We start from the raw sequence: 56902 nt of genomic DNA, 5'->3' as shown, positions 1-56902 counted from the left end.
TGGCGTCGGACAGGATCAGGCGAACCTGTTCGGTGGACATCACGCCCAACACGTCCAGCAGGTAGCTGACGTTGAAACCGATCTCCAGGTTGCTGCCGTTGTAATCCACGGCGACTTCTTCCTCGGCTTCTTCCTGCTCGGGGTTATTGGCCTGGATCTTCAGCAGACCGGACGCCAAGGTCAGGCGAATGCCGCGGTACTTCTCGTTGGACAGAATCGCGGTACGACTGAACGCCTCACGCAGGGCCTGACGGTCACCCAGCACCAGCTTGTCGCCGCCGCGGGGTAGCACTCGCTCGTAGTCCGGGAACTTGCCGTCGACAAGCTTGGAGGTGAAGGTGAATTCGCCGGTGGTTGCACGGATATGGTGCTGGCCAAGGACGATACGGACTTCACCATCCTGTTCGGTAAGCAGACGGGCCAGTTCCAGGATACCTTTGCGCGGCACGATCACCTGGTGGCGATCGAGGCCTTCGATGCCGGTATTCATCGCGCACATAGCCAGGCGGTGCCCATCAGTCGCCACCGCACGCAAGGTGCCGGCGTTCACTTCCAGCAGCATGCCGTTGAGGTAATAACGCACGTCCTGCTGGGCCATGGCGAAGCTGGTGCGCTCGATCAGACGGCGCAGCTTGCTCTGTACCAGGCTGAAGTTCAGCGAGCCGGGACCTTCTTCCACGGTCGGGAAATCGTTCGCCGGCAGGGTGGAAAGCGTGAAACGGCTACGGCCGGCCTTGATCAGCAACTTCTGCTCGTCGACACGGATATCGATCAGCGTGTCGCTGGGCAGGCTCTTGCAGATGTCCATCAGCTTGCGCGCAGGCACCGTGATCTCACCTGGCTCGGCCGGCTCTTCCAGTGCAACGCGCCCCACCAGCTCGACCTCGAGGTCAGTACCGGTCAACGACAGTTGCTGGCCTTCGACCACCAGCAGGACGTTGGAGAGGACCGGCAATGTCTGGCGGCGCTCGACGACGCCGGCGACCAGTTGCAGGGGTTTCAACAGGGCTTCGCGTTGAATTGTTAAATGCATGGTCTAGTCCCTTGCCTCTTGGGCTGCGGTCAGGTGGTCAGTGTACGCAGCAGATTCTTGTAATCCTCGCGGATATCCGCGTCGGATTCCCTTAATTGCGCAATCTTACGACAGGCGTGAAGCACGGTGGTGTGGTCTCGTCCACCGAAGGCATCGCCGATTTCCGGCAGGCTATGGTTGGTCAGTTCCTTGGACAACGCCATGGCGACCTGCCGCGGCCTGGCGACCGAGCGCGAACGGCGCTTGGACAGCATGTCGGACATCTTGATCTTGTAGTACTCGACTACGGTGCGCTGGATATTGTCGATGCTGACCAGCTTGTCCTGCAGGGCCAGGAGGTCCTTCAGCGACTCACGGATGAGCTCGATGGTGATATCGCGCCCCATGAAGTGGGCATGGGCGATCACACGCTTCAGTGCACCTTCCAGTTCACGTACGTTGGAGCGGATCCGCTGGGCAATGAAGAACGCGGCGTCGTGTGGCAGTTCGACCTTGGCCTGCTCCGCCTTCTTCATCAGGATCGCTACGCGGGTTTCCAGCTCCGGCGGCTCGACAGCCACCGTCAGGCCCCAGCCAAAGCGAGATTTCAGGCGCTCTTCGAGACCTTCGATCTCCTTCGGATAGCGGTCGCTGGTGAGGATCACCTGTTGACCACCTTCGAGCAGGGCATTGAAGGTGTGGAAAAACTCCTCCTGCGAACGCTCCTTGCGGGCGAAGAACTGAATATCGTCGATCAGCAGCGCATCCACCGAACGGTAGAAGCGCTTGAACTCGTTGATGGCGTTCAGCTGCAAGGCCTTGACCATGTCCGCCACGAAACGCTCGGAGTGCAGGTACACCACCTTGGCATTCGGATTCTTCTTCAGCAGATGGTTACCCACAGCGTGCATCAGGTGGGTCTTGCCGAGGCCGACGCCACCATAGAGGAACAGCGGGTTGTAACCGTGCTTGGGGTTGTCCGCTACCTGCCAGGCTGCAGCGCGCGCCAGCTGGTTGGACTTGCCCTCGACGAAGTTCTCGAAGGTGAAGGTTCGGTTCAGGTAGCTGGTGTGCTTCAGCGCCCCTTCCACCTGCACGGAGCGCTCGGTGCGAATGGCCGGCGCAGGCACCACGGACGCCAGCGGGTCGAGATTATCGCGGGCTTCGTCCACGGTCTCGATGCGCATCTGCGAGGGTGCGGGTGCCGGTGGGGGCGGCGGCGCCATTACCGGCGGCGGTGGCGGAGGTGCCTTCCGCGGAGCCGGGCTACGCTTGCTGCCTATTAATAAGGAAAGGGCAGGCGCCAGGCCGTTGCCCCGTTCGCCGAGCAACTCAAGAAGCCGGCCCATGTACTTCTCGTTGACCCAATCGAGTACGAAGCGGTTGGGCGCGTAGACCCTCAGTTCGTCTCCATCGGCTTCAACCTGCAATGGGCGGATCCAGGTGTTGAATTGCTGGGCAGGCAGCTCATCGCGCAAGAGCTCCACGCACTGCTGCCAAAGTTCCACTGACACGGATATCCCCCAAGTCGGAAAGGTGCCGGACGCAAAATACAGGAGGCCATTGTAGCGGTCGGCGATCGAGTTATCCACACGAAAAGCGGCGAATCGTTGAACAAAATCAAGATGTTATTCACCGCTCAGGACAACACCGTGCTTGGCATGAATCTTGTGGATAACAGGCCCTGAAGCCCCCCTTTCGCCCTGGGGAAAACCGTCTGGATATTCCGCCTGTGGGTAACTAGGCGATTCACCCCCAGCTTTCTCCCAGCCACCCCACAACCAGGTCACCTGTTGTGGACAGGCTTGTTAGCCCGGCGAACACCAGGCACCATGCACCCCAAGGCGAGTTTTCCACAGGCAGACCCCTGACCCAGTTTTAAAAAAAGCAACCAAGCTTTTTTAAAATTCCTTTCCTTCTATATTCTTTTGTCGGCGGTACTGGTTGGAAATTGACCTGCCCGCGCCGTTTCACTAGAATTGCCGGTCTCTTTAAACGGGGGCCACTTCCGGCCCGTAGTGACCACCAGGTAAAGCATCATGAAACGCACTTTCCAACCCAGCACCATCAAGCGCGCTCGCACCCACGGTTTCCGTGCCCGCATGGCTACCAAGAACGGCCGTCAAGTCCTGTCGCGTCGTCGCGCCAAGGGCCGCAAGCGCCTGACCGTCTGATCTATCCGGAACGGGTGGTGAGTCAGGGCTTCGGTCGGGAAAAGCGTCTGCTGGTTCCCCGACAATTCAAGGCAGTCTTCGACTCACCGACCGGGAAGGTTCCCGGCAAGCACGTCCTGCTCCTCGCGCGCGATAACGGTCTCGATCACCCCCGTCTCGGCCTGGTGATCGGCAAAAAGAGCGTCAAGCTCTCCGTCGAGCGCAATCGCCTCAAACGCCAGATACGCGAATCCTTCCGCCATAACCTCGAGTTGCTGGCCGGTTGGGACATCGTGATCGTGGCACGCAAAGGCATTGGCGACCTGGAGAACCCCGAGTTGAGACATCAGTTCGGCAAACTCTGGAAGCGCCTAGCGCGTAGCCGGGCTCGCCCTGAACCATCGACCGGATCAGGGGTGTCCGACAGTCCCCATGCGTAAACTGGCCCTCGCTCCGATCCAGTTCTACCGCTACGCCATCAGCCCACTGATGGCCAGTCACTGTCGTTTCTATCCCAGTTGTTCCTGCTACGCGCAGGAAGCCATCGAACAGCATGGCGTCCTGCGTGGTGGCTGGCTGACCCTGCGTCGGCTCGGCCGCTGTCATCCGTGGAATCCGGGCGGCTATGACCCGGTGCCACCCGCCAACACTTCCCAACCCTCTTCGATGGCCGAGTAATCATGGATATTCAACGCTCGATCCTGATCGTCGCCCTGGCAATCGTGTCCTATCTGATGGTTCTCCAGTGGAACCAGGACTACGGTCAAGCCGCCCTGCCGAGCGCAGGTACCAGCGCGAGCACCGCGCAAGCGACCCTGCCGGACAACACCGCAACCGCCAAGTCCAGCGACGACATTCCGAGCACCAGTGCAGAACGCACCGAGCCGGCAGTCGCACAGGCCGCGCCCAGCGCCGACCTGATCCGCGTTGAAACCGATGTGCTCAATCTGGCGATCGACCCGAACGGCGGCGACATCGTCCAGCTGACGCTGCCGAAGTACCCGCGCCGTCAAGACCACCCGGACGTTCCGTTCCAGCTGTTCGACAACGGTGGCGAGCGTCTCTACCAGGCCCAAAGCGGCCTGGTCGGCGCCAACGGCCCCGATGCTCGCGCCAATGGCCGCCCGCTCTACAGCGCCGCCCAGCGCAGCTTCAAGCTGGCCGACGGCCAGGAGCAGTTGGTGGTCGACCTGACCTTCAGCGAAGCTGGCGTCAACTACATCAAGCGTTTCACCCTGACCCGCGGCAAGTACGAGCTGCAGGTTTCGTACAAGGTCGACAACCAGAGCGCGCAGCCCTGGACCGGCAGCATGTACGCCCAGCTCAAGCGTGACGCCAGTGCCGACCCGTCTTCCACCACCGCCACCGGCGTGTCCACCTACCTGGGCGCCGCGGTCTGGACCCCGGACGAGCCGTACAAGAAGTTGTCCATCAAGGACATGGACAAGCAGCCCTTCAAGGAGACCGTGCAGGGCGGCTGGGTCGCCTGGCTGCAGCACTACTTCGTGACCGCCTGGGTTGCCCCCAAGGACCAGAACAACGCCATCCAGACCCGCAAGGACTCTCGCGGCAACTACATCGTCGGATTCGTAGGCCCGGCTCTGAACGTTCCGGCCGGCGCACAGGCTGAAACCTCGGCCACGCTCTACGCCGGTCCGAAGATCCAGGACCACCTGAAGGAACTCTCCCCGGGCCTGGAACTGACCGTCGACTACGGTTTCCTGTGGTTCATCGCCCAGCCGATTTTCTGGCTGCTGCAACATATCCACAGCCTGCTGGGCAACTGGGGCTGGTCGATCATCGTCCTGACCATCCTGATCAAGGGCGCGTTCTTCCCCTTGTCGGCCGCCAGCTACAAGTCCATGGCCCGCATGCGTGCCGTGTCGCCGAAACTGCAGGCGCTGAAAGAGCAGTACGGTGACGATCGCCAGAAGATGTCCCAGGCGATGATGGAGCTGTACAAGAAGGAGAAGATCAACCCGCTGGGCGGCTGCCTGCCGATCCTGGTGCAGATGCCGGTCTTCCTGGCGCTCTACTGGGTACTGCTGGAAAGCGTGGATATGCGCCAGGCCCCGTGGATGTTCTGGATCACCGACCTGTCGATCAAGGATCCGTTCTTCATCCTGCCGATCGTCATGGGCGCCACCATGTTCATCCAGCAGCAGCTGAACCCGACCCCGCCGGACCCCATGCAGGCCAAGGTGCTGAAGCTGATGCCGATCATCTTCACCTTCTTCTTCCTGTGGTTCCCGGCCGGCCTGGTCCTGTACTGGGTCGTCAACAACGTCCTGTCGATCGCCCAGCAGTGGTACATTACCCGGCAGATCGAGGCAGCCAGCAAGAAGGCAGCAGCCTGACAGCGACGCCAGACAGCTTGAACAAGACGCCCCCTCTGGGGGCGTCTTGCTATCTGCCATCCGCACATCCCAAGGTATCCACAGATGAATCCTGTACGTGACACCATCGCCGCCGTCGCCACCGCTCAGGGCCGTGGCGGAGTGGGCATCGTCCGCGTATCCGGGCCCCTCGCCGCGCGGATAGCCGAAGCCATTGGCGGCCGCGTTCCCAAGCCGCGCTTCGCCCATTTCGGCCCCTTCCTGGACGATTCCGGTCAGACCCTGGACGAAGGCATAGCCCTCTACTTCCCCGGTCCCAACTCCTTCACCGGCGAGGACGTCTTCGAGCTCCAGGGTCACGGCGGCCCGGTGGTCCTCGACCTGCTGCTGCGCCGCTGCATGGAGCTCGGCGCCCGCCAGGCCCGTCCCGGCGAATTCAGCGAGCGCGCCTTCCTCAACGACAAGCTCGACCTGGCCCAGGCCGAGGCCATTGCCGACCTCATCGAAGCCAGCTCGGAACAGGCAGCGCGCAATGCCCTGCGTTCACTGCAGGGCGAGTTCTCGAAGCGGGTCCATGCCCTCACCGAGAAACTGATCGAACTGCGCATCTACGTGGAGGCCGCCATCGATTTCCCGGAAGAGGAAATCGACTTTCTCGCCGATGGCCACGTGCTTGGCCTGCTGGATGGCGTACGGGAAAACTTATCCACAGTGATGCGCGAAGCCGGCCAGGGCGCGCTGCTGCGCGATGGCATGACGGTGGTGATCGCCGGCCGCCCCAATGCAGGCAAATCCAGCCTGCTGAATACCCTCGCAGGGCGCGAGGCGGCCATCGTCACGGATATAGCCGGCACCACCCGCGACGTACTGCGCGAACATATCCACATCGACGGCATGCCGCTGCACGTCGTGGATACCGCCGGCCTGCGCGATACCGATGACCATGTGGAAAAGATTGGCGTCGAACGTGCCCTCAAGGCCATTGGCGAGGCCGACCGGGTCCTGCTGGTGGTGGATGCCACCGCCCCCGAGGCCTCCGATCCCTTCGCGCTCTGGCCCGAATTCCTCGACCAGCGGCCCGACCCGGCGAAGGTCACGCTAATCCGCAACAAGGCCGATCTCAGTGGCGAATCCGTGGGCCTGGAAGTGAGCGATGACGGCCATGTCACCCTCAGCCTGTCCGCTCGATCCGGCGATGGCCTGGAACTGCTGCGCGAGCACCTGAAGGCCTGCATGGGTTATGAACAGACTGCGGAAAGCAGCTTCAGCGCCCGCCGCCGGCACCTGGAAGCCCTGCGCCAGGCCAGCGCCTTCCTCGATCACGGCCGTTCCCAACTCACCCTGGCCGGCGCCGGCGAACTGCTGGCCGAAGACCTGCGCCAGGCCCAGCAGGCCCTGGGCGAGATCACTGGCGCCTTCAGCTCCGACGACCTGCTCGGACGCATCTTCTCCAGCTTCTGCATCGGCAAGTAAGCAAGCCCCCTCACTTTATCCACAGAAAACGCGACTGCCTGCTTGCCGGGCGGTCCGTTCCTGCCTGTTCGCCCAGAAAATCCCCCCGCCTGAACCCTGTTGATAAGTTGCCTGTAACCCCGTCCATAAGCCTGGTGAAAAGCCCAGGGATAAATCTGCTGTGCATAACCGGCCTCGGCGTGCACAGCTTTCTGACGGCTTACACAGTGGCTACAGGCAGGAACATCACAGTCTTATCATTTCCTGAAAGGTGCGGAATAGAAGGCCAAAATGATGTTATCCACAGAAGAGTGCTTCCCCAATGTATAAACATAAAAACAGGCTTTTTTAAAAATTCTTCTCTTTTAATTTTCTTTTACCCACAGGGACTTTTCCCCAGCTGGATAACTCCACGGAAAAGCACCGGATTGGAGGTTGGCTATTTTTTGGCCAGATGACTTCATGAACGCAGAGAAAATCCCCTATACTGTGCGGCTTTCTCTATTTCCCAGACCTGAACAGGCACGAGGTGCGTGGTGGACTTCCCTTCCCGTTTTGACGTGATCGTGATCGGCGGCGGCCATGCCGGCACTGAGGCTGCCCTGGCAGCCGCACGCATGGGCGTGAAGACCCTGCTGCTGACCCATAATGTCGAAACCCTTGGCCAGATGAGCTGCAACCCGGCCATCGGCGGTATCGGCAAGAGCCACCTGGTCAAGGAAATCGATGCCCTGGGTGGAGCCATGGCCACCGCCACCGACCTCGGCGGCATCCAGTTCCGTGTCCTCAATAGCCGCAAAGGGCCGGCCGTGCGCGCCACCCGTGCCCAGGCCGACCGTGTTCTCTACAAGGCAGCGATTCGCGAAATCCTCGAGAACCAGCCGAACCTGTGGATATTCCAGCAAGCCTGTGATGACCTGATTGTGGAAAACGACCAGGTCAAGGGTGTGGTGACCCAGATGGGTCTGCGCTTCCATGCCGAGTCGGTGGTGCTCACTACCGGCACCTTCCTCGGCGGACTTATCCACATCGGATTGCAGAACTACTCCGGCGGCCGCGCCGGCGACCCGCCGTCCATTGCCCTGGCCAAGCGCCTGCGCGAACTGCCCCTGCGCGTCGGTCGTCTGAAAACCGGTACCCCGCCACGTATCGACGGTCGCTCCGTGGATTTCTCGGTGATGACCGAGCAGCCCGGCGACACCCCGATCCCGGTGATGTCGTTCCTCGGTTCCAAGGAACAGCACCCGCGCCAGGTGAGCTGCTGGATCACCCATACCAACGCGCGTACGCACGAGATCATCGCCAGCAACCTCGATCGCTCACCCATGTACTCGGGCGTGATCGAAGGCATCGGCCCGCGCTACTGCCCCTCGATCGAAGACAAGATCCACCGCTTCGCCGATAAGGAAAGCCACCAGGTGTTCCTCGAGCCGGAAGGCCTGACCACCCATGAGCTGTACCCCAACGGCATCTCCACCTCGCTGCCGTTCGATGTGCAGCTGGATATCGTCCGTTCCATCCGGGGCATGGAGAATGCCCACATCGTGCGTCCCGGCTATGCCATCGAATACGACTACTTCGATCCGCGCGACCTCAAGTACAGCCTGGAGACCAAGGTCATCGCCGGCCTGTTCTTCGCCGGCCAGATCAATGGCACCACCGGTTACGAAGAGGCCGGTGCCCAGGGCCTGCTGGCCGGCGCCAACGCCGCGCTGCGCGCCCAGGGCAAGGAAGCCTGGTGCCCGCGCCGCGACGAAGCCTACATCGGTGTCCTGGTGGATGACCTGATCACCCTGGGTACCCAGGAGCCCTACCGCATGTTCACCTCGCGCGCCGAGTACCGGCTGATCCTGCGTGAGGACAACGCCGACCTGCGCCTCACCGAGAAGGGCCGCGAACTCGGCCTGGTGGACGACAAGCGCTGGGCGGCTTTCGAGGCCAAGCGCGAGGGCATCGCCCGCGAGGAACAACGCCTGAAGGGCACCTGGGTTCGCCCGGGCACGCCGGAAGGCGACGCCATCGCCCAACGCTTCGGGACCCCGCTGGCCCATGAGTACAACCTGCTCAACCTGTTGAGCCGCCCGGAGATCGATTACGCCGGCCTGGTCGAAGTGACCGGTGGCGGCGCTGATGACCCGCAAGTGGCCGAACAGGTGGAAATCAAGACCAAGTACGCCGGCTACATCGATCGCCAACAGGACGAGATCGCCCGACTGCGTGCCAGCGAGGACATCCGCCTTCCCGCGGACCTGGACTACGCCGGCATTTCCGGGCTGTCCAAGGAGATCCAGCACAAGCTCGGCAACGCCCGTCCGGAAACCCTCGGCCAGGCCTCGCGCATCCCTGGCGTGACACCGGCCGCAATTTCCCTGCTGCTGATCCACCTGAAGAAACGTGGCGCTGGCCAATCCCTGGAGAAACGCGCCTGATGTCCCTGGTTACCCAACGCCACGCCGACGAACTGTCCCGTGGCGCGCAACAACTCGCTGTCGAGCTCACACCCGAACAGCAGCAACGACTGCTCGCCTACCTGGCCCTGCTGATCAAGTGGAACAAGGCCTACAACCTGACCGCCGTACGCGACCCCGACGAAATGGTCTCGCGCCATCTGCTCGACAGCCTCAGCGTCGTCGCTCATGTGGCGGCGCTTGGGGATAACTGGCTGGACGTCGGCAGCGGTGGCGGTATGCCCGGCATCCCGCTGGCCATCCTGTTCCCCGAGCGGCGTTTCACCCTGCTCGATTCCAATGGCAAGAAGACTCGCTTCCTCACCCAGGTGAAGCTGGAGCTGAAACTCGCCAATCTCGAAGTTGTCCACAGCCGGGTCGAAGCCTTCGCGCCGGAGCGCCCGTTCAGCGGCATCGTCTCCCGCGCCTTCAGTTCGCTGGAGGACTTCAGCAACTGGACTCGCCACCTCGGCGATGGCGAGACACGCTGGCTGGCGATGAAGGGCCTGCACCCGGATGACGAGTTGCAGGCACTGCCGGACGACTTCCGCGTCGAGTCCGCGCATCAGCTGGAGGTTCCCGGTTGCCAAGGTCAGCGCCATCTGCTGATACTGCGCCGCACGCTATGAGGGGGAAGGCAGCCATGGCCAAGGTATTCGCAATCGCCAATCAGAAAGGCGGGGTCGGCAAGACCACCACCTGTGTCAACCTGGCGGCCTCTCTGGTCGCCACCAAGCGGCGCGTGCTGCTGATCGATCTCGACCCTCAGGGCAATGCCACCATGGGGAGCGGCGTCGACAAGCTCGCGCTGGAACATTCCATCTATGACGTCCTGACCGGCGAATGCGACCTGGCGACCGCCATGCAGTTCTCCGAGCACGGCGGCTACCAGCTGCTGCCGGCCAACCGCGACCTCACCGCGGCGGAAGTGGCCCTGCTCAACGTGCCGAACAAGGAGCATCGCCTGCGCGAGGCCTTGGCGCCCGTTCGCGAGAACTACGACTACATCCTCATCGACTGCCCGCCGTCGCTGTCCATGCTGACGATCAACGCCCTGTCCGCGTCCGACGGCGTGATCATCCCCATGCAGTGCGAGTACTACGCGCTCGAAGGTCTGTCGGACCTGGTCAACAGCATCCAGCGTATCGGCCAGTTGCTGAACCCCAACCTGAAGATCGAAGGCCTGCTGCGGACCATGTACGACCCGCGCATCAGCCTGACCAATGAAGTGTCTGCGCAGCTGAAGGCGCACTTCGGTGACAAGCTCTACGATTCCGTGATCCCGCGTAACGTGCGCCTGGCCGAAGCGCCTAGCTACGGCATGCCTGCCCTGGTCTACGACAAGCAATCCCGTGGCGCCGTCGCCTACCTGGCGCTGGCCGGCGAACTGGTCCGTCGCCAGCGCGCCAAAGCCAAAACCGCTACCGCATAAGGAATCCTCATGGCCGCGAAGAAACGAGGTCTGGGCCGTGGCTTGGACGCCCTGCTGGGCGGCAGTACCGTTGCCACCCTTGAAGAAGAAGCCGTCAAGGTCGACACCCGCGAGCTTCAACACCTTCCCCTGGAGCTGATCCAGCGCGGCAAGTACCAGCCCCGCCGGGACATGGACCCCACCGCCCTCGAGGAGCTGGCTCAGTCGATCAAGGCCCAGGGCGTGATGCAGCCGATCGTGGTGCGCCCGATCGGCACCGGCCGCTACGAGATCATTGCCGGCGAGCGTCGCTGGCGTGCCAGCCAGCAGGCCGGTCTGGACAAGATCCCGGCCATGGTTCGCGAGGTTCCCGACGAAGCCGCCATCGCCATGGCGCTGATCGAGAACATCCAGCGCGAGGACCTCAACCCCATCGAGGAAGCCATCGCCCTGCAGCGCCTGCAGCAGGAATTCCAGCTCACTCAGCAGCAGGTGGCCGAAGCCGTTGGCAAGTCGCGGGTCACCATCACCAACCTGCTGCGCCTCATCGCTCTGCCGGAAGAGATCAAGACCCTGCTGTCCCATGGCGATCTGGAGATGGGCCACGCCCGTGCCCTGCTCGGCCTGCCCCTGGAGCGGCAGGTGGAAGGGGCGCGACATGTTGTCGCACGCGGCCTCACCGTGCGCCAAACCGAGGCACTGGTCCGGCACTGGCTGAATGCCAAGGAAAAACCTGTCCAGTCAGCCAAATCCGACCCGGATATCAGCCGCCTCGAACAGCGTCTGGCCGAGCGCCTAGGCGCTCCGGTGCAGATCAAGCATGGCCAGAAAGGCAAAGGTCAGCTGGTGATCCGCTACAACTCCCTCGACGAACTACAGGGCGTCCTGGCCCACATTCGCTGAAACAACGGGCGCTGTAGCAGCGGTCGGATTTCACTACCGGGCAGTTGAACAGGGGGGGCTCCCCCCCTATACTCCGCACGCAATTTTGTCGGCACAAACTATGCCAAGTCGTTGATTCCAGCGGCCGACCCAGAGGAACAGCTGCGATGGATACCCGCACGCCAAACCGCCTGCCTTTCCATCGAATGCCGGTCTTCCCGGTTCTGCTGGCTCAACTGGTCGTCCTGCTGCTCGCCGCGATCGTTCTGTGGCAGTGGCGTGGCGCGGTGGCTGGATACTCCGGCTTGTGCGGTGGCCTGATCGCCTGGTTGCCGAACCTGTATTTCGCCCGCAAGGCGTTCCGTTACAGCGGAGCCCGTGCAGCCCAGGCGATAGTCCGCTCTTTCTATGCGGGCGAGATGGGCAAGCTGATTCTGACGGCGGTGCTGTTCGCACTGACGTTCGCAGGTGTGAAACCCCTGGATGCGCCGGCGGTATTCGGCGTCTTCCTGCTGACCCAGTCGGTCAACTGGTTCGCGCCCCTGCTGATGAGAACAAGATTTTCGAAACCTTAGGGCGTTTGAGGCAAACATGGCAGAGCAAACCGCTTCGGGCTATATCCAGCACCACCTGCAGAACCTGACCTTCGGTCGTCTGCCCACCGGCGAGTGGGGTTTTGCCCACAGCGCCGAGCAAGCCAAGGAAATGGGCTTCTGGGCCTTCCATCTGGACACCCTGGGCTGGTCCATCGGCCTGGGCCTGCTGTTCGTCCTGCTGTTCCGCGCGGCGGCCAAGAAGGCCACTTCCGGCATTCCCGGCGGCCTGCAGAACCTCGTCGAAGTCATGGTCGACTTCGTCGACAGCAACGTCAAAGACACCTTCCACGGTCGCAACCCGCTGATCGCCCCCCTGGCGCTGACGATCTTCGTCTGGATCTTCCTGATGAACGCCATCGACCTGGTGCCGGTGGACTGGATCCCGCTGCTGGCCGCCACGATCACCGGTAACGAGCACCTGGCCTTCCGCGCCGTTCCGACCACCGACCCGAATGCCACCCTCGGCATGGCCTTCTCGGTGTTCGGCCTGATCATCTTCTACAGCATCAAGGTCAAGGGCATCGGCGGCTTCCTCGGCGAACTGACCCTGCACCCCTTCAGCAGCAAGAACATGCTGGTTCAGATCATCCTGATCCCGGTGAACTTCCTGCTCGAATTCGTCACCCTGGTGGCCAAGCCGATCTCCCTGGCCCTGCGTCTGTTCGGCAACATGTACGCCGGCGAGCTGGTGTTCATCCTGATCGCCGTGATGTTCGGCGCCGGCATCCTGCTGCTGAGTGGCCTGGGTATCGCACTGCAGTGGGCGTGGGCTGTGTTCCACATCCTGATCATCACCCTGCAGGCCTTCATCTTCATGATGCTGACCATCGTCTACCTGTCGATGGCGCATGAGGACAACCATTAATAACGCGCAGCGCACCCGATGACCTTCTCCCTAGGGCGAAGGTGCCCGAAGGGCGGAAGAGGGTGCGCATCGAGTGATTGATGGTCTCGCGTCAAGCGCGGGAACGCCCGCAAGGGCAGTGGGAACAAAACGATTTCGCTTTACCGCTTCACTTAAACCTAAACCAACACGACATAAAGTCGGGAGGAAAAATGGAAACTGTAGTAGGTCTTACCGCGATCGCCGTAGCTCTGCTGATTGGTCTGGGTGCCCTGGGTACCGCCATCGGCTTCGGTCTGCTGGGTGGCAAGTTCCTGGAAGGCGCTGCTCGTCAGCCGGAAATGGTTCCGATGCTGCAAGTCAAGATGTTCATCGTGGCCGGTCTGCTCGACGCCGTAACCATGATCGGCGTTGGTATCGCCCTGTTCTTCACCTTCGCTAACCCGTTCATTGCTCAGGTAGCCCAGTAATCCTCGATTCCCGAGGATTGGACTGACAACGAACGAGCGAGGTGTTGGCGTGAACATTAATGCAACCCTGATCGGCCAGTCCGTTGCTTTCTTCATCTTCGTACTGTTCTGCATGAAGTTCGTGTGGCCACCGGTCATCACTGCTCTGCGTGAACGTCAGAAGAAGATTGCTGATGGTCTGGACGCTGCCAACCGTGCGGCTCGTGACCTGGAGCTGGCCCATGAGAAAGTGGGCCAGCAACTGCGCGAAGCCAAGGCTCAGGCAGCTGAAATCATCGAGCAAGCCAAGAAGCGCGCTAACCAGATCGTCGACGAAGCTCGCGATCAGGCACGTGCGGAAGGCGAGCGCCTGAAGGCGCAGGCTCAGGCCGAGATCGAACAGGAACTGAACAGCGTCAAAGACGCGCTGCGCGCCCAGCTGGGTAGCCTGGCCGTCAATGGTGCCGAGAAGATCCTGGGTGCCACTATCGATCAAAACGCGCACGCGGAGCTGGTTAACAAACTGGCAGCCGAAATTTAAGCGAGGGCGATCATGGCAGAACTGACCACGCTGGCCCGACCTTACGCCAAGGCTGCTTTCGAGTACGCCCAGGCCCATCAGCAGCTGGCCGCCTGGTCGGCCATGCTAGGCCTGGCCGCTGAGGTGTCGCAGGACGACGCCATGCAGAGCGTGCTGAAAGCCCCGCGTCTGACGAGCGCAGAGAAAGCCAACTCCTTCATTGAAGTGGTTGGCGACAAGCTCGACGCCCAGGCACGGAATTTCGTCCACGTCCTTTCCGAGAACGGCCGCCTCGTGCTGCTGCCGGAAATTGCCGAACAGTTCGAGCTGTACAAGGCCGAACAGGAAAAATCGGTGGACGTGGAAGTCACCAGTGCCTTCGCATTGAGCGATGAACAGCAAGACAAACTCGCCAAGGTTCTCAGCGCACGGCTCAGCCGGGAAGTGCGTCTGCACGCCGTGGAAGACTCCAGCCTCATTGGCGGTGTCGTAATCCGCGCCGGCGACCTGGTTATCGATGGCTCGGTTCGCGGCAAGATCGCGAAACTGGCCGAAGCGTTGAAATCTTGAGTTTGAAGGGGCAGCAGAGCAATGCAGCAACTCAATCCTTCCGAAATTAGTGAAATCATCAAGGGACGTATCGAGAAACTCGACGTCTCTTCCCAAGCCCGCAACGAAGGCACCATCGTCTCCGTTTCCGACGGCATCGTGCGCATCTACGGTCTGGCCGACGTGATGTACGGTGAAATGATCGAGTTCCCGGGCGGCGTCTACGGTATGGCGCTGAACCTGGAGCAAGACTCCGTTGGTGCCGTGATCCTGGGCAAGTACGTTGGCCTCGCCGAAGGCATGAGCGCCAAGTGCACCGGCCGCATCCTGGAAGTCCCGGTTGGTCCGGAACTGCTGGGCCGCGTCGTTGACGCCCTGGGCAACCCGATCGACGGTAAAGGTCCGATCAACGCTGCTGCCACCGACGCGGTGGAAAAAGTAGCGCCTGGCGTGATCTGGCGTAAGTCGGTAGACCAGCCGGTACAGACCGGTTACAAGGCCGTTGACGCCATGATCCCGATCGGCCGTGGCCAGCGCGAGCTGATCATCGGCGACCGTCAGATCGGCAAGACCGCCCTGGCTGTCGACGCCATCATCAACCAGAAAGACAGCGGCATCCGCTGCGTCTACGTGGCCATCGGTCAGAAGCAATCGACCATCGCCAACGTGGTTCGCAAGCTGGAAGAAAACGGCGCCCTGGCCAACACCATCATCGTGGCCGCCAGTGCTTCCGAGTCCCCTGCGCTGCAGTACATCGCTCCGTACGCGGGCTGCACCATGGGCGAATACTTCCGCGACCGCGGCGAAGACGCCCTGATCATCTATGATGACCTGTCCAAGCAAGCCGTAGCCTACCGCCAGATCTCCCTGCTGCTGCGCCGCCCGCCGGGCCGCGAAGCCTACCCGGGCGACGTGTTCTATCTCCACAGCCGTCTGCTGGAGCGCGCTTCCCGCGTTTCCGAAGAGTACGTCGAGAAGTTCACCAACGGCGCCGTGAAAGGCAAGACCGGTTCCCTGACCGCCCTGCCGATCATCGAAACCCAGGCTGGTGACGTTTCCGCGTTCGTTCCGACCAACGTGATCTCCATCACCGACGGTCAGATCTTCCTGGAATCCTCCCTGTTCAACTCCGGTATCCGTCCGGCGGTCAACGCCGGTATCTCGGTATCCCGTGTTGGTGGCGCGGCCCAGACCAAGATCATCAAGAAGCTGTCCGGTGGTATTCGTACCGCCCTGGCCCAGTACCGTGAACTGGCTGCGTTCGCGCAGTTCGCTTCCGACCTGGACGAGGCTACCCGCAAGCAGCTGGAACACGGTCAGCGCGTTACCGAGCTGATGAAGCAGAAGCAGTATGCGCCCATGTCCATCGCCGATATGTCGCTGAGCCTGTATGCCGCCGAGCGTGGCTTCCTGCAGGACATCGAGCTGGCCAAGATCGGCGCCTTCGAGCAGGCCCTGATTGCTTACTTCAATCGTGATCACGCCGCCCTGATGGCGAAGATCAACGAGAAGGGTGACTTCAACGACGAAATCGACGCCGGCATCAAGGCTGGTATCGAGAAGTTCAAGGCCACCCAAACCTGGTAAGCCGCAGCGGGGGGTCGCAAGACCCCCCGCCTGCTAACCCGATAGGTGTTACATGGCAGGCGCAAAAGAGATTCGCAGCAAGATTGCGAGCATCAAAAGCACGCAAAAGATCACCAGCGCCATGGAAAAGGTGGCGGTCAGCAAGATGCGCAGGGCTCAACTGCGCATGGCTGCCAGCCGCCCCTACGCGGAGCGCATCCGCCAGGTGATCGGTCATTTGGCCAACGCGAACCCGGAATACCGCCATCCCTTCATGATCGACCGCGAAGTCAAGCGCGTCGGTTACGTGGTGGTGAGTACCGACCGTGGTCTGTGCGGCGGCTTGAACATCAACCTGTTCAAGACCCTGGTCAAAGAGATGGCGGGTTACCGCCAGGATGGCGTGGAGATCGACCTCTGCGTGATTGGTGGCAAGGGTGCGGGCTTCTTCCGCAACTACGGCGGTAACGTCGTTGCAGCCATCAGCCACCTCGGCGAGGAACCCTCGATCAACGACCTGATCGGCAGCGTCAAGGTCATGCTCGATGCATACCTGGATGGCCGTATCGATCGTCTGTTCGTGGTCTCCAACAAGTTCGTCAACACCATGACGCAGAAGCCGACCGTGGACCAACTGGTTCCGCTGGTGGCCGACCCGGATCAAGAGTTGAAGCATCACTGGGACTACCTCTACGAACCCGACGCCAAGGAGATCCTCGAGGGTCTGCTGGTGCGCTACGTGGAATCCCAGGTGTATCAGGCCGTGGTTGAGAACAACGCCTGCGAGCAGGCGGCACGGATGATCGCGATGAAGAACGCCACCGACAACGCCGGTGATCTGATCAGCAGCCTCCAGCTGATCTACAACAAGGCGCGTCAGGCAGCGATCACTCAAGAGATTTCGGAAATCGTCGGCGGCGCTGCCGCGGTTTAAGACCGGTTCATATATTTAGAGGAACCAGATATGAGTAGCGGACGTATCGTTCAAATCATCGGCGCCGTTATCGACGTGGAATTCCCGCGTGATCAGGTGCCGAACGTTTACGACGCGCTGAAAGTCAGCGGCGTCGAAACCACCCTGGAAGTCCAGCAGCAGCTGGGCGACGGCGTGGTTCGTTCCATCGCAATGGGTTCGACCGAAGGCCTCAAGCGTGGCCTGGACGTATCCAACACTGGCGCAGCCATCGCCGTCCCGGTCGGTAAAGCGACCCTGGGCCGCATCATGGACGTGCTGGGAAACCCCATCGACGAAGCCGGCCCCATCGGCGAAGAAGAGCGCTGGGTTATCCACCGCGACGCTCCGTCCTATGCCGAGCAGGCGGGTGGCAACGAGCTGCTGGAAACCGGCATCAAGGTAATCGACCTGGTCTGCCCCTTCGCCAAAGGCGGTAAGGTCGGCCTGTTCGGTGGCGCCGGTGTAGGCAAGACCGTGAACATGATGGAGCTGATCCGTAACATCGCGATCGAGCACAGCGGTTACTCCGTGTTCGCCGGCGTGGGTGAGCGTACTCGTGAGGGTAACGACTTCTACCACGAGATGAAGGACTCCAACGTTCTCGACAAGGTAGCCCTGGTATACGGCCAGATGAACGAGCCGCCGGGCAACCGTCTGCGCGTTGCACTGACCGGCCTGACCATGGCCGAGAAGTTCCGTGACGAAGGCCGCGACGTTCTGCTGTTCGTCGACAACATCTACCGTTACACCCTGGCCGGTACCGAAGTGTCCGCGCTGCTGGGTCGTATGCCGTCCGCTGTGGGTTACCAGCCGACCCTGGCCGAGGAAATGGGCGTTCTGCAAGAGCGCATCACCTCCACCAAGACCGGTTCCATTACCTCCATCCAGGCCGTATACGTTCCCGCGGACGACCTGACCGACCCGTCCCCGGCGACCACCTTCGCCCACCTGGACGCGACCGTCGTACTGTCCCGTGACATCGCCTCGCTGGGTATCTACCCGGCCGTGGACCCGCTGGACTCCACCTCCCGTCAGCTGGACCCGCTGGTGATCGGCCAGGACCACTACGAGACCGCTCGTGGCGTCCAGTACGTTCTGCAGCGCTACAAGGAGCTGAAGGACATCATCGCGATCCTGGGTATGGACGAACTGTCCGAAGCGGACAAGCAGCTCGTTAACCGTGCTCGTAAGATCCAGCGCTTCCTGTCCCAGCCGTTCTTCGTGGCCGAAGTATTCACCGGTTCCCCGGGCAAGTACGTTGCGCTGAAGGACACCATCGCTGGCTTCAAAGGCATCCTCAACGGCGACTACGACCACCTGCCCGAGCAGGCGTTCTACATGGTCGGCGGCATCGAAGAAGCCATCGAGAAAGCGAAGAAACTGTAACCCCCTGAGCGCCCGGCAACGGGCGCTTACGTGAGGCAAGCGTATGGCTATTACTGTCCATTGCGATATCGTCAGCGCCGAAGCGGAGATCTTCTCCGGTCTGGTGGAGATGGTGATTGCGCACGGCCACCTGGGCGATCTGGGTATCGCGCCGGGCCACGCCCCGCTGATCACCGACCTCAAGCCGGGCCCCATCCGCCTGGTCAAGCAGGGTGGTGAGGAGGAGGTGTACTACATCTCCGGTGGTTTCCTCGAGGTCCAGCCGAACATGGTGAAGGTCCTGGCCGACACCGTGCTGCGCGCTGCAGACCTGGACGAAGCTTCTGCTCAGGAGTCCCTCAAGGCTGCTGAGAAGGCCCTGAACGAGAAGGGCGCGGAGTTCGATTACTCCGCCGCCTCCGCTCGCCTGGCCGAAGCCGCAGCCCAGCTGCGCACCGTCCAGCAGATCCGCAAGAAGTTCGGCGGCTAACGCCAAAGGCTTCATTGCAGACAAGTTAAAGGGTAGCCTTGGCTACCCTTTTTCTTTTCCGGCATTCCGGTTTTCGCTTACCAGCCTGATTCGGTGATTCCCTCCATGTCTCTCGATATCGTCATCCTCGCCGCCGGCCAGGGCACGCGCATGCGTTCGGCCCTGCCCAAGGTTCTGCACCCGGTGGCCGGCAAGTCCATGCTCGGCCATGCCATCGACACCGCTCGCAAGCTCCAGCCCCAGGGCATACACGTGGTCATCGGCCATGGCGCCGATGCCGTGCGCGAGCGGCTGGCTGCGGACGACCTGAACTTCGTCCTCCAGGCCGAACAGCTGGGTACCGGCCATGCCGTTGCCCAGGCCCTGCCGCGGCTGTCCGCCGAGCGCGTGCTGATCCTTTATGGTGACGTGCCGCTGATCGAGGTGGAAACCCTGCAGCGCCTGCTGGAGAAGGTGAAGGACGACCAACTGGCCCTGCTTACCGTGGACCTGATCGATCCCACCGGCTACGGCCGGATCGTTCGCGATGCCGCCGGCGTGGTGAAGGCCATCGTCGAACACAAGGACGCTACCCCCGAGCAGCGTGCCATCTGCGAAGGCAATACCGGCATCCTCGCTGTGCCCGGCAAGCGCCTGGCCGACTGGCTGGGTCGTCTCTCCAACAACAACGCCCAGGGTGAGTACTACCTCACCGACGTCATCGCCATGGCGGTGGCCGATGGCCTGGTGGTGGCCACCGAGCAGCCCGAGGACGCCATGGAAGTGCAGGGCGCCAACGACCGCATCCAGCTGGCCGAACTGGAGCGCCACTACCAGAAGCGTGCGGCACGCCGCCTGATGGCCCAGGGCGTGACCTTGCTGGACCCGGCGCGCTTCGACCTGCGTGGCGAAGTCACTGTCGGTCGCGACGTGTTGATCGACGTGAACGTGATCCTCGAAGGCAAGGTCGTGATGGAAGACGGCGTACAGGTTGGCCCGAACTGCGTGATCAAGGACAGCACCCTGCGCCGCGGCGCCATCGTCAAGGCCAACAGCCACCTGGAAGGCGCCGAACTGGGCGAAGGCGCCGATTGCGGTCCCTTCGCGCGTCTGCGTCCCGGCGCTGTTCTGGGCGCCAAGGCCCATGTGGGTAACTTCGTCGAACTGAAGAACGCCGTGCTGGGCGAGGGCGCCAAGGCCGGTCACCTGGCCTACCTGGGCGATGCCGAGGTCGGAGCGCGCACCAACATCGGCGCTGGCACCATCACCTGCAACTACGATGGCGCCAACAAGTTCCGCACCGTCATGGGCGAGGACGTCTTCATCGGCTCCAACAGTGCCCTGGTGGCACCGGTCACCCTGGGCGACGGCTGCACCACCGGTGCCGGCTCCACCATCACCCAGGACGTGCCGGCCCACAGCCTGGCCGTCGGTCGTGGCAAGCAGCGCAACATCGAGGGCTGGAAACGGCCGGTGAAGATCAAGAAGTAAGGCTGTGGAAAACCCGGGCTGTGGATAACCCATGGTCCGGAACAAAAGGCGGCCCAGGCCGCCTTTTGTCGTTTTCGGGGTTGACGCAGAGGCTTCGTTAGGTTTTGATTCGCGCCATTATCTTTCGAACCGAAACTTTCGTTGATGACGAAACGCAACACCCCCCAGCGCCGTCATGCCATCCTCGCCCTGCTCGACCAGCAGGGCGAGGTGAGCGTCGACGAGCTGGCCAAGGCATTCGCCACCTCCGAAGTGACCATCCGCAAGGACCTCACCGCCCTCGAGAAGAATGGCCTGCTGCTGCGCCGCTATGGCGGTGCCGTGCCCATGCCCCAGGAGCTGATCGGCGAAGGCACCCAGCCGGTGTCTTCCTACAAGCTGGCCATCGCCAGAGCGGCTGTCGGCTGTATCCGCGAACATGCGCGCATCATCATCGACAGCGGCAGCACCACGGCGGCAATGATCCCGGAACTTGGCCACAAGCCCGGCCTGGTGGTGATGACCAACTCCCTCAGTGTCGCCAATGCCCTGCGCGAGCTGGAGCACGAGCCCGTGCTGTTGATGACGGGCGGCACCTGGGACCCGCACTCGGAGTCCTTCCAGGGCCAGGTGGCCGAACAGGTCCTGCGTTCCTACGATTTCGACCAGTTGTTCATTGGTGCCGACGGCATCGACCTGCAGCGTGGCACCACCACCTTCAATGAACTGCTGGGTCTCTCGCGGGTCATGGCCGAAGTCGCCCGCGAAGTGATAGTCCTGGCCGAGTCCGATAAGGTCGGCCGGCGAATTCCCAACCTGGAGCTGCCCTGGAGCAGCATCCATACCCTGATTACCGATGAGCGCCTTGCCCCGGAAGCGCGCGAACAGTTGGCTGCGCGTGGGGTCAAGCTGATCTGCGCGAGTATCGATTGAGATAGGAGAACTCCCATGTGTGGAATCGTTGGCGCCATCGCCGAGCGCAATATCACCGCAATCCTGGTCGAGGGCCTGAAGCGCCTCGAATACCGTGGCTATGACAGCGCCGGCGTGGCGGTCTTCAGCAGCGAAGGCAAGCTGGAACGCCGTCGCCGCGCCGGCAAGGTCTCCGAACTGGAACAGGCCCTGGCCGGTGAGCCCCTGGGCGGCCGCCTGGGCATCGCCCACACCCGCTGGGCCACCCACGGCGCCCCCTGCGAGCGCAATGCTCACCCGCATTTCTCCAGTGACCAGCTGGCCGTGGTGCACAACGGCATCATCGAGAACCACGAAGCCCTGCGCGAGCAGCTCAAGGGCCTTGGCTACGTCTTCACCTCGGATACCGACACCGAAGTCATCGTCCACCTGCTGCATCACAAGCTGGCGTCCGCCGGCGACCTGGGCACGGCGCTCAAGGCTGCCGTCGCTGAATTGCATGGCGCCTATGGCCTGGCCGTGATCAGCGCCAGCCAGCCCGACCGCCTGCTCGCCGCCCGCAGCGGCAGCCCCCTGGTGATCGGCCTCGGCCTGGGCGAGAACTTCCTCGCCTCCGACCAGTTGGCCCTGCGCCAGGTCACCGACCGCTTCATCTACCTGGAAGAAGGCGACATCGCCGAAATCCGCCGCGATAGTGTGCAGATCTGGGATCAGCAGGGTCGCTCCGTGCAGCGCGAGCAGGTGCAGTACCACGAAGGCGCCGAAGCCGCCGACAAGGGCGAGTACCGCCACTTCATGCTGAAGGAGATCCACGAGCAACCCAAGGTGGTGCAACGCACCCTGGAAGGCCGCCTGGGCAACGACCACGTGCTGGTCAACGCCTTCGGCCCGCGTGCCGCCGAACTCTTCGCCAAGGTGCGCAATGTGCAGATCGTCGCCTGTGGCACCAGCTACCACGCTGGCATGGTCGCTCGTTACTGGCTCGAGAGCCTGGCCGGCATTCCCTGCCAGATCGAGGTGGCCAGCGAGTTCCGCTACCGCAAGGTGGTGGTGCAGCCGGACACCTTGTTCGTCACCATCTCGCAGTCCGGCGAGACCGCCGACACCCTGGCCGCCCTGCGCAACGCCAAGGAGCTGGGCTACCTGACCAGCCTGGCGATCTGCAACGTGGGCACCAGCTCCCTGGTGCGCGAGTCCGACCTCACCCTGCTGACCCAGGCCGGCCCGGAAATCGGCGTTGCCTCCACCAAGGCCTTCACCACCCAGCTGGTGGCGCTGATGCTGCTGACCCTGTCCCTGGGTCAGGTACGCGGCACCCTGGAAGCCGGTGTCGAGGCTGGCCTGGTGGACGAACTGCGTCGCCTGCCAACCCGCCTGGGCGAAGCCCTGGCCATGGACAAGACCGTGGAGAAGGTCGCCGAGCTGTTCGCCGAGAAGCACCACACCCTGTTCCTTGGCCGTGGCGCCCAGTATCCGGTGGCGATGGAAGGTTCGCTTAAGCTCAAGGAAATCTCCTACATCCACGCCGAAGCCTACCCGGCCGGCGAGCTCAAGCACGGCCCGCTGGCCCTGGTGGACGCCGACATGCCGGTGGTCACCGTGGCGCCGAACAACGAGCTGGTGGAGAAGCTCAAGTCCAACCTGCAGGAAGTACGCGCCCGTGGTGGCCAGCTGATCGTCTTCGCCGACGGCGAGGCCGGCATCGAGAACGGCGAGGGCACCCACATGGTGGCCATGCCGCACATCAACGATGCCCTGGCGCCCATCCTCTACACCATCCCGCTGCAGCTGCTGTCCTACTACGTTGCCGTGCTCAAGGGCACTGATGTCGACCAGCCACGCAACCTGGCGAAGTCTGTGACGGTCGAATAATCAGGTGCCGCATGAAAAAGCCCGGCTCTGCCGGGCTTTTTTTCATTCGCATAAAGGGCGACTATCCATTCGATAGCCTGACAACTGTCCAGGGTGGTCTACCTTTGCAGTGTCCTTGGTGAAGGAGGAGTTCCCATGCTTGCGCAACTTCCGCCGGTCCTGCGCGATCTGAAACTACCATTACGCCTGCAGCTGTGGGACGGCAAGGAGATCGACCTCGGACCCAATCCGACCGTGACCATGACGGTGAAGGACCCCAGCCTGGTTTCCCTGCTGAACCGCCCCAGCCTCGATACGCTGGGAACGGCCTACGTGGAAGGGCGCCTGGAACTGGCCGGGCCGATACTGGAGGTGATCCGGGTCGGCGATGCCCTGAGCGAGGCGCTATCGGGCAATGAGGGTCAACTACCTCCCGAGCGCCAGGCCCATGACAAGGCCACGGACGCCGCCGCCATTTCCTATCACTACGATCTTTCCAACGACTTCTACGCCCTCTGGCTCGACCGCGAGATGGTCTATTCCTGTGCCTACTACCCAACCGGCACCGAGGACCTGGACAGTGCGCAGCAGGCCAAGCTGCATCACCTGTGCCGCAAGCTGCGGTTGAAGGCCGGCGAGTACCTGCTGGACGTGGGGTGCGGCTGGGGCGGCCTGGCGCGCTTTGCCGCGCGCGAATACGGCGCCAGGGTGTTCGGCATCACCCTGAGCCGCGAACAGCTCGCCCTGGCGCGTGAGCGGGTCAAGGCCGAGGGCCTGGAGGGCCAGGTGGAACTTGAGCTGCTGGATTATCGCGACCTGCCCCAGGATGGCCGGTTCGACAAGGTGGTCAGTGTCGGCATGTTCGAACACGTCGGCCATGCCAACCTACCGGTCTATTGCCGGAGACTGTTCGGCGCCGTGCGTGAAGGCGGGCTGGTGATGAACCACGGCATCACCGCCCGACACCCGGACGGTCGTCCGGTGGGGCGCGGCGCCGGTGATTTCATCGACCGCTACGTCTTCCCCCATGGCGAGCTGCCGCACTTGTCGACCATGGTCACCGAACTCAGCCTGACCGGTTTGGAAGTCGTCGACGTGGAGAGCCTGCGGCTGCACTACGCGCGCACACTGGAGTTCTGGAGCGCCAACCTTGAAGCCAACCTGGCCAAGGCGGCCAAGCTGGTGCCTGAGCAGGCCCTGCGTATCTGGCGGCTCTATCTGGCCGGCTGCTCCCATGCTTTCCAGAAGGGTTGGATCAACTTGCACCAGATCCTCGCCACCAAGCCCCACGCAGACGGCTCCCATGAATTGCCGTGGAGTCGGGCGGATATCTACCCGGGGTAGTTCCAGCGGTGTTCGGCAACGGCGTCGTGCGCGTGGAGGCTTTCCGCGTGCACGACCCTCAGCCTGAAGCCCTCCAACCAATCCTGCCCGCGCAAGGCGGTGCCCAGACGCCTTGCCGCATCCTCGCAGAACATCAGGTTCTGGCCATTGGCGAGGGCGAAGGCCTGCTCGTCTGCGCGCTTCACGGCGGTCTGCAAGGCGGTGCCCAGCACCTGCTCCGCCAGGTCAGCCAACCGGCGCAGTGGGATTGCCCCGGGCTGGCCCAGGCGTACCCATAGTCGCGCCACGCTGCGCTGGCTGTGGGGCGTGGCCGCGCTCCCGTGGCTGCCAAGCCAGTCCAGCGCCTGCGGAAGCTCCAGGGGCCGATCGGCAAAATCCTTGGCGAAGCGTTGCTGGACCAGCTGTCGAGCCAGCGCGGCGGAGCAGGGGCAGGTGGAGGAGTAGGCCACTTCCAATTGAAGTTCCACGTGGAACCCCCATGCATCCTGGCGTGCGTGGACCTCGAACGGGTAGGCCTTCCAACCGGCCAGCGAGCTGACCAGCGCGGGGCGCTTCAGCGAGGCCTCACCGTACAGCCTGAGGCTGGCGCTGCTGGAGAGACCCTGGTGGCTGTCGAGGAAGCGCTCCAGCACCCGGCGTAGCACGTCGGCAGATAGTTCTTCTTTCTCCAGTTCCTCCAGTGCCAGGTAGAGCCGCGACATATGGATGCCCCGGGCACTGGCGTCATCCAGGCTGACGCCGGCATCGGTACGGGCCGTGAGGGTCTGGCCGTCCAATCGTAGGGGCAGGGCGATACCACACATGCCGACCCAGTCCAGGGGCATGGCGTGGGGGGCTGACTGTGCAGCGATGTCCGGAAGGGGCTTGGTGTTCATCGGCAGGTGCTCTTTAAATTGACTGTGAGTGTTATGTTATAACAAATTAAGCGTCGATCGAGACCATCTCCCTGCCTGAGAGGACCCCCTTCATGGACCATCGCCTACCCGTCACCCTGCTCTCCGGCTTCCTCGGCGCCGGCAAGAGCACGCTGCTTAACCACCTGCTGAAGAATCGCGATCAACTGCGCGTTGCCGTGATAGTCAACGACATGAGTGAGATCAATATCGATGCCGGCGAGGTGCAGCGCGACGTCAGCCTGAATCGCGCGGAGGAGCGCCTGGTGGAGATGAGCAATGGCTGCATCTGCTGCACCCTGCGCGAAGATCTACTGGAAGAGGTCGGCCGGTTGGCTCGCGAAGGTCGCTTCGACTACCTGCTGATCGAGTCCACCGGCATCTCGGAGCCGCTGCCGGTGGCCGAGACTTTCACCTTCCGCGACGAGCAGGGTCAGAGCCTGTCCGACCTGGCGCGCCTCGATACCCTCGTAACGGTGGTGGATGGGGTCAACTTCCTGCGCGACTACCAGGCCGCCGAAAGCCTGGCCAGCCATGGCGAGAGCCTGGGTCAGGACGATATGCGTTCGATCAGCGACTTGCTGATCGAGCAGGTGGAGTTCGCTGACCTGCTGCTGGTGAGCAAGGTCGACCTGATCTCCAGTGCCGAGCGCGACGAACTGAGCGCGATGCTGCGTCGCCTCAATCCCGAGGCCGAGATTCTGCCCATGGTCATGGGCCAGGTGGACTTGAAGCGGCTCCTCAATACCGGCCGCTTCGACTTCGACCGTGCCGCCCGGGCGCCAGGCTGGCTCAAGGTGCTACGTGGCGAGCAGGTACCGGAGACCGAGGAATACGGCATTGCCTCCACCGTCTACCGCGCGCGGCGGCCGTTCCATCCGCAGCGCTTCTTCAGCTTCCTCAGCCGTGAGTGGTGCAACGGCCGCCTGCTGCGCTCCAAGGGGTTCTTCTGGCTGGCCAGCCGCTACCGTGAGGCGGGTAGTTGGTCCCAGGCCGGCGGCCTGATGCGTCATGGCCTGGCGGGGCGCTGGTGGCGGTTCGTGCCGCAGGAAGGCTGGCCCCAGGACGAGGAGGGGCAGCGGACCATCCTGCAGCAGTGGACCGCCGAGGTCGGTGACTGCCGCCAGGAGCTGGTGTTCATCGGCCAGGGCATCGATTTCACCCGGCTGCGAGCCGAATTGGATGCCTGCCTGCTCGATGACGTGGAGATGGCGCTCGGACCGGAGGCCTGGACACGACTGGCGGATCCCTTCGACCCCTGGCATGACGAGGAAGGCGCCTGATGCAGGTATTTCGATTGAAGCCACCGCCGAACCGACGGCGGTTGTGGATAACCCGCAGCTGGGGCGCCAGCCATGTGACGCTGTTCAAGGGCGAGTCGTGGCTGGGCAATGAAAGCCGCGGAATTATCCACAGGCCGCCGCAATGGGTGCCGGGGGAGCGCAGGCTACTGTCTACTTCGAATTGATCGGGTGCAGAATGTCGCTACTCCCACTTGCCCTGGCTCTGTGTTTCGCAGAAGGGCTTCAGGTAGCGCGCATCACTGGCGACGCCGTAGTAGTGGATATCCTGGCGATAGGGCTGGTTGCTGACCCTGGCGTCGCGGCACACGCCGAAGGCGCCAGCGGGGCAGTTATCCACATAGGTCACGTCCACTTCCTGACCCTTCATCTCCGGCTTGCAGAAACCGTCACGGAACAGTTGCGGCGGGATGCTACGGTTTTCCTGGCAGAGCTTCACGTCCAGCCCCTCGCCCCGGCTGTGCACGACACAGGCCTGGGCATGGGCTTCGACGGACAGGGACAGCAGCAGGGGCAACAGCCAGGCACGCATGGGAGGTTTTCCAGGCAATGAAGGCAGCGACTCTAGCACGGCGCTTTCTAAGGCGTGTGTGAAGCAGCACCATAGCCAGATGCTTACTCATATCCCGACCCATCTCATCGCCGGGCCCCTGGGCGCCGGCAAGACCAGCCTGATCCGCCAGCTGCTGGCGCAACGGCCTGCCCATGAACGCTGGGCTGTACTGATCAACGAATTCGGCCAGATCGGCCTGGACGCCGCACTGCTGACCAGCAGCGACAACGGTATCGCCCTCGCCGAGGTGGCGGGCGGTTGCGTCTGTTGCGTCAACGGCGCGCCCTTCCAGGTGGGCCTGGCGCGGCTACTGCGCAAGGCGAGGCCGGATCGGCTACTGATCGAACCTTCCGGACTCGGACACCCGGTCGAGATTCTGCGACAGCTACGCGAACCCCCCTGGGAAGGCGTACTGGCGCTACAGCCGAGCGTCGTGGTGCTGGACGCGGCGGCGCTGGCTACGGGCCAGCTACTGCCAGACAGCCAGCGGGAGGCACTTTCTGGTGCTGGCCTTGTGCTACTAAACAAGTCCGAAAACCTCGATTTGTCCACATGTGAACAACTTTCCGCGAAATTGCCTGCCTCAAACCTGCTGTGGACGACTCAGGGCAGGCTCGATATCGAGCAGCTTCCAGGCATTCATTCACATTCTGGAAAAGCTGTTGGTATCGAGCAGTTACCAACAGGTGTGGATAAGCCTCCGGTTCTGTGGAGGAATCCGGCCGAACCGATCTGCCAGATCCAGGCCGGTAACGATGGCTGGAGCATCGGTTGGCGTTGGCATCCGAGTCAGCAGTTCGAGTTGATGCGCGTGCAGTCGTGGCTCGCCGGCCTGCCCTGGCGCCGCGCCAAGCTGGTGTTGCGGACCAACGCCGGCTGGCTCTCGGGCAATGCCCTGGACGGCGCGCCGATCCATTGGCAGGCCAGCGAATGGCGCAAGGATTCGCGTCTGGAACTGATCTTCGCCGGGCCTCAGGACGAGGCGGTGCTGAAGGCGGGGATGGCGGCGTGCAGGCTGGGTTAGGGGCGGGGACGCCGCTTCTCTTGTAGGAGCGAATTCATTCGCGAAGGGCCGTGCAGTTCGCTGGATGGATCGGGCCTGTTCCGCGAGCTCGTGATGTCCATCAGTTCCGTCCGCATGGGTATCGCTCCGCTCCACCCATCCTACGTGGGGGTCATGCGGCAGGCCGTAGGGTGGACCACGCTTCACCGGTCCACCTTTCGGGGGTCGGCCGAGCCCTGTTGGTGGATGTAAAAAGCGACATCGACCCTAGGGTGGAACAAGTGCAGGAGTTTCGCCCCCACCACGACGGCGTCCTGTGCAGGGCTGCAACGGGCCCACCAACGAAAACGGGCCCCGAAGGGCCCGTCTGGTATCGATCCAGGGCTAGCACCCGGTCATTCCTGGTTCATCCGCGAATGGGTGCGGGTGTCCTTCATGAACACGTACACCAGCAGCGAGCAGGCGATGCAGGCGGTGACGTACCAGTAGAAGCCGCTTTCCATGCCGATGCTCTTGAACCACAGGGCCACGTACTCGGCGGTGCCGCCGAAGATGGACACGGTCAGTGCATAGGGCAGGCCCACGCCCAGGGCGCGGATTTCGGTGGGGAACAGCTCGGCTTTCACCACGGCGTTGATCGAGGTGTAGCCGCTGACGATGATCAGCGCCGCCATGATCAGGAAGAATGCGCCCCACCAGGTCTGGATGCTGTGCAGGGTGCTGAGGATCGGGTAGGTGAACAGGGTGCCCATCACGCCGAAGGCGATCAGGATCGGGCGCCGGCCGATCTTGTCGGACAGCGCGCCGACGATGGGCTGCAGCAGCATGAAGAGGAACAGCGTGGCCGCCGAGATCATGGTCGAGTCGCCCTTGCTCATGCCGACGGTGTTCACCAGGTACTTCTGCATGTAGGTGGTGTAGGTGTAGAAGGCCAGGGTGCCACCCATGGTCAGGCCGACCACGGTGAACACTTCCTTCGGATGGCGCATCAGGGTGCGCAGCAGGCTTTCCTTGGGCTTGTCCTTCTTCTTGGTGAAGGAATCGGTCTCTTCCATGCCGCGGCGCAGGAACATGGCCACTACCGCACACAGGGCGCCGATCACGAAGGGTACGCGCCAGCCCCAGCTTTCCAGCTGTTCGGTGGTCAGGGTCTGCTGCAGGACGATCAGTACCGCCAGGGCGATGAGCTGGCCGGAGATCAGGGTCACGTACTGGAAGCTGGAGAAGAACCCGCGCTGTTCCTTGGTCGCCATCTCCGACAGGTAGGTGGCTGAGGTGCCGTATTCACCCCCCACCGAAAGGCCTTGCAGCAGGCGCGCTACCACCAGCAGTACCGGCGCAGCGACGCCGATGGTCTCGTAGCTGGGGGTCAGGGCAATGATCAGAGAGCCGAAGCACATCAGCAGGACCGAGGCCAGCAGTGCCGCCTTGCGACCCTTGCGGTCAGCATAGATGCCCATCAACCAGCCGCCGATGGGGCGCATCAGGAAGCCGACGGCGAAGATCGCGGCGGTGTTGAGCAGTTGGGCGGTCATGTCGCCCTGGGGGAAGAAGGCCTTGGCGAAGTACAGCGAGAAGGCGGCGTAGACGTACCAGTCATACCATTCGACCAGGTTGCCGACTGAACCACTGAAGATCGACTTGATGCGTTGCGATGTCGTGCGGGGTGCTGCAGAGGCAGTCAGGGTGCTGGAGCTATCCATCATCTTTCCTCGACGCTTAGTTGTTGTTGTGGGCGCGGCTCTGGGGGCTGCGCTTGGGCATCAGGCACATAGCAGGAGCTGTGCCAGCGGAGGAAAGGCCCGGAATAGAGGGGTTGCGACGTTAACTGGCGAGGATCATGCGCGGAATCCTGCCGATGCCGGAAAGACGATGAGCAAGATTCCGCCGATGGCGGAATTCTACTTGTAGGGGCGATTTCAATCGCCAAGCGGACCGCAGGTTCGCCCTCCGGACTCTCAGGGGGCAGCTACGCTGCCCTTGGCGAATGAATTCGCCCCTACAGGAAAATGTTCAGTCGTCCTCGCCCGGCAGGAACGCACTGCGCGCCAGGCCGTGGCGGACCATCTTCTCGTTGAGGGTGCGGCGCGGCAGGTGCAGCAGGTCCATCACCGCCTTGATGTCCCCCTGGCAGCGCGCCAGGGCCTGGCGCAGGCATTGCGCCTCGTAGGTCTCCATCAGTTCGGCCAGGGACGGTTCACCCTCGACGCGCTCTGCCGCGCTTGTGGATAACCCCAGTACATGGCGTTCGGCGGCATTGGCCAGCTCGCGGACATTGCCCGGCCAGCCGTGGGCCAGGAGCTGCGCCAGCTCCGCCGGCGTCAGGGTGGGTTGCGGCCGGTCCAGGCGCTCGCTGGCCTGGCGGGCGAAGTGTTCGAAGAGCAGGGGAATGTCCTCGCGCCGTTCGCGCAGCGGCGGCAGTTGCAGCTCGGCCACGTTGAGGCGGTAGAGCAGGTCCTCGCGGAAACGCCCGGCGCGGACCTCCTCGCGCAGGTCCGGCTTGGTGGCGGCCACCACGCGGATATCCACGGCAATGCTCTGGTTCGAGCCCAGGCGCTCCAGGCGTTGCTCCTGCAGCACCCGCAGCAGCTTCACCTGTTGCGCCAGGGGCATGCTCTCGATTTCGTCGAGGAACAGGGTGCCGCCGTGGGCGTGTTCGATCTTGCCGATGCGCTTGCCCTGGGCGCCGGTGAAGGCGCCACTTTCGTGGCCGAACAGCTCGCTTTCGAAAAGGTTTTCCGGGATGGCGGCGCAATTCAGGGCCACGAAGGGTTTGCCGGCGCGGGGGCCGAAGTCGTGCAGGCAGCGGGCGACCATCTCCTTGCCGGCGCCGGTCTCGCCGCGCAGCAGGACATTCACCGGCGTGCCGGCCAGTTCGAGGACCTGCCGGCGCAGCTGTGCCAGGGGGCGGGACACGCCGAGCAGGCGGCCATCGAGCTGGTCCTTGAGGTCCGCCTGGACCCGCAGGCGGCGGTTCTCCTGTACCAGGCGGCGTTTTTCCAGGGCCCGGCGCAGGCTCTCCAGCAGGCGTTCGGCGGTGAAGGGCTTCTCAATGAAGTCGTAAGCGCCCAGGCGCATGGCCTCCACCGCCTGGGGCACGTCGCCGTGGCCGGTGACCATCAGGAAAGGCAACTCGCGGTCCAGTGCCTGCACCGCCTGGAGCAAGCCCATGCCGTCCATGCCGGGCATGCGCAGGTCGCTGATGACCACCCCCGGGAAATCGGCATCGAGACGCTTCAGGCAGTCTTCGGCACTGGCTTCCACCCGTACCTCGAAGCCGGATAGCTCCAGCCACTCGCGTACCGCATCGCGAATGGCCGCCTCGTCGTCGACGAAGATCACCTGGGCAGTCATGGCTATTCCTCTCTGGCTTTATCCACAGGCAGGCGCAGGCTGAACAGCGCGCCATCGCCCTGGTTGGCGGCGCTCAGGGTGCCGCCCAGTTCATGGACGATGGCGTAGGACACCGCCAGTCCGATTCCCAGGCCGGCACCTGCCGGCTTGGTGGTGAAGAAGGGGTCGAAGACCCGCGGCAAATCCTCTTCGGCTATGCCGCCGCCGTTGTCGGCCACCTGGAGCAGCCAGTGAGCGTCTTCCCGTCGCAAGGTTATCCACAGTTGCGGGCGCGGTTTGCCGGCGACCGCGTCCAGGGCATTGCGCAGCAGGTTGACCAGAACCTGTTCCAGGCGAATGGCGTCCCCCGATACCCAGGCCGGCACGCTGAGTTCCTGGCTGATCTCCACCTTCGCGTCACGCAGGTTGGGCGCGAGCAGCTGCAGTGACTTATCCACAACGCTGCCCAGTTCCAGGCATTCGCGCAGGCCGCCAGGCGTTTTGCGTGCGTAGGTCTTGAGGTGGCCGGTGAGGGCCGCCATGCGCTGCAGCAGCTCGTCATGCCGCGCCAGGGCCTTGCGCGCCTGTTCCAGCTGGCCGCTGTCGAGCATCAGGCGCAGGCTCGCCAGGTGCATCTGCAGGGCGGTCAGGGGCTGGTTGATTTCATGGGCGAGGGCCGCGGACATCTGCCCCAGGGCGGCCAGCTTGGCGGCCTGGATCAGTCCGTCCTGGGCGGTGCGCAAGGCGGCGGTGCGCTGTTCCACCAGGCGCTCCAGTTCTTCCCGGCTGCGCTGGCGGATGCGCGCGAGGCGCCAGCGCTGGTGCAGGAACAGGGCGAGGAAGAACAGCGCCAGCCAGGCTCCACCGGCGGCCAGGCTGGCGGCGCGGGCGCTGCTCGCGGCGTCCTGCGGGGTGTGCAGCAGGTGCAGGGTCCAGCCTTCACTGGGCAGTGGCAGGCTTTCCCAGAGATAGTCGCCGCTGCCGGCGGGTCCCTCGACCCGGGCCAGCCGGCTGCCTTCGCCGAAGTCGAGCAGGGTGTTGTGGATAAGTGGCGCCAGGGGTTGCTTGTCGTACTGGCGGGTGGCGGCCATCTCGACGCGGCCTTCGGCGGGGATGGCATGCAGTTCGCGGTAGCGCCAGCCCGGATGGTTGGCGATGAACACCACGCCACGGGCATCGCTGACCAGGATGATGTCCGGTCGCTGGCTCCATTCCTGCTCCAGTTCGGGGAACTCCAGCTTCACCACCATGGCGCCGATGAACTCGTCGCCTTCGCCGCGCACCGCGCTGGCCAGGAAGTAGCCGGGAATGCCACTGATCACGCCCACCGCGTAGAAGCGGCCACTCCCGTGGCTGCGGGTTTCGTTGAAGTAGGGGCGGAAACCATAGTTGTGACCGACATAGCTGGTGGGCGAGCGCCAGTTGCTGGCGGCCACGGCCAGGCCCTCACGGTCCAGCAGTTCCAGGGTGGTGGAGCCAGCCGCGCGATTCATCCGCTCCAGCTTGTGGTTGAGCTGCATCTGTTCGGCGTTATCCACAGGCCCCTGGAGGATCGCCCGAACTTCCGGGTCCAGCGCCAGCACCGCGGGCAAGGCGCGAAAGCGATCGATCAGGGTACGCAGGCTGCCGCCATAGAGGGCCAGCTGCTCGCGCGCCTGTTCGCCCTCATCGCGCAGGGCCTCCCGCTCGGCCTGGCGTCCGGCCAGGTGCATCGCCAGGAACAGGCCGGCGAGCAGCAGCAGGATCAGCAGGGTGATGCGCAGGGAGCGGGGAATCAAGGTCGGAAGTCCGTGGAGGCGAGGCGCTGACGATAGCACGGCCGGTTCCGCCCACTGCTCACCGGGCATGGCTGCGGATACACTGCGCGCAGTCATTTCGAGGCATGTTCGATGCAATTGATCCCCTGGTCCCATTCGACTTCCGCCGGTTTCACCTTGCGCGGCTGGCACAGTCCCGCCTCCGGCAAACCGCTGCTGCATTTCCTTCATGGCAACGGTTTCTGCGGCCGCACCTACGCGCCGCTGCTGCAGGCGCTGGCCGAGGATTTCGATCTCTGGCTGTGCGATATCCAGGGCCACGGCGACAGCGACCACGGTGGCCGCTTTCTTGGCTGGAACCGCAATGCGGAACTGGCGGTGGAGGCCTTCGAAGCCGGGCGCGGGCCGTTCGGCGAAGTGCCGCGCCTGGCCGTCGGGCACAGCTTCGGCGGCGTGCTGACCAGCCTGATCCTGGCCCGCCATCCCGAGCTGTTCAGCCGCGCCGTGCTGCTCGACCCGGTGATCTTCACACCGGCCATGGTCGGTGTGATGGCCTTCTCCGAAGTCCTTGGCCTGCACCGGCGCACCACCATGGCCAGTCGTGCGCGGGCGCGGCGCAACCATTGGGCCGACCGCCAGGCGGCCTGGAATGGCCTGCATGGCCGCGGCATCTTCAAAGGCTGGACCGAGGAGGCGCTGCAGGGCTATGTGGAGCACGCGATCAAGGCTGTGGATAACGGCGTCGAGCTGAAGTGCCGGCCGAGCCGCGAGGCGGAGATCTTCAGCTCCTTCCCGAAACGCCTGTGGCCGTCATTGGGCCGCATCGTCACCCCGACGCTGATTCTCCACGGCCAGCACAGCTATCCCTTCGTGGCCAAGGCGGTGGCACGCCTTGCCGCCCTCAATGGCCACGTCAGTACCCAGGTGGTGGAAGGCGGTCACTGCTTCATGCAGGAATTTCCCCAGGCGAGCGCCCAGCGCACGGCCGGGTTCCTCCTGCACAAGGCATGAGCGATCAGCACCGGGAAGCGGTGTAGTGGGAGCTTGTCCACAGGTTGCGCGGCGGTACCCCGGGAAAAAACGCCTCAGGGCGCGCGGGAACACGGGTCAGGGTCGCTCAATCCACCCGGCGCTGTTCATCCGGCTTGGGATGGTTACGCCGCCATTCGTTCATGTGGATAACCTTGCCTTCGTGTTGCGCCTCGGCTCTGAAGGGATGGGCCTCGAGGTCGATGCGACCGAGGTGGTTACCGAACATCTGCAGGCTGCCGGTCAGGCGCTGCTCACCGGTGACGGTGAATTCGAAGTCAAAGATGCGCGCCAGGCGGCGATTACCCTTGCCGTCCCGCACCAGGGCGAGGCGGCGAAAGGCGACGTTGCCGTCCAGCAGTTCCACATCGAGCCGTGCGCAGTGCTGCTTGGCCAGAACCAGGGCGCGCTCGCGCACGCCATGACTGCGCCACAGCCAGGCTGCGCCAGCGGCGAACAACATCAGTAGGAAAACGTCAGCCAGGCTCAGCATGATGACTCCGGAAGCATAGGAGCAAGCTTAAACCATCCGCGGTAGTTTCAGAGGGCCAGTTCGATGCGGTTTGTTCCGGGTTGCCTGGTCGGTGCTGGCTCGGTGCCGAACGGCGGGAAAACTTGCGTGTCCGGCCTGCGGCCTTCTGTCCCAGCGACTAGGCTTCAACCCGAGCAGGCGCTTGGCTAGCATAGGCGCCCCCCGATTGACTGGAATGGAAACCTTCCTGTGACCTACGGCACAGCACGACAACGTGGCGCCTGGCTTGGCCTTCTGGCCATGCTGCTGGTGTTCGTCGGTCCGCTGGTGTCCCAGGCCCGGGACATGGGCCAGGCAGGGGTGCCGGCCTGGATGGGCGAACTGGCCTGCTCCACCGAACACAGTGGGCCAAGCCACCAGCCGGCGATGCCCGAACACGAGCTGTCCTGGGCCAAGTGCGGTTACTGCACCCTGCTGTTCAATTCGCCGGCCCTTGGCTCGACCGCCCCTCACGGGCTGGCTCTGGCCGATGCGGCCAGCCCGCAGCCAACACCTGAGACCCAGGCCGGCCACCGCTCGCAGGCGGTCTTCCCCGGTGCCCTGACCCGCGCTCCCCCCGTCGCGTTTTCCTGAGCCAATCACCCCCCTTTTTCCCCGCACAAACCCCGGCCCGTCCGGCGCGCGTGCGCGCGGACCACTGGTTCATCAGGGAGCACGACAATGTCGAAGAACACTGTCTCGTTCTACAACCTGGCGTGGCGCTGGCATTTCTATGCCGGGCTCTTCGTCATCCCCTTCATGATCATGCTGGCGGTCACCGGCAGCATCTACCTGTTCAAACCGCAGCTGGACAACCTGCTCTACGCCGACCTGATGCAGGTCCGCCCCGCCGGCCAGGCCCTCAGTGCCGACCAGCAGCTGGAGAAGCTGCGCCAGGCCTATCCGCAGGCCACCGTCAGCCAGTACTTGCCGCCGGTGGATGCCGATCACAGCGCGCAGTTCGTGGTCGGCCTCGAAGGGCGCAAGACCAACCTTTTCCTCGACCCCTACAGCGGCCAGGTACTGGGCACCCAGGACGCGCAGAACAACCTGCAGGCGATCGCCCGTTCGCTGCACGGCACGCTGTTGATCGGCACCATCGGCGACCGGTTGATCGAGTTGGCCGCCGGCTGGGCCATCGTGCTGGTGGTGTCCGGCCTCTACCTCTGGTGGCCGCGCGGCCAGGGCCTGCGTGGCGTGTTCTGGCCCCGCCTGGCCAACCGTGGGCGCCTGTTCTGGCGTGACCTGCATGCGGTCACCGGTTTCTGGGGCTCGCTGCTGCTGTTGTTCATGCTTCTTACCGGGATGACCTGGACCGGTTTCTGGGGCGAGCAATTCGCCGATGTCTGGAACCGCTTCCCGACCGCCATGTGGAACGAGGTGCCCAAGTCCGACCAGCAGGCCCGCAGCCTGAACACGGCCGCAGACCAGACGGTGGCCTGGGCGGTGGAGAACACACCGATGCCGGTCTCCGATCCGCATGCTGCGCACAAGGCGCACGCCGCGGCGGGCACGGCATCCAACGCCGGGCAAGTGAGCCTGCAGCAGGTGGTGGACACCGCCCGCGAGCGCGGCGTGGTGCCGGGTTACAGCATCACCCTGCCGGCCGATGCCAGTGGGGTCTACAGCATTGCCGTATTCGCCGACGACCCACGCAACGACGCCACCCTGCATCTGGACCAGTACAGCGGCAAGGTGCTGGCGGACATCCGCTGGCAGGACTACGGCCTGGTGGCCCGGAGCGTGGAAATGGGCGTGGTGCTGCACGAAGGCAAGTTCTTCGGCCTGGCCAACCAGCTGCTGATGTTCGGCGTTTGCCTGCTGATCCTGCTCAGCGCAGTCAGTGGCCTGGTGATGTGGTGGAAGCGCCGCCCGCAGGGCAGCCTCGGCGTGCCGCCGCTGCGTCATGACCTGCCGTTGTGGAAATCCGCGGTGGTGATCATGATCGGTCTCGGCATCGCCTTCCCGCTGGTGGGTCTGTCCCTGGCGGCGGTCTGGGCGCTGGATTGGCTGGTGCTGTCACGCATCGGCGGCAGCAAGGTGGTAGCCGGCTAGGCTGGCGATGCCGGCGCGGCGCCGTTGCCGCGTCTGCGATGGAGAGCAATCGGCGCTCGCTGGGGGCGGGCGTCAGTCAATCGAACGAATGGAGTTCCAACATGCGCAAGACATTGCTGGCCCTGGGGGCCCTGCTGAGCTGTTCCGCTACCCTGGCCGCCCACGATTACAACCTGGGGTCGCTGCATATCGAGCACCCCTGGGCCATGGCCGTGCCGGCGGTATCGCCCAATGGTGCCGCCTACCTGGTTATCCACAACAAGGGCGCGGAGGCCGACAAGCTGCTCGGCGCCGATACCGCCCGCGCCGGCAAGACCGAGATCCACGAGCACCTGCACAAGGACGGCCTGATGAAGATGCAGCAGGTTCAGGGCGGTCTGGACATTCCCGCCGGCGGCGAGGCACGCCTGGAGCAGGGCGGCTACCACCTGATGATGTTCGGCCTGAAGCAGCCGCTGAACGACGGTGACAAGTTTCCCATGACCCTGCACTTCCAGAAGGCGGGCGATCTGGAGGTGGAAATCCATGTACAGAAGGAGGCACCGGCGGTCGCCGCCGAGCACCAGCACTGACGCAGGTTCGCGGGGCTGCCGGGCCCCGCGAGTCCCTCCTCGGGTTATCCACAGGCGCCGCTCGGCAGCGGGGTTTGCCGGTTTCCGACGCCTCTTCTAGCCTGAATCCATCGCAAGGAGCACCCGCCGGCAGGACGCCAGCCCCCGCGCAATGCGCGACCTCGGACGAATCATCTGCCCCTCTGTTTCTTGGCGATGCGCCGCATCGGGCCAAGGGCTTGCGCACGTCGCGGAGCTCGGCTGGCCCGTGCCTCGATGAGAGAAGAAGGAGAGGGAAGATGAATGCTACAAGGACATTTCGTGTTGCCTGGCTGCTGCTCCTGACGCTGGTTCTCGTCAGTCCGCTGCTGGTTTGTGCGCCAGCACAGGCGGCGGCACCCGCCTGTAGTGCCAGCCAGGACTGGATCACCAATCCCAACCCGCCCAGCGAAATCCCCAACGGCAGCAATGCGCAGTTCTGCGATTTCTACCAGTTCGCCTGGCAGTGGTTCTTCCAGTTGGTCAGTCCGTCCCAGGGCGACCCGAGCCTGCGCAACTTCCAGGTAAACACCAACTACCCCATTCTCCAGGCCACCGGCACCAACTCCTGCGACCCTGCAAATCAGGCCGAAGTGATGTTCGTGCACCGGGAGAAGCCCATGGACGCCAACACTCCCTTCACGCTGCCTGAGCGCACCGGCCAGGCTGGTGGAGGGGCCACCATCTTCGACCAGAACGGCAACGTGGCCTTCTACGAGATCCGCTTCAGCCAGAGCCTGTGCAACATTCCGCAGATCCAGAGTGCATTGAACTATCCGTCCGGCACCACTGAGTTGAAGACCGCCTGGCGCATCATCACCGATGCCGACAAGCCCAACTACTTCTGGATAGAGGCGAACGTGGACGGTGTGCCGGGCAACGAGTTGCTGGGGATGGCGGGATTCCACATGGCCATTGCCACGACGCTGCATCCCGAGTTCATCTGGGCCACCTTCGAGCACCGCAGCAATGCGCCGGACTGCAGCAGTCCGGGTACCGCACCGGCGGGCGGCTGGTCCTTTACCAGCCCGACCTGTGCTGTGGATAACCCGCCATCGACCTGCAACCTGAACCAGGCTACGCCTAGCACGAGCCTCACCGGTACACCCTCGGAAATTTGCCGGGTCTACCGCGACGGCACTGACCCCTCCGACCATGAAGCGTCCACCAACTACGCCGACATCGACGGCCTGAACAGCCAAATCCAGGGTTTCCTCTCGGCCATGTCCAGCGATAACCCCATGGCCGTCTGGCAGAACTACATGAACGTCGGCGCGCTCTGGGAGAACGACGTCACCCAGCCGTCTTCCACCTTCGCCAACCAGCGCGGCTCCATGCGCCTGGCCAATACGGTGATGGAAACCACCTTCCAGAACGTCGACCCGACCCAGTCGTTCATCTCCAACTGCTTCGGTTGCCACAATTTCAGCGGCAGCGGGAACAGCAACACCATTCCCTGGGCCAAGCTGAGCCACATCTTCGATGATGTGATGCAGGGTCAGTGCGCCACCCCGCAGGACGTGCAGGCAGGCCCGATCTGGAACAACAGCCAGGCCGCGCAGACTTGCCCACAGGTATGCAGCGGCAACGGTGGTTGGAACGGCAACTGGAAGACCACCGAGCCGGGGGTCATGTCCGTGTGCGGCTGTTGCGGGGGATAACTCAGCCTTGCGTGGGCTGATCGTTTATTGATCAGCCCCACGCAGCCCGCGTGATTCCTGGGCCGTAGCGTGGTCCGCACAGCTTATCCACAGCCGGTTGCACAGATTCTGTGTGCAGCCGGTGGGATAACTCATTGAAATTGCTCGAAAAATGTCCAACCCCTGGGAGGTCGCGCGGGACCTGGGGTCCAGGCATCCATGGACATCTTATTCACAGGTCCATCCACGTAATCTGGGAACAAGCGTGGAAAAACCCTGCGGGGGACTGTGGGTTGTTTTCTCGAAGCCTTGGAATCAGCTAGTCCGGCTTCACTGCCCCTGGTCCCTTATGCGCGCTGGTCAAGACGTGATCAATCGTCTGGAGAACGCGCAGTTCAGGGGACGTAGCGATGGCCAAACAGCTTATCCACAAGCGGTTGCACAGATAATGTGTGCTAAGCGATTGAAGTAGAACGAAAAACGAGCAATTGACGGAAAGCCGCGGCGGTTCTGGCGCCTGGCGCTCGAACTACAGCTTATCCACAGCTGCATCCACGGGATTTGGGTAAAACAGGGTACGAATGCCCGTCGCCCTGTGCACAGATGCAGCGGAACGCCATGAACTCTGGATTGCGCAGGCATAGGTGGCCTCAGCCCGTCGACAAGCAGCCCGTGATCCAGGCGAGCAGTCATTGGGCCTCGCTGCGACCAGCGCCAGCCCGCAGGTGGGTTTGCGGGCTTTGCACGGCACAGGGAGAAGCGGTCAATAAATAATCAGAAGTCCGCAGCCCGCGCCGGCCGTGCCCTTCAAGCATGGCCAAACAGGTTATCCACAATTGCCTGCACAGATAATGTGTGCAAGGCCTAATGCAACTTATTGAAATAGAACGAAAAATGTACAAATCCCTGCAGGCCGCGGGAAATCTGGCACTCGGCAGACGAACTACAGCTTATCCACAACTGCATCCACGGGATTTGGGTAAAAGAACGCTTGCCCCGTGCACAGATCCACCAACGATGCACAAACCGTAGGTTGGTGCTGAGCGCGGTGGGGCCCGATACCTCAGGCGAAGCTGATTTTGGCGTCCCTAGGCTGCGTTGTGCGCATCGGTAGTCTGGCGCAGTGAGGTTCGTTGGTGCGCACGGCGCACCCTGCAGGGCAGATGGGAGCGAAGGGGCGGGTTCTTGCAGGGAAGGTTATGCACAGTGTGGGAATCGCCCAGGCATGCTGATCAGAAAATGAACAGATCAGCGCAGGCCATGACAATCGTGGCTTTCCGGGTTGGCCACACAGTTTATCCACAGATGGCTGCACAGATTCTGTGTGCAATGGATGAGTTATCCCTATGATTTTGCTCGATAAGTGTACAAGTGGTGGAAAGCTGCGCCATTGCTGGGCTCTGGGCATCCATAGACAAGTTATCCCCAAGACCATCCACGGGATTTGGGGGAAACGGCTCTGGAATGGGTCTTTCGCGGCAGTTACCGAGAATGGAGGGGACGCGACGGCCAACCGCCGGCCGGAGCTGATCAGAAACTGATCGCTTGAGCCAATGTCACGGCTGGCGCGGCGTGCAGCCTTGTCCGAACAGTTTATCCACAGTCTGTTGCACAGCATCTGTGCGCAACGAACGACACAAGTGACTGAAAACGTTCAGAAAATAGACAGGGGGTGGGAAAGCCCGCGGTGGCTGGCGTGTGGCGCTCGGTCTACACCTTATCCACAGGGCCTTCCACTGAAATTGGGGAGGACGTGGAAAAGCGAGGGCTCAGCTGCCCTCGCGCATCTCCTGGTAGCGTTTCTCCAGTTCCTGACGGATCTGCCGCCGCTGCTTGGCCTGGGCGAAACGGCGCTTCTCGTCGGTGGTTACCGGCTCCAGCGGTGGTACCGCTGCGGGGCGACGCTCGTCGTCCAGGGCGACCATGGTGAAGAAGCAGCTGTTGGTGTGGCGTACCGAGCGCTCGCGAATGTTCTCGGTGACCACCTTGATGCCTACTTCCATGGAGGTGTTGCCGGTGTAGTTAACCGAGGCGAGGAAGGTGACCAGTTCGCCCACGTGGATGGGCTCGCGGAAGATCACCTGGTCCACCGAGAGGGTGACCACGTAGCGGCCTGCATAGCGGCTGGCGCAGGCGTAGGCCACTTCATCGAGGTACTTGAGCAGGGTGCCGCCGTGGACGTTGCCGGAGAAGTTGGCCATGTCCGGGGTCATGAGGACGGTCATCGAAAGTTGTGCGGTTCCGGGTTCCATGCTGGCCTCGTCGCTGTGGGGTCTGTCTGGGATAGACGCGGGCGCACGGCTGGGCGCCACAGCCTGAGTATCACGTAAATTCAGGACCGCCTGTGGGTAACTCTGGGATCAGGGCGTTTCGCCGGGCTCCTGGCAGGCCGGGTGCTCTTCCACCAGGTCGCTGGGCCCGCAGGCCAGACCGTGCTGGCGGCGCAGCTCCGCCAGTTCGTCGCTCTGCTCGATGAGGAAACGGTCGAAGGCTTCGAGGATTTCCGGGTGCTTCAGGCTGCTGGCATGGAAGGCGGTCCGCGCCAGGGGCAGCCCAGGGTCCAGCAGCAGGCGGTCGCCGCCCAGGTCGGTGTTCGTTTCCAGGTAGTGGTGCAGCACTTCCGGATTGGCGTAGATGGCGTCGATGCGCAGGCGCAGCAGCATGCGTACGAGGCTGCCGATATCACCGGCTTCCACCAGCTGCACCTGGCCGCCCTGCAGCCGCTCCTGCCAGGCTTCGGGCGTGAAGCCGCGTACCGTGCCGAGGCGGCGTACCGCCTCGACGCCACGCCCGAGGTGCTCGCGCAGCACCAGGCTGCCGTCGACGATGCGGATCACCGGACGGCTGTAGTGCAGCTGCGCGTCGGTCTTGAGCTGGCGCGACCACGCGGGGTTGTCGGGGAACACCAGCATCAGCCGGTCGGTGGTCTGCAGCTGGCGGTGCAGGCGGTTGATCGGCAAGGCTTCCAGTTCCAGGGTCAGCCCCTGGCTGATGGCGAAGCGCTGCAGGAGCGCGATCGCGTAACCTTCGGCGGGCTGTCCGGGGAGGGCGCGGTAATAGGGCAGGTAGTCCTGGCTTTCCAGGCCGACGCGCAATGACTCCGCCTGGCATACGCCGAGGGTCAGGAGCAGCAGCGCGACGATCGCAGCCTTCATCGGGCGGGCCTGGAAGGGGATGATGCCAGTGAGCCTAGCAGGCGGCCGGGAAAACATCAGCGCCCGGCCGGATCGGCCGGGCGTCGCTCCGGATCTCGGGTCCGCCATCAGGCGTGGGTCAGGTACCAGCGCCAGTCCTGCTCGCCGACTTCGCTGACGAACTGACGGAATTCCTCCCACTTGATGGCGAGGAAGATCTTCAGGAAGTCCTCGCCAAGCGCCTCCTTGGCCCAGGCCGACTGCTCCAGGTTGCGCAGCGCGGTCAGCCAGTCGGTGGGCAGGGTTTCGCGGGCCTGCTCGTAGCCATTGCCGACGATGGGCTCGCCCGGGTCGATCTGCTCGCGAATGCCCTTGTGGATACCGGCGAGGATCGCCGCCGCCGCCAGGTAGGGGTTGGCATCGGCGCCACAGATGCGGTGCTCGACGTGACGGCTCTTGGCCGGCCCGCCCGGCACGCGGAACGACACGGTGCGGTTGTTCACCCCCCAGCTCTTGGCCAGCGGCGCGTAGCTGTTGGCCTGGAAGCGGCGGTAGGAGTTGGCGTTCGGGCAGAAGATCGCCAGCGCGTCGTTCAGCGTGGCCATCATGCCGCCGATGGCGTGGCGCAGCAGCGGGGTGCCGTGGGGGTCTTCGCTGGCCATCAGGTTGTTGCCCTGTTCGTCGGCCAGGCTCACGTGCATGTGCAGGCCGCTACCGGCGAGGTCGCCGAACGGCTTGGCCATGAAGCAGGCGAGCAGGCCGTGCTTGTTGGCCACGCCCTTGACCAGGCGCTTGTAGCGGATGCCTTCGTCCACCGCCTGGAGTGCGTCGAAGCGGTGCTCGAGGGTCAGCTCCAGCTGGCCGGGGGCGTATTCGGAGATGGCGGTGCGCACCGGCAGGCCCTGGGCCTCGCAGGCGGCGTAGAGGTCGTCGAGGAAGGGCTGCAGCTGTTCCAGCTCGTAGACGCCATAGACCTGCGGCGCCTGGGGCCGCACGCCATTCATCTGCAGCGCCGGCTGCGGACGGCCGTTGGCGTCGCGGTTCTTGTCCAGCAGGTAGAACTCCAGCTCCACCGCCATCACCGGGTGGTAGCCGTCGGCCTTGAGCCGGTCGATGGCGCGGGCCAGCACATGCCGGGGATCACCGGGGGTGGCCGGCAGGCCCTGGGTCGGGTGCATACTCACCTGCACCTGGCCGGTGGGCGTGGCGCGCCAGGGCTGCAGCGACAGCGAGCCGGGCACCGGGTAGGTCCAGCAGTCGGCGTCGGCCACTTCCCAGACCAGGCCGCTGGCTTCGACGTCCTCGCCCTGGATGGTCAGGGAAAGGATGGAGCTGGGCAGCGGACGGCCGTTCTCGAAGATCGGCAGCAGCTCGTCACGGTGCAGCAGCTTGCCGCGGGGGATGCCGTTGGCGTCGATCAGCATCAGCTCGATGCTGCGCACTTGCGGATGTTGTTCGAGGAAGTCGCGGGCTTCCTGGGGATTGGCGAATTGCATGGTGGTTCTCTCGGTAGGGTGCGCCGTGCGCACCTTCATTCGGTTTTTTGGTGCGCGCGGCGCACCCTACGGATCATTCGCGGGCGCCGGGGATGGCCAACAACTCGGCGAGCGCGCCGTCCAGGGTGGCGATCAGCTGGTCCACGTCGGCCTCGGAGGTGGCCGGGCAGCACAGGGTCATGTTGTGGAACGGCGTGATCAGGATGCCGCGGTTGATCAGGTACAGGTGCAGGGCCATCTGCAGCTCATCGTGGAAGGCCACCTCGGCCTCGGCGCCGGTACGTGGCGACACCGGGCAGAACTGGAACTCGCTGCGGGCGCCCAACTCGGTCACCGACCACTTCAGGTCATGCTTGGCGATCAGGCTGCGGAAGCCGTCGGCCAGGCGCTTGGCCAGCGGCAGCATGTGGTCGTAGGCCGACTGGGTCATCACCTGTTCGAGGTTGGCGCGCATGCAGTGCATCGCCAGGGCATTGGCCGACAGGGTGGTGCCCATGCCGCTGTGGCCGTGGCCATGGCTGTCCTGCTGGGCCTGCTTGCGCGAGGCGAGCATCTTCTCCGCCATCTCCGCGCTGCAGCCGAAGATGCCGCACGGAACGCCACCGGCAATGGGCTTGCCGACCACGAAGAAGTCCGGGTCGAGGTTCCACAGCCGGGTGCAGCCGCCGATATCGGTGGAGATGGTGTGGGTCTCGTCGATGATCAACAGGGTGCCGTACTTGCGGGTCAGCTCGCGGCATTTCTGCATGAAGCCCGGATCGGGCAGGACCATGCCTATGTTGGTCATGGCCGGCTCGCAGAGCAGGGCGCAGACGTCGCCTTCAGCCAGAGCGGCTTCCAGGGCTTCGACGTCGTTGAAGGGGATGGCGCGGCTGTACTGGGTGAGGTCGTAGGCCTGGCCCACCAGGCCGGAGCGGTGCACGGTCTCGCCGTCGCGGTAGCGCACCATCACATCGTCCACGGTGCCGTGGTAGCAGCCGTCGAACACCAGCAGGGTCTTGCGCCCGGTGATGGCGCGGGCCCAGCGCAACACATAGCGGTTGGAGTCGGTGGCGGTGGCAGTCACCTGCCAGTAGGGCAGGCCGAAGCGCTCGGCCAGCAGCTCGCCGCAGACCACCGCGTCCTCGCCCGGGAGCATGGTGGTCAGGCCGTTGCCCGCCTGTTCGGCGATGGCGCGGGCGACAGGGTCCGGGGAGTGGCCGAACATGGTGCCGGTGTCACCCAGGCAGAAGTCGATGTATTCGTGGCCGTCGACGTCATAGAAGCGGGCGCCCTTGGCGCGCTCGACGAACAGCGGGCAGGGCGTGGACCAGTCGGCCATCCAGTGCATCGGCACGCCGGCGTAAAGGGACTTGTGCGCGCGTTCGGCGAGAGCGACGGATTTCGGATTGCGCTCGAGGAAACGGGCGCGCTCGCGGGCGGCAAAGGTTTCCACGGCGGCTTGGCTGATCCCACTGGCAGTCATGTTGAACACCTCGTTCGAATTTCTGCACATCCTGTTTTGTGATCACAATTCTGTCAAGACTTGCGGAAAATGGCCCTGAAATTTAAGTTGAAACTGAATTTGTGATCACAGGCATGGGCGAAAGTCTCGGTCGATGCGCTCGGCAGCTGTGATTCCCAAGACGCCGGCTCACCCGTTTTCGGCGAAAGCACAGCGGATGGCGAGATAGTGGCCGCGATACACTCCGCAGCCCCTCATCCTGGCGTCAGCCCGACAACAACCCCAAGACAGATAGGCGACCAAGACATGCGTAACTGCAGCCTGACTCTGAACCAACTGCCGGCACCGCCGGCCCTCGCACGGTGATATGCCCATGGCCGAGAACCTGCAGGAACAGCTGTACCAACGACTACGCGAAGGCCTCCTGGCAGGCCAGTTCAAACCCGGCGAGCGCTTGAAGATCCGCGATCTCGCCGCCGCCTGGGGCACCAGCCCGATGCCGGTGCGCGCCGCCTTGCAGCGCCTGGTGGCCGAAGGAGCCCTGGAGGGCGAGCCACAGCGCTCGGTGCGCGTGCCGCCCATGACCCGCGAACGCTTCAGACAGATCTACCAGGTGCGCATGGCCGTGGAAGGCATGGCCGTGGAAGCGGCGGCGGACCGGTTGGCCAGCGAGGAGCTGGAGACTCTCCAAGGCTGCATGGTGCGCATGGACAGCGCCATCGAGCGGCGCGACGTGCAGGGCTACCTGACCGCCAACAGCCAGTTCCACCGGGTGCTCTACGGCGCCTGCGGCAATCCCGTGCTGCTTCGCACCATCGAATCCCTCTGGCTGCAGGTCGGCCCCTTCTTCAATCGCCTGTTCACCGAGGCGGACCTTTCGTTGCGTCTCAACGATTTCCACGAGGACGCCTTCAAGGCGCTGCAGGCCGGCGATGGCAAGACCGCGCGCATCGCCATCGAACAGGACCTGTCCTATTTCGGGCAGGTGCTGCTGAACCTCCTGGATCTGGATTTCGCCCAGGCCCGCAGCGGCTGATCACCCTGTCCCGCGGGAGCGAGCCGGCTTCGCTCCCGACGGCTTCCAGAGCAAGTGTTACCGCGTATTGCGCCGGTCTGGCATGGCCGGCCGCGGTGATAACCTGCGACGGTTCCTAGCCCCAACTTCCCTATTTCCTACGTGGTTCCGCAGGAGCCAAGCGAGTAGCCCGCGCGGGCCCGCTTTGCCGCGCATTACAGAAAAGGAGTGAACCGCCATGCATGCCATCGCTTTCATCCAGGATCTTGCCGTGATCATGCTGGTCGCGGGCATGGTGACCATCCTTTTTCATCGCTTCAAACAACCGGTGGTGCTGGGCTACATCGTCGCCGGCTTCATCATCGGCCCGCATACGCCGCCCTTCGAACTGATCCACGACGAGGAAACCATCAAGACCCTGGCTGAGCTGGGGGTGATCTTCCTGATGTTCTGCCTGGGGCTCGAGTTCAGCCTGGCCAAGCTGTTCCGGGTGGGGGCCACCGCCTTCATCGCCGCCTTCCTGGAAATCGTGCTGATGATCTGGATCGGCTACGAGATAGGCAGTTACTTCGGCTGGGGCACCATGGATTCGCTGTTCCTCGGCGCTATCCTGGCCATTTCCTCCACCACCATCATCGTCAAGGCCCTCAGCGACCTGAAGATGAAGAACGAGCGCTTCGCCCAGCTGATCTTCGGCGTGCTGATCGTCGAAGACATCCTCGGCATCGGCATCATCGCGCTGCTCTCGGGCATCGCCGTGAGCGGTTCGGTGGAAACCGGCGAGGTGTTCGCCACCGTCGGCAAGCTGAGCCTGTTCATGATCGTCGCGCTGGTCATCGGCATCCTGCTGGTGCCGCGCCTCCTGGCCTACGTGGCGAGTTTCGAAAGCAACGAGATGCTGCTGGTGACGGTGCTCGGCCTGTGCTTCGGCTTCTGCCTGCTGGTGGTCAAGCTGGAATACAGCATGGTGCTGGGCGCCTTCCTGATCGGCGCGATCATGGCCGAGTCGCGCCAGCTGGCGCAGATCGAGCGCCTGGTGGAGCCGGTGCGCGACATGTTCAGCGCGATCTTTTTCGTCGCCATCGGCCTGCTGATCGACCCGAAGGTACTGGTGGAGTACGCCTGGCCGATCGCCGTCATCACGCTGGCCGTGGTGCTGGGCAAGATGGTGTCCTGCGGCCTCGGCGCCTTCATCGCCGGCAATGACGGCCGCACCTCGCTGCGGGTCGGCATGGGGCTTTCGCAGATCGGCGAGTTCTCTTTCATCATCGCCGCGCTGGGCATCACCCTGCAGGTCACCAGTGACTTCCTCTACCCGGTGGCGGTAGCGGTGTCGGCCATCACCACCCTGCTGACGCCCTACCTGATCCGCGCCGCCGACCCGTTGTCGATCAAGCTGGCCAAGGTGATGCCACGCCCGCTGGCGCGGGTGTTCGGCCATTACGGCGATTGGCTGCGCAGCATCCAGCCCCAGGGCCAGGGCGCGGTGCTGGCGAAGATGATCCGCAAGATCTTGCTGCAGGTGCTGGTGAACCTGGCGCTGGTGGTGGCCATCTTCCTCGGCAGTGCCTACTTCGCCAGCACCCTGGCTGAGTACCTGAGCGACTGGGTGAGCTCGCCCAACCAGCAGAAGGCGCTGATCTGGGGCGGTGCGCTGCTGCTCTCGCTGCCCTTCCTGATCGCCGCCTACCGCAAGCTCAAGGCGCTTTCCATGCTGCTGGCGGAGATGGGCGTGAGCCCGGACCAGGCCGGCCGCCACACCGAGCGGGTGCGCAAGGTGATCGCCGAGGTCATTCCACTGCTCTCGCTGCTGGGCATCATGCTGCTGCTGATGGCGCTGTCGGCGAGCATTCTGCCCACGCTGGAACTGCTGGTGCTGATCGCCCTGCTGGCGGCGGGCGTCAGTGCGCTGCTCTGGCGCTGGCTGATCCGCGTGCATTCACGCATGCAGATCGCCCTGATGGAGACCCTGGAGCAGAACCAGGATCATCACCGCTGAGGGGCGACGCGAGACGCACGCCGTCGGGTGCGCTGCGGAATTGGCTCTTGCGCGCTGTTCGATCGCGGGTGCGCATGGCGCACCTTACCGGGCAACGACGTTGCTCCCGCCTCCCGGGTTCAATGGGATTCAGCTGGCCAGCCAGACGTCCCGCGCCCAGTGCCACACCGAGTCCCAGCTTTCGTCGGTGAGTTCTTCCTCGTCGCCGTCCCACAGCACCACTTCACCTTCGCCATCGACCAGATAGTAGTCGCGGCCGTCCTGGCAGAGCGGCACCAGGTCGCGCGGTACGCCCAGGTCCCAGGCGACGGCGGCGACTTCCGGCAGGTAGGTGTGGGACTGCGGGTCGGTGACCGTCACCGGCTCCAGGCGGCCATAGACCACGTCGCTGACCTTGAGCAGGAACTCGCGCAGCTCGAAGGGCAGGTTGATCAACAACTGCTCCTCGATCTCCACCAGCAATTCCTCGTCCGGCAGTTCCAGGGGAACCGGTACCGGCTCGTTGAGTTCGCGCAGCTGTTCGATGACTTCTTCCATGGCGGCAGACCCTCATGCATTGGGATGCGCTTTATACAGTAGCCGGAGCCGGGAAGAAAAAAGCGCAGTCGATGAAGAGCCTGCGCCCCCATAGACCCCGGACTGCTTTAGGGCGCGCTGTTCAGTACCAACTGCTCGGCCGGGCCGGGATGGGCTGGCTAAACTTTGAGCATCGATCCGGCTGCGCGAGGCAGCCCTACGACCCTCTCATCCACAGGAGGTGCATCATGCGAATGGCCGCAACCCTGCAGCGCAGCCTGGAGCGTGCCCATGCCCAGTTCGACCTGGTACCGCACCCGCACTCGGCCACCAGCCTGGAGGCGGCGCGGGTGGCCAATGTGCCCGCCGAGCGCCTGGCCAAGCCGGTGATCCTCGACGACCGCCAAGGTCATTTCCTCATGGCAGTGGTACCCGCCAGCCGGCATCTGGACGTGGGCAAGGTGCGCAAGGACGCCAAGACCTGGCAACTCACCAACGAGGCCACCCTGGCCGGCCTGTTCAAGGACTGCGAACTCGGCGCCCTGCCGGCCGTGGGCGAGCCCTATGGCATGAACATGCTGGTGGACCCGCAACTCACGCGGCAGCGGGATATCTACCTGGAGGCCGGCGATCACGAGAACCTGGTGCACATGCGCATGGACGACTACCTGAAGCTGGTGCCGCATGCCGAAGTGTGTGAGCTCTGCCATTAAGGGCACTGCCCGTCCCCCGGTACCGCCGCCCTTCTGGTTCCGCCGCTCCATCGCCCGTCGCCGCTGGCGGCGGGGTGGGGGCCGGCGCCAATGAAAAACCCCGGGACTAGCCCGGGGTTCTGCGTTGCAACGTCGATCAGTTCTGGCGGATGCCTGCCACCAGCCAGGGCTGGTTGTCGCCGTGCACGCGCTCCATGCGCCAGCTTTCGCTGAACACCTCGCCCTGGTCGAAGCGCGAGGACTTGGAAACGCCGTTGAAGGTCAGGGTGGCGACTGTCTTGTCACCCAGTTCGTCGATGCCGTCCAGTTGTACCTGGAGGTTGTCGATGTAGGTGGACTGGTAGGCGTCGCCCAGGCTGGCGCGTTCTTCCTTGAGGAAGCTGAGCATCTGCGGGGTGACGAACTCGGCGATCTTGTCCATCTCGGCCGCGTCCCAGTGCTGTTGCAGGGCCATGAAGTGCTCGCGGCCGGCTTCGATGAAGCGCTGTTCGTTGAACCAGCTGGGGGCATTGAAGGACGGCTGGGCTACGGCCGGCGCGGCACTGCCGAAGATCGGCGCCTGCTGCTGCGGCATTTCACGCTGGAAGGGTGCCGGGCCGTGGCCCGCCACGGCCGGGTGGCCCTGGTGCTGGGCACGCTTGCGCGCCGCCAGGAAGCGGAAGATCAGGAAGGCGATCAGGCCCATGATCAGGAAGTCGAAGATCTGCATGCCTTCGAAACCGTCACCCATGAACATGGACGCCAGCAGGCCGCCGGCGGCGATACCGGCCAGCGGGCCGAGCCATCGGGAAGCACCGCTCGCGGCCGCAGGCTGACGACCGGCCATCGGCGCGGTGGCGGTGCTGTTCGGGGCTTGCTGGGCGGGTTGGGCCTGGCGGGTCTGGTGGGTCGGCGCGGAGCCAAAGGACTTGCCGCCGCCCAGTCGCTTGGCGGCGTTGACATCCAGGCTGAGCGTCAGGCCGACGCAAAGGGCCAGGGCAATACTGAGGAATCGGCGCATCACAGGCATCTCTTGGTTATGAATCCACGCGCGCCATGCTGCACAGTCGGCCAGGCAATGGCTAGGGGCAGAGTGTTTCGGGATTTTGTCGAACGGCCCGGCCGCGGCCTGCCGGTCATCTGCGCAGCAGGAACACCAAGGGACCGCAGCGCAATTGTCGACGCAGCACGGCACGCAGGTCGGCTTCATCCTCCATGGGGTGGCGCAGCCAGCGCAGGAAGGTGCGCAGGTAGGTGGCGGTGAGCAGGCTTTCTTCGGCGATGCGGCACAGGTGCAGGGTTTCCCGTTGTGCCGCCTCACGCCACCACTGCACCGTGCGGCTTACCCGCAACAGGCCCAGCACCTGCAAGTGGAAATGGCCGGGCTCGAGCTTGTAGAGCAGCATCTGCCCGGTCACCGTGCGGTGCGACGCCAGGGCACCGAGCCAGGCCATCAGCAATTCTTCCAGGCGTTTCTCAGCATTCAGGGCCGCGAGGTCGCTGCCCTTGCCGCGCGTCAGCATCGCCTGGTCGGCACGGTCGAACCAGGCTTCCACCAGGTCGTCCTTCTGTCGAAAGTGCTTGGCGATGGCGTCCAGGCCGACGCCGAGTTCATTGGCTACCGCGAAGAGGTGCAGCCCTTCCCAGCCACAGGCGTCGGCCAGGTCGAGGGCGCAGTCGAGTATCTGTTGGGCGCTGGGGGAGCGGGGCATGGAATTACCTCCGCACCTCAGTATGGCCAAGCTTGTGCGAGTGACAGGCGGATCGGACGGGCGGAAGAATGCGAGCCTGCCGGCTGTGCCGTTGTAGGGGCGATTTCAATCGCCAAGCGAACCGCAGGTTCGCCCTTAAGGCGTGCATGGGGCAGCTGCGCTGCCCTTGGCGAATGAATTCGCCCCTACAGTGGTCGAGGCGGTTGTCGGTTCAGAGCGGCTGCAGCTTGGCGTAGGCCAGCATCAGCCATTTGCTGCCTTCGCTTTCGAACTTCACCTGCACCCGCGCCTGGGCGCCGGCGCCCTCGAAGTTGAGGATGGTGCCTTCGCCGAACAGCGAATGCTGCACCCGCTGGCCCAGGGAGAAGGGCGTTTCCGGCACGGCAACGCCGTCGAAGATGGAGCCATGGCGACTGCCGGCGCCCATGGGGCGGCTGAGGCTGTTGTTCAGCCGTACTTCGCGGATCAGCTGCGGCGGCACCTCGCGAACGAAGCGCGAGACCTTGTTGTAGGTCTCGCTGCCGTAGAGCCGGCGGGTTTCGGCATAGGTCAGCACCAGGCGCTGCATGGCGCGGGTGACGCCGACATAGGCCAGCCGGCGCTCTTCTTCCAGGCGGGTCGGGTCTTCCATGCTCATCTTGTGCGGGAACAGCCCTTCTTCCATGCCCACCAGGAACACCAGGGGGAACTCCAGGCCCTTGGCGCTGTGCAGGGTCATCAGCTGCACGCTGTCCTCGAAGGCGTCGGCCTGGGTTTCGCCGGCTTCCAGCGAGGCGTGGCCGAGGAAGGCCTGCAGCGGGGTGAGATCGTCCTCGGGCTCTTCGTTCTCGAAGGCGCGGGCGGCGCTGACCAGTTCTTCCAGGTTTTCCACCCGGGCCTGGCCTTTCTCGCCCTTCTCGTCCTTGTGGTAGGCCACCAGGCCGCTCTGCTCGATGACGGTCTGGGTCATCAGGTGCAGGGGCATGTCCAGCACCTTGGCGGCGAGGTTCTCGATCAGCTCCATGAAGGCCGCCAGGGCGCTGGAGGCACGCCCGGCCAGGGCCTTGTTGGCGATCATCAGGCGCATCGCTTCCCACATGGAGACTTCGTGGACGCGGGAGAACTCGCGAATGCTCTCTACCGTCTTCTCGCCGATGCCACGGGGCGGCACGTTGATCACCCGCTCCAGGGCGGCGTCATTGCCGCGGCCGTCGAGCAGGCGCAGGTAGGCCATGGCGTTCTTTATTTCGGCGCGCTCGAAGAAGCGCTGGCCGCCATAGATGCGGTAGGGGATCTTCTCCCGCAGCAGCGCCTCCTCCAGCACCCGCGACTGGGCGTTGGAGCGGTAGAGGATGGCGATCTCGCTGCGTGCCAGGCCGTCGCGCAAGGCGCTCTCGATGCTTTCCACCACGTAGCGGGCTTCGTCGTGCTCGTTGAAGGCGGAATACAGGCCGATGGGCTCGCCTTCCTCGCCCTCGGTCCAGAGCTCCTTGCCCAGACGGCCCTGGTTGTTGGCGATCAGGGCGTTGGCGGCCTTGAGGATGCCCGCGGTCGAGCGGTAGTTCTGCTCCAGGCGGATCACCTCGGTGTCGGGGAAGTCGCTGGAGAACTGCTGGATATTCTCGATCCGCGCGCCGCGCCAGCCGTAGATCGACTGGTCGTCGTCGCCCACCACCATCAGGCTCTCGCCGCCCTTGGCGAGCAGGCGCAGCCAGGCGTACTGCACGGCGTTGGTGTCCTGGAATTCGTCCACCAGCACATGGCGGAAACGCCGCTGGTAGTGCTCCAACAGGCTCGGGCGGTCACGCCAGAGGTCGAGGGCGCGCAGCAGCAGCTCGGAGAAGTCGATGACTCCGGTGCGCGCGCAGGCGGCCTCGTAGGTTTCGTAGATCTTCAGCATGGTGCCGAGGAACAGGTCGCCGCCGGCCTGGATGTGCTGCGGACGGATGCCTTCGTCCTTCTGCCCGTTGATGAACCATTGGGCCTGGCGCGCCGGCCAGCGCTGTTCGTCGAGGCCAAGGTCGCGGATCACCCGCTTGATCAGGCGCTGCTGGTCGTCGCTGTCGAGGATCTGGAAGTTCTCGGCAAGGCCCGCTTCCTGCCAGTGGGCCCGCAGCAGGCGGTGCGCCAGGCCGTGGAAGGTGCCGACCCACATGCCCGCCGGGTTGATGCCCAGCAGTTGCTCGATGCGCTGGCGCATCTCGGCGGCGGCCTTGTTGGTGAAGGTCACCGACAGGACCGAATGCGCTGAGGCCTGCTCCACCTGGATCAGCCAGGCGATGCGGTGCACCAGCACGCGGGTCTTGCCGGAACCGGCGCCGGCAAGCACCAGTTGACGCCCCAGCGGGGCCGCTACGGCCTGGCGTTGGGCATCGTTGAGGGAGTTCAGGAGGAGGGAGAGATCGTCGCGCATCGCGGCATTCTATGGGCGCGGCTGGGGCAGGGCAAACCGACGACCGGATGGTCAGCCGGACGGTCGCGCATTCCCGAGGCGGAGACTCGCCGAAAGTTGGGCGCGCAGGCCTGCGACCTCGCACATAAAGCTATGGCAGCACTATTCGCTCGGGTAAGCTCCCGGCTCGCTTCGTGGGCCGTGGGGAATGCCTGCCAGGCAGATAAATACAAGAAGAAAGCGACCATGACCGCCAATTCCATGCCCGTTGGCCCGAGCCTGTCGCTGGCCGACAGCCGCGAGATCCGCCAGCAGTTCGCGACCGACATTGCCGCCGAACGCACGCGCCTGCTTTACCAGGGTTCCCAGGTTCCCACGCTGTTCATGCTGCTCAACGGCCTGGCCTGCGCCTACCTGCTGTGGGGCCCGGGCAACAGCCTTCTGCTCGGCGGTTGGCTGACCTGGCTGGTACTGCTGGCCACCCTGCGCCTGACCCAGGTGGCCGCCTTCAATAAGGCGCGGCCTTCGCAACAGGCCAATCCACGTTGGCACCGGGCCTTCCTGCTCGGCGCGGGGGCCTCCGGCCTGACCCTGGCCTTCGCCGCCGTGGCCCTGGTGCCCCCGGATGCCTTCCTTCAGCAAGCGCTGGTCCACGGCCTGATCGCCGCCGCCATTCTCTCCGCCAGCGTCGCCTACGCCGTCAGCCTTTCGGCCTTCCTCACCTTCGCCTTGCCCTGCCTGGTACCCTCCATTACCTGGCTGCTGCTGGGCGATACGTCGTTGCTCAGGGGCTGGGGCGTTCTCGGGGTGATACTCGCCGCCTCGCTCATGGTGGTGGCCTGGCAGGTCAACCGGCTGGTGCAACGCAGCCTGCTGCAACGCTTCCAGAATCAGGCGCTGATCAGCCACCTGGAAGCGGCCAAGGCCCGCGCCGAGGGTCTCAATGAAGAGCTCGGCCGCGAGGTGGAGCAGCGCCGCCGCGCCGAGCGCGAGCTGCGCCGGGCCCATGGCGAACTGGAAATGCGCGTGGCCCAGCGCACCCTGGAACTGGCCGACGCCAGCCATGCCCTGGCCAAGAGCGAGGCGCGCCTGGCCCTGGCCCTGGAGGCCAGCGAACTCGGGCTGTGGGACTGGAACCTGGAAACCGACGAGGTGCATCACTCGCAGCTCAAGGCGATCTTCGGCATCGAGGCCGAGGACGTCACCCGGGTGCTCAGCGACCTCAAGCCGCGCCTGCACCCGGACGACCTGCCGCTGCTGCGCCGGGCCCTGGTCGAGCACCTCAAGGGGCGTACCGACGGTTATTCGATCGACTACCGGGTGCGCCACACCGACGGCCACTGGGTCTGGGTGGAAGACCGCGGCCGGGTGGTGGAGCGCGATGACAGCGGCAAGGTGCTGCGCATGCTCGGCACCCGCCGCGATATCACCGCACGCAAGGGGCGGGACGAGGAGCAGCGCCTGGCGGCCACGGTGTTCGAAGCGGCCAGCGAGGGGATCATCATCCTCGACCCGGAGTACCGGGTGATCCAGACCAACGCGGCCTTCAGCCAGGTCACCGGCTATCGCCAGGAGGAGGTGATCGGCCGCAGCGTCGTCAACCTGATCGGCAGTCGCGAGGCGCGCCGCCGCTATCACCTGATCCGCCAGGAGCTGGAGCAGAGCGGCAGCTGGCGGGGCGAACTGATGGACACCCGCAAGAGTGGCGAGCTCTACCCCCAGTGGCTGCAGCTCAATGTGGTGCGCGACCCGCGGGGCAACGTCAGCCATATAGTCGGATTCTTCTCCGACCTTTCCGCCCGCCGCGAGGCCGAGGAGCGCCTGCGCTACCTCTCCAACTACGACGAACTCACGGGGTTGGCCAACCGCACCCTGTTCAAGGACCGCCTGCACGAAGCCAGTCAGCGTGCGCGTCAGAGCGGCCAGAGCCTGGCCTTGCTGCATATCGATCTGGACCGTTTCAAGGTGCTCAACGACAGCCTCGGCCATGACGTGGCCGACCAGCTGCTACGCCAGGTCAGCCGCCGCCTCACCCAGGCGGTGCCGGAGGCCGACACCATCGCACGCCTGTCCGGCGACGAGTTCGCGGTGATCCTCGATGCCTACGGCAACCTGTCCAGCCTGGCGCGTCAGGCCAGCCGCCTGCTCGGCAAGCTGCGCACGCCCATGACCGTGGGCGGCCACGAGCTGGTGATCAGTGGCTCCCTCGGCATCAGCCTGTTGCCGGAGAACGCCCGCGACATTTCCGCCCTGATCAGCCAGGCGAACATGGCCATGCAGCACGCCAAGCACCTGGGCGGCAACACCTTCCAGTTCTTCACCGACAACCTCCAGGCCTGCACCCTGGAGCGCCTGCAACTGGAGAACCAGTTGCGCAAGGCCATCGATGAAGGCCAGCTGGAGGTCTTCTACCAGCCCAAGCTGAGCCTGGCCGACGACAGCCTGAACGCCGCCGAGGCGCTGGTGCGCTGGCGCCATCCGCAGCAGGGGCTGGTGCCACCGGGGGATTTCATCGGCCTGGCCGAGGAGACCGGGCTGATCGCCCCCATCGGCGAGTTCGTCCTGCGCCAGGCCTGCCTGCAGGCACGCGAGTGGCAGCGCCAGGGGCTGGCGGATATCCGTGTCTCGGTGAACCTGTCGATGCACCAGCTGCGCCAGGGCAACCTGGTCAGCCTGGTGCGCCAGGTGCTGGAAGAGACCGGGCTGCAGGCTTGCCTGCTGGAGCTGGAGCTGACCGAAAGCCACCTGCTGGAGAATGTCGAGAACGTCATCGCCACCTTCCACCAGTTGCGCCAGCTCGGCGTGAAGCTGGCGATCGACGACTTCGGCACCGGCTACTCGTCGCTGAGTTACCTCAAGCGCTTCCCGGTGGACTGCGTGAAGATCGACCAGACCTTCATCCGCGATCTTTCCGCGGGCAGCGAGGACGCCGCGATCACCCGCGCGATCATCGCCATGGCCCACAGCCTGGAGCTGAAAGTGGTGGCCGAGGGCGTGGAAAACCGTGAGCAGCTGAACTTCCTGCGCAGCCAGCGCTGCGACGAGATCCAGGGCTACCTGATCAGCCCGCCGGTGGAGGCGTCGCAATTCGTGCGGCTGCTGAAGGAGCAGGCCACGGCGCTCTGGCGTTGAGGGTTGGCCGGCCCTGGTAGATACCGTCTTGCCCCTTAGTGGGCAAGGGCCAGTTTCGGATCGAATGGCCGACCCGATTTCAGCACGCCATAGGCGATGTGCAGCAGCTTGCGCATCGCCGCGCAAACGATCTGCTTGCCCGC

50 protein-coding genes and 1 pseudogene (1 of these 51 cut by a window edge) are annotated in these 56902 nt (G+C 64.0%); 34 read left to right on the top strand and 17 right to left on the bottom strand.

Annotated elements, in window-relative coordinates:
- Positions 1–1033: the 5' portion of a DNA polymerase III subunit beta gene (dnaN, locus tag ACFW0H_RS17525; protein ID WP_422915137.1), read on the bottom strand. Its footprint begins 71 nt before the window's first position; 1033 of the gene's 1104 nt are visible here — the first part of the coding sequence; the start codon lies at positions 1031–1033; the stop codon falls past the left edge of the window.
- Positions 1034–1062: 29 nt separating this feature from the next.
- The gene (gene dnaA, locus ACFW0H_RS17520; RefSeq protein ID WP_422915136.1) at positions 1063–2526 is read right to left on the bottom strand and encodes a chromosomal replication initiator protein DnaA; all 1464 of its coding nucleotides are present in this window, start codon (positions 2524–2526) and stop codon (positions 1063–1065) included.
- Positions 2527–3051: 525 nt separating this feature from the next.
- On the opposite strand from dnaA, the gene rpmH reads away from it, so the two are divergent.
- The 22 genes from rpmH to cfaB all read left to right on the top strand — a co-directional run bounded on the left by rpmH (position 3052) and on the right by cfaB (position 24583).
- Positions 3052–3186 carry a 50S ribosomal protein L34 gene (rpmH, locus tag ACFW0H_RS17515; protein ID WP_003290924.1) on the top strand — a complete coding sequence of 45 codons (135 nt, stop codon included), beginning with the start codon at positions 3052–3054 and terminating at the stop codon, positions 3184–3186.
- A gap of 14 nt (positions 3187–3200) precedes the next feature.
- The gene (rnpA, locus tag ACFW0H_RS17510; protein WP_151138613.1) at positions 3201–3605 is read left to right on the top strand and encodes a ribonuclease P protein component; all 405 of its coding nucleotides are present in this window, start codon (positions 3201–3203) and stop codon (positions 3603–3605) included.
- A complete protein-coding gene (gene yidD / locus ACFW0H_RS17505; protein ID WP_377691321.1) occupies positions 3598–3843 on the top strand; it encodes a membrane protein insertion efficiency factor YidD in 246 nt (81 codons plus the stop codon). Before rnpA ends, yidD begins: the two co-directional genes overlap by 8 nt.
- A 2-nt stretch (positions 3844–3845) precedes the next feature.
- On the top strand, positions 3846–5522 hold the full coding sequence (gene yidC, locus ACFW0H_RS17500; RefSeq protein ID WP_422915135.1) for a membrane protein insertase YidC: 1677 nt from the start codon (positions 3846–3848) through the stop codon (positions 5520–5522).
- Between the two features lie 84 nt (positions 5523–5606).
- Positions 5607–6974, top strand: a complete 1368-nt coding sequence (gene mnmE / locus ACFW0H_RS17495; RefSeq protein ID WP_422915134.1) for a tRNA uridine-5-carboxymethylaminomethyl(34) synthesis GTPase MnmE — start codon at positions 5607–5609, stop codon at positions 6972–6974.
- Positions 6975–7489: 515 nt separating this feature from the next.
- On the top strand, positions 7490–9382 hold the full coding sequence (gene mnmG, locus ACFW0H_RS17490) for a tRNA uridine-5-carboxymethylaminomethyl(34) synthesis enzyme MnmG (protein ID WP_422915133.1): 1893 nt from the start codon (positions 7490–7492) through the stop codon (positions 9380–9382).
- Positions 9382–10029: a 16S rRNA (guanine(527)-N(7))-methyltransferase RsmG gene (rsmG, locus tag ACFW0H_RS17485; RefSeq protein ID WP_422915132.1), complete on the top strand. Its 648-nt coding sequence runs from the start codon at positions 9382–9384 to the stop codon at positions 10027–10029. Before mnmG ends, rsmG begins: the two co-directional genes overlap by 1 nt.
- A gap of 14 nt (positions 10030–10043) precedes the next feature.
- Entirely contained in the window at positions 10044–10832 is a 789-nt protein-coding gene (locus ACFW0H_RS17480; RefSeq protein ID WP_422915131.1) for a ParA family protein, read from the top strand.
- Between the two features lie 9 nt (positions 10833–10841).
- Complete coding sequence (locus tag ACFW0H_RS17475; protein WP_422915130.1) at positions 10842–11714, top strand: ParB/RepB/Spo0J family partition protein; 873 nt, start codon at positions 10842–10844, stop codon at positions 11712–11714.
- A 146-nt stretch (positions 11715–11860) separates the two neighbouring features.
- On the top strand, positions 11861–12268 hold the full coding sequence (locus ACFW0H_RS17470) for a F0F1 ATP synthase subunit I (RefSeq protein ID WP_422915129.1): 408 nt from the start codon (positions 11861–11863) through the stop codon (positions 12266–12268).
- 16 nt (positions 12269–12284) lie between these two features.
- Entirely contained in the window at positions 12285–13154 is an 870-nt protein-coding gene (gene atpB, locus ACFW0H_RS17465; RefSeq protein ID WP_422915128.1) for a F0F1 ATP synthase subunit A, read from the top strand.
- A gap of 191 nt (positions 13155–13345) precedes the next feature.
- Positions 13346–13603: a F0F1 ATP synthase subunit C gene (gene atpE / locus ACFW0H_RS17460; RefSeq protein ID WP_003457994.1), complete on the top strand. Its 258-nt coding sequence runs from the start codon at positions 13346–13348 to the stop codon at positions 13601–13603.
- Between the two features lie 49 nt (positions 13604–13652).
- Complete coding sequence (locus ACFW0H_RS17455; RefSeq protein WP_422915127.1) at positions 13653–14123, top strand: F0F1 ATP synthase subunit B; 471 nt, start codon at positions 13653–13655, stop codon at positions 14121–14123.
- A 12-nt stretch (positions 14124–14135) separates the two neighbouring features.
- Complete coding sequence (locus ACFW0H_RS17450) at positions 14136–14672, top strand: F0F1 ATP synthase subunit delta (RefSeq protein WP_422915126.1); 537 nt, start codon at positions 14136–14138, stop codon at positions 14670–14672.
- Between the two features lie 21 nt (positions 14673–14693).
- On the top strand, positions 14694–16238 hold the full coding sequence (gene atpA, locus ACFW0H_RS17445; RefSeq protein ID WP_422915125.1) for a F0F1 ATP synthase subunit alpha: 1545 nt from the start codon (positions 14694–14696) through the stop codon (positions 16236–16238).
- Positions 16239–16290: 52 nt separating this feature from the next.
- On the top strand, positions 16291–17151 hold the full coding sequence (gene atpG, locus ACFW0H_RS17440; RefSeq protein ID WP_422915124.1) for a F0F1 ATP synthase subunit gamma: 861 nt from the start codon (positions 16291–16293) through the stop codon (positions 17149–17151).
- 30 nt (positions 17152–17181) lie between these two features.
- Positions 17182–18558, top strand: a complete 1377-nt coding sequence (atpD, locus tag ACFW0H_RS17435) for a F0F1 ATP synthase subunit beta (protein WP_422915123.1) — start codon at positions 17182–17184, stop codon at positions 18556–18558.
- Between the two features lie 43 nt (positions 18559–18601).
- On the top strand, positions 18602–19027 hold the full coding sequence (locus ACFW0H_RS17430; protein WP_422915122.1) for a F0F1 ATP synthase subunit epsilon: 426 nt from the start codon (positions 18602–18604) through the stop codon (positions 19025–19027).
- Positions 19028–19132: 105 nt separating this feature from the next.
- Positions 19133–20497: a bifunctional UDP-N-acetylglucosamine diphosphorylase/glucosamine-1-phosphate N-acetyltransferase GlmU gene (glmU, locus tag ACFW0H_RS17425; RefSeq protein ID WP_422915121.1), complete on the top strand. Its 1365-nt coding sequence runs from the start codon at positions 19133–19135 to the stop codon at positions 20495–20497.
- A 141-nt stretch (positions 20498–20638) separates the two neighbouring features.
- The gene (locus ACFW0H_RS17420) at positions 20639–21409 is read left to right on the top strand and encodes a DeoR/GlpR family DNA-binding transcription regulator (protein ID WP_422915120.1); all 771 of its coding nucleotides are present in this window, start codon (positions 20639–20641) and stop codon (positions 21407–21409) included.
- Between the two features lie 15 nt (positions 21410–21424).
- On the top strand, positions 21425–23260 hold the full coding sequence (gene glmS, locus ACFW0H_RS17415; protein ID WP_422915119.1) for a glutamine--fructose-6-phosphate transaminase (isomerizing): 1836 nt from the start codon (positions 21425–21427) through the stop codon (positions 23258–23260).
- A 135-nt stretch (positions 23261–23395) separates the two neighbouring features.
- On the top strand, positions 23396–24583 hold the full coding sequence (gene cfaB / locus ACFW0H_RS17410) for a C17 cyclopropane fatty acid synthase CfaB (RefSeq protein WP_422915118.1): 1188 nt from the start codon (positions 23396–23398) through the stop codon (positions 24581–24583).
- Here cfaB and folE2 read toward each other — a convergent pair.
- Positions 24571–25458 carry a GTP cyclohydrolase FolE2 gene (folE2, locus tag ACFW0H_RS17405; protein ID WP_422915117.1) on the bottom strand — a complete coding sequence of 296 codons (888 nt, stop codon included), beginning with the start codon at positions 25456–25458 and terminating at the stop codon, positions 24571–24573. The genes cfaB and folE2 overlap by 13 nt on opposite strands.
- A 92-nt stretch (positions 25459–25550) precedes the next feature.
- Between folE2 and zigA the strand changes: the two genes are divergently transcribed.
- Entirely contained in the window at positions 25551–26759 is a 1209-nt protein-coding gene (gene zigA, locus ACFW0H_RS17400) for a zinc metallochaperone GTPase ZigA (RefSeq protein ID WP_422915116.1), read from the top strand.
- Complete coding sequence (locus ACFW0H_RS17395) at positions 26759–26944, top strand: DUF1826 domain-containing protein (protein WP_422915115.1); 186 nt, start codon at positions 26759–26761, stop codon at positions 26942–26944. The genes zigA and ACFW0H_RS17395 overlap by 1 nt, the downstream gene beginning before the upstream one ends.
- A gap of 17 nt (positions 26945–26961) precedes the next feature.
- Here the strand turns inward: ACFW0H_RS17395 and ACFW0H_RS17390 are convergent, their stop codons facing one another.
- Positions 26962–27309: an NADH:ubiquinone oxidoreductase gene (locus tag ACFW0H_RS17390; protein WP_422915114.1), complete on the bottom strand. Its 348-nt coding sequence runs from the start codon at positions 27307–27309 to the stop codon at positions 26962–26964.
- A 79-nt stretch (positions 27310–27388) separates the two neighbouring features.
- Here ACFW0H_RS17390 and ACFW0H_RS17385 point away from each other — a divergent pair, with 79 nt between their 5' ends.
- Positions 27389–28354 carry a CobW family GTP-binding protein gene (locus ACFW0H_RS17385; RefSeq protein ID WP_422915247.1) on the top strand — a complete coding sequence of 322 codons (966 nt, stop codon included), beginning with the start codon at positions 27389–27391 and terminating at the stop codon, positions 28352–28354.
- A gap of 374 nt (positions 28355–28728) precedes the next feature.
- Here ACFW0H_RS17385 and ACFW0H_RS17380 read toward each other — a convergent pair whose 3' ends face one another.
- The 3 genes from ACFW0H_RS17380 to ACFW0H_RS17370 all read right to left on the bottom strand — a co-directional run bounded on the left by ACFW0H_RS17380 (position 28729) and on the right by ACFW0H_RS17370 (position 33378).
- Entirely contained in the window at positions 28729–30036 is a 1308-nt protein-coding gene (locus tag ACFW0H_RS17380) for an MFS transporter (protein WP_422915113.1), read from the bottom strand.
- 310 nt (positions 30037–30346) lie between these two features.
- The gene (locus ACFW0H_RS17375; protein ID WP_422915112.1) at positions 30347–31687 is read right to left on the bottom strand and encodes a sigma-54-dependent transcriptional regulator; all 1341 of its coding nucleotides are present in this window, start codon (positions 31685–31687) and stop codon (positions 30347–30349) included.
- Positions 31688–31689: 2 nt separating this feature from the next.
- Positions 31690–33378 carry a sensor histidine kinase gene (locus tag ACFW0H_RS17370; RefSeq protein ID WP_422915246.1) on the bottom strand — a complete coding sequence of 563 codons (1689 nt, stop codon included), beginning with the start codon at positions 33376–33378 and terminating at the stop codon, positions 31690–31692.
- 177 nt (positions 33379–33555) lie between these two features.
- Here ACFW0H_RS17370 and ACFW0H_RS17365 point away from each other — a divergent pair, with 177 nt between their 5' ends.
- Entirely contained in the window at positions 33556–34434 is an 879-nt protein-coding gene (locus tag ACFW0H_RS17365) for an alpha/beta fold hydrolase (RefSeq protein ID WP_422915111.1), read from the top strand.
- A gap of 106 nt (positions 34435–34540) precedes the next feature.
- On the opposite strand, the gene ACFW0H_RS17360 is transcribed toward ACFW0H_RS17365, so the two are convergent.
- Positions 34541–34945, bottom strand: coding sequence for a DUF3301 domain-containing protein (locus ACFW0H_RS17360; RefSeq protein WP_422915110.1), 405 nt, complete (start codon positions 34943–34945; stop codon positions 34541–34543).
- Positions 34946–35173: 228 nt separating this feature from the next.
- On the opposite strand from ACFW0H_RS17360, the gene ACFW0H_RS17355 reads away from it, so the two are divergent.
- The 4 genes from ACFW0H_RS17355 to ACFW0H_RS17340 all read left to right on the top strand — a co-directional run bounded on the left by ACFW0H_RS17355 (position 35174) and on the right by ACFW0H_RS17340 (position 39269).
- Positions 35174–35557 (top strand): DUF2946 domain-containing protein, encoded by a 384-nt coding sequence (locus tag ACFW0H_RS17355; protein ID WP_422915109.1) that lies wholly within the window; start codon positions 35174–35176, stop codon positions 35555–35557.
- An 87-nt stretch (positions 35558–35644) separates the two neighbouring features.
- A complete protein-coding gene (locus tag ACFW0H_RS17350; RefSeq protein WP_422915108.1) occupies positions 35645–37018 on the top strand; it encodes a PepSY-associated TM helix domain-containing protein in 1374 nt (457 codons plus the stop codon).
- Between the two features lie 101 nt (positions 37019–37119).
- On the top strand, positions 37120–37590 hold the full coding sequence (locus ACFW0H_RS17345; protein ID WP_422915107.1) for a copper chaperone PCu(A)C: 471 nt from the start codon (positions 37120–37122) through the stop codon (positions 37588–37590).
- Positions 37591–37868: 278 nt separating this feature from the next.
- Positions 37869–39269, top strand: coding sequence for a mannan-binding lectin (locus ACFW0H_RS17340; protein WP_422915106.1), 1401 nt, complete (start codon positions 37869–37871; stop codon positions 39267–39269).
- Between the two features lie 1748 nt (positions 39270–41017).
- Here the strand turns inward: ACFW0H_RS17340 and ACFW0H_RS17335 are convergent.
- The 4 genes from ACFW0H_RS17335 to ACFW0H_RS17320 all read right to left on the bottom strand — a co-directional run bounded on the left by ACFW0H_RS17335 (position 41018) and on the right by ACFW0H_RS17320 (position 45343).
- The gene (locus ACFW0H_RS17335; RefSeq protein WP_422915105.1) at positions 41018–41500 is read right to left on the bottom strand and encodes an acyl-CoA thioesterase; all 483 of its coding nucleotides are present in this window, start codon (positions 41498–41500) and stop codon (positions 41018–41020) included.
- Positions 41501–41608: 108 nt separating this feature from the next.
- Positions 41609–42403, bottom strand: coding sequence for a substrate-binding periplasmic protein (locus ACFW0H_RS17330; RefSeq protein WP_422915104.1), 795 nt, complete (start codon positions 42401–42403; stop codon positions 41609–41611).
- 107 nt (positions 42404–42510) lie between these two features.
- Positions 42511–43878: a glutamine synthetase family protein gene (locus ACFW0H_RS17325; RefSeq protein WP_422915103.1), complete on the bottom strand. Its 1368-nt coding sequence runs from the start codon at positions 43876–43878 to the stop codon at positions 42511–42513.
- A 73-nt stretch (positions 43879–43951) separates the two neighbouring features.
- Positions 43952–45343: an aspartate aminotransferase family protein gene (locus ACFW0H_RS17320; RefSeq protein WP_422915102.1), complete on the bottom strand. Its 1392-nt coding sequence runs from the start codon at positions 45341–45343 to the stop codon at positions 43952–43954.
- 352 nt (positions 45344–45695) lie between these two features.
- Here ACFW0H_RS17320 and ACFW0H_RS17315 point away from each other — a divergent pair, with 352 nt between their 5' ends.
- Positions 45696–46358 carry a GntR family transcriptional regulator gene (locus ACFW0H_RS17315; protein WP_422915101.1) on the top strand — a complete coding sequence of 221 codons (663 nt, stop codon included), beginning with the start codon at positions 45696–45698 and terminating at the stop codon, positions 46356–46358.
- Between the two features lie 217 nt (positions 46359–46575).
- Positions 46576–48336 (top strand): cation:proton antiporter, encoded by a 1761-nt coding sequence (locus ACFW0H_RS17310; RefSeq protein WP_422915100.1) that lies wholly within the window; start codon positions 46576–46578, stop codon positions 48334–48336.
- Positions 48337–48465: 129 nt separating this feature from the next.
- Here the strand turns inward: ACFW0H_RS17310 and ACFW0H_RS17305 are convergent, their stop codons facing one another.
- The gene (locus ACFW0H_RS17305) at positions 48466–48873 is read right to left on the bottom strand and encodes an SMI1/KNR4 family protein (RefSeq protein WP_422915099.1); all 408 of its coding nucleotides are present in this window, start codon (positions 48871–48873) and stop codon (positions 48466–48468) included.
- A gap of 227 nt (positions 48874–49100) precedes the next feature.
- Between ACFW0H_RS17305 and ACFW0H_RS17300 the strand changes: the two genes are divergently transcribed.
- Positions 49101–49565 carry an aminoacyl-tRNA deacylase gene (locus ACFW0H_RS17300; RefSeq protein ID WP_422915098.1) on the top strand — a complete coding sequence of 155 codons (465 nt, stop codon included), beginning with the start codon at positions 49101–49103 and terminating at the stop codon, positions 49563–49565.
- A gap of 136 nt (positions 49566–49701) precedes the next feature.
- On the opposite strand, the gene ACFW0H_RS17295 is transcribed toward ACFW0H_RS17300, so the two are convergent.
- The 3 genes from ACFW0H_RS17295 to uvrD all read right to left on the bottom strand — a co-directional run bounded on the left by ACFW0H_RS17295 (position 49702) and on the right by uvrD (position 53648).
- Entirely contained in the window at positions 49702–50565 is an 864-nt protein-coding gene (locus tag ACFW0H_RS17295; RefSeq protein WP_422915097.1) for a Tim44 domain-containing protein, read from the bottom strand.
- Between the two features lie 115 nt (positions 50566–50680).
- Positions 50681–51256: a TetR/AcrR family transcriptional regulator gene (locus ACFW0H_RS17290; RefSeq protein ID WP_422915096.1), complete on the bottom strand. Its 576-nt coding sequence runs from the start codon at positions 51254–51256 to the stop codon at positions 50681–50683.
- Positions 51257–51467: 211 nt separating this feature from the next.
- Positions 51468–53648 (bottom strand): DNA helicase II, encoded by a 2181-nt coding sequence (gene uvrD / locus ACFW0H_RS17285; RefSeq protein WP_422915095.1) that lies wholly within the window; start codon positions 53646–53648, stop codon positions 51468–51470.
- Between the two features lie 240 nt (positions 53649–53888).
- Between uvrD and ACFW0H_RS17280 the strand changes: the two genes are divergently transcribed.
- On the top strand, positions 53889–56759 hold the full coding sequence (locus ACFW0H_RS17280; protein ID WP_422915245.1) for an EAL domain-containing protein: 2871 nt from the start codon (positions 53889–53891) through the stop codon (positions 56757–56759).
- Between the two features lie 35 nt (positions 56760–56794).
- Here the strand turns inward: ACFW0H_RS17280 and ACFW0H_RS17275 are convergent.
- Positions 56795–56902 (bottom strand): annotated as a pseudogene (locus tag ACFW0H_RS17275) (IS110 family transposase); the annotation flags it as partial.

The organism is Metapseudomonas cellulosilytica (assembly GCF_049334135.1).
Taxonomy (GTDB): Bacteria; Pseudomonadota; Gammaproteobacteria; order Pseudomonadales; family Pseudomonadaceae; genus Metapseudomonas.
Note: the sequence above shows the minus strand (reverse complement) of the source record. Positions and strands in the feature narration are given on the sequence as shown.

What these genes read in the sequence shown, in the direction of transcription:
- rpmH (WP_003290924.1), top strand. Translation starts at nt 3,052, where the DNA reads ATGAAACGCACTTTCCAACCCAGCACCATCAAGCGCGCTCGCACCCAC.
- yidD (WP_377691321.1), top strand. Translation starts at nt 3,598, where the DNA reads ATGCGTAAACTGGCCCTCGCTCCGATCCAGTTCTACCGCTACGCCATC.
- yidC (WP_422915135.1), top strand. Translation starts at nt 3,846, where the DNA reads ATGGATATTCAACGCTCGATCCTGATCGTCGCCCTGGCAATCGTGTCC.
- mnmE (WP_422915134.1), top strand. Translation starts at nt 5,607, where the DNA reads ATGAATCCTGTACGTGACACCATCGCCGCCGTCGCCACCGCTCAGGGC.
- rsmG (WP_422915132.1), top strand. Translation starts at nt 9,382, where the DNA reads ATGTCCCTGGTTACCCAACGCCACGCCGACGAACTGTCCCGTGGCGCG.
- ACFW0H_RS17480 (WP_422915131.1), top strand. Translation starts at nt 10,044, where the DNA reads ATGGCCAAGGTATTCGCAATCGCCAATCAGAAAGGCGGGGTCGGCAAG.
- ACFW0H_RS17475 (WP_422915130.1), top strand. Translation starts at nt 10,842, where the DNA reads ATGGCCGCGAAGAAACGAGGTCTGGGCCGTGGCTTGGACGCCCTGCTG.
- ACFW0H_RS17470 (WP_422915129.1), top strand. Translation starts at nt 11,861, where the DNA reads ATGGATACCCGCACGCCAAACCGCCTGCCTTTCCATCGAATGCCGGTC.
- atpB (WP_422915128.1), top strand. Translation starts at nt 12,285, where the DNA reads ATGGCAGAGCAAACCGCTTCGGGCTATATCCAGCACCACCTGCAGAAC.
- atpE (WP_003457994.1), top strand. Translation starts at nt 13,346, where the DNA reads ATGGAAACTGTAGTAGGTCTTACCGCGATCGCCGTAGCTCTGCTGATT.
- ACFW0H_RS17450 (WP_422915126.1), top strand. Translation starts at nt 14,136, where the DNA reads ATGGCAGAACTGACCACGCTGGCCCGACCTTACGCCAAGGCTGCTTTC.
- atpA (WP_422915125.1), top strand. Translation starts at nt 14,694, where the DNA reads ATGCAGCAACTCAATCCTTCCGAAATTAGTGAAATCATCAAGGGACGT.
- atpG (WP_422915124.1), top strand. Translation starts at nt 16,291, where the DNA reads ATGGCAGGCGCAAAAGAGATTCGCAGCAAGATTGCGAGCATCAAAAGC.
- atpD (WP_422915123.1), top strand. Translation starts at nt 17,182, where the DNA reads ATGAGTAGCGGACGTATCGTTCAAATCATCGGCGCCGTTATCGACGTG.
- ACFW0H_RS17430 (WP_422915122.1), top strand. Translation starts at nt 18,602, where the DNA reads ATGGCTATTACTGTCCATTGCGATATCGTCAGCGCCGAAGCGGAGATC.
- glmU (WP_422915121.1), top strand. Translation starts at nt 19,133, where the DNA reads ATGTCTCTCGATATCGTCATCCTCGCCGCCGGCCAGGGCACGCGCATG.
- glmS (WP_422915119.1), top strand. Translation starts at nt 21,425, where the DNA reads ATGTGTGGAATCGTTGGCGCCATCGCCGAGCGCAATATCACCGCAATC.
- cfaB (WP_422915118.1), top strand. Translation starts at nt 23,396, where the DNA reads ATGCTTGCGCAACTTCCGCCGGTCCTGCGCGATCTGAAACTACCATTA.
- folE2 (WP_422915117.1), bottom strand. Translation starts at nt 25,458, where the DNA reads ATGAACACCAAGCCCCTTCCGGACATCGCTGCACAGTCAGCCCCCCAC.
- zigA (WP_422915116.1), top strand. Translation starts at nt 25,551, where the DNA reads ATGGACCATCGCCTACCCGTCACCCTGCTCTCCGGCTTCCTCGGCGCC.
- ACFW0H_RS17395 (WP_422915115.1), top strand. Translation starts at nt 26,759, where the DNA reads ATGCAGGTATTTCGATTGAAGCCACCGCCGAACCGACGGCGGTTGTGG.
- ACFW0H_RS17390 (WP_422915114.1), bottom strand. Translation starts at nt 27,309, where the DNA reads ATGCGTGCCTGGCTGTTGCCCCTGCTGCTGTCCCTGTCCGTCGAAGCC.
- ACFW0H_RS17385 (WP_422915247.1), top strand. Translation starts at nt 27,389, where the DNA reads ATGCTTACTCATATCCCGACCCATCTCATCGCCGGGCCCCTGGGCGCC.
- ACFW0H_RS17380 (WP_422915113.1), bottom strand. Translation starts at nt 30,036, where the DNA reads ATGGATAGCTCCAGCACCCTGACTGCCTCTGCAGCACCCCGCACGACA.
- ACFW0H_RS17375 (WP_422915112.1), bottom strand. Translation starts at nt 31,687, where the DNA reads ATGACTGCCCAGGTGATCTTCGTCGACGACGAGGCGGCCATTCGCGAT.
- ACFW0H_RS17370 (WP_422915246.1), bottom strand. Translation starts at nt 33,378, where the DNA reads ATGCACCTGGCCGGACGCCAGGCCGAGCGGGAGGCCCTGCGCGATGAG.
- ACFW0H_RS17365 (WP_422915111.1), top strand. Translation starts at nt 33,556, where the DNA reads ATGCAATTGATCCCCTGGTCCCATTCGACTTCCGCCGGTTTCACCTTG.
- ACFW0H_RS17360 (WP_422915110.1), bottom strand. Translation starts at nt 34,945, where the DNA reads ATGCTGAGCCTGGCTGACGTTTTCCTACTGATGTTGTTCGCCGCTGGC.
- ACFW0H_RS17350 (WP_422915108.1), top strand. Translation starts at nt 35,645, where the DNA reads ATGTCGAAGAACACTGTCTCGTTCTACAACCTGGCGTGGCGCTGGCAT.
- ACFW0H_RS17345 (WP_422915107.1), top strand. Translation starts at nt 37,120, where the DNA reads ATGCGCAAGACATTGCTGGCCCTGGGGGCCCTGCTGAGCTGTTCCGCT.
- ACFW0H_RS17340 (WP_422915106.1), top strand. Translation starts at nt 37,869, where the DNA reads ATGAATGCTACAAGGACATTTCGTGTTGCCTGGCTGCTGCTCCTGACG.
- ACFW0H_RS17335 (WP_422915105.1), bottom strand. Translation starts at nt 41,500, where the DNA reads ATGGAACCCGGAACCGCACAACTTTCGATGACCGTCCTCATGACCCCG.
- ACFW0H_RS17330 (WP_422915104.1), bottom strand. Translation starts at nt 42,403, where the DNA reads ATGAAGGCTGCGATCGTCGCGCTGCTGCTCCTGACCCTCGGCGTATGC.
- ACFW0H_RS17325 (WP_422915103.1), bottom strand. Translation starts at nt 43,878, where the DNA reads ATGCAATTCGCCAATCCCCAGGAAGCCCGCGACTTCCTCGAACAACAT.
- ACFW0H_RS17320 (WP_422915102.1), bottom strand. Translation starts at nt 45,343, where the DNA reads ATGACTGCCAGTGGGATCAGCCAAGCCGCCGTGGAAACCTTTGCCGCC.
- ACFW0H_RS17315 (WP_422915101.1), top strand. Translation starts at nt 45,696, where the DNA reads ATGGCCGAGAACCTGCAGGAACAGCTGTACCAACGACTACGCGAAGGC.
- ACFW0H_RS17310 (WP_422915100.1), top strand. Translation starts at nt 46,576, where the DNA reads ATGCATGCCATCGCTTTCATCCAGGATCTTGCCGTGATCATGCTGGTC.
- ACFW0H_RS17305 (WP_422915099.1), bottom strand. Translation starts at nt 48,873, where the DNA reads ATGGAAGAAGTCATCGAACAGCTGCGCGAACTCAACGAGCCGGTACCG.
- ACFW0H_RS17300 (WP_422915098.1), top strand. Translation starts at nt 49,101, where the DNA reads ATGCGAATGGCCGCAACCCTGCAGCGCAGCCTGGAGCGTGCCCATGCC.
- ACFW0H_RS17295 (WP_422915097.1), bottom strand. Translation starts at nt 50,565, where the DNA reads ATGCGCCGATTCCTCAGTATTGCCCTGGCCCTTTGCGTCGGCCTGACG.
- ACFW0H_RS17290 (WP_422915096.1), bottom strand. Translation starts at nt 51,256, where the DNA reads ATGCCCCGCTCCCCCAGCGCCCAACAGATACTCGACTGCGCCCTCGAC.
- uvrD (WP_422915095.1), bottom strand. Translation starts at nt 53,648, where the DNA reads ATGCGCGACGATCTCTCCCTCCTCCTGAACTCCCTCAACGATGCCCAA.
- ACFW0H_RS17280 (WP_422915245.1), top strand. Translation starts at nt 53,889, where the DNA reads ATGCCCGTTGGCCCGAGCCTGTCGCTGGCCGACAGCCGCGAGATCCGC.